This is a genomic window from Nocardia sp. NBC_01388 (genome assembly GCF_045040085.1).
Taxonomy (GTDB): domain Bacteria; phylum Actinomycetota; class Actinomycetes; order Mycobacteriales; family Mycobacteriaceae; genus Nocardia.
Genome location: NZ_CP109553.1, coordinates 1,837,225 through 1,894,895, shown reverse-complemented (window position 1 = coordinate 1,894,895; position 57,671 = coordinate 1,837,225). Strand labels below are relative to the sequence as shown.

The window sequence follows — 57,671 nt, the reverse complement described above, 5'->3', positions numbered from 1 at the left end:
GGACGAGCGGCGGCCTATCGGGATTCACACGGTGAGCTTCGCATGCCTCTCGAGCGATGGAAAGCCTGTGCGCACACGACTTCCCGGCGCTCGATCGGGGGCGGCCCGACGTGATACGGCCTACCGGAACGGCGTGATTTCCGAAAGTCGGCCGTCGTGCACCTTGTTCACCCATTCCGGGTCGGCCAGCAGTGCCCGGCCGAGCGCGACGATATCGAACTCGCCGCGCTCGAATTGCTCCTGCAGCACCTGAAAGCGCTGAGCCTGGGTCTCGTCGATTCGATTACCGTGGAAGACGCTGTCCACTCCGACGGAACCCACGGTGATCACCGGCAGTCCGGTGATCTTCTTGGTCCAGCCCGCCAGGCTCATATCGTCTGCGTGCTCGGTGAACTCGGGCTGCCAGTGCCGCCGCAGCGACGTGTGGAAGATATCCACGCCGGCTTCCACCAGCGGCGTCAGCAACTCTTCGAGCTCTGCGGGAGTCTCGGCGACCCGGGCCGTGTAATCGGCGCCCTTCCACTGCGAATAGCGGTAGATGATCGTGAAATCAGGACCGGCGGCCTCGCGGACGGCCGCTACCACGCGAGCGGGGAAACCGGCGCGCCGCCGCAGCGTTCCACCGTATTCATCCTGCCGGTGATTGGTTGCGGCCCAGAAGAATTCATCGAGCAGATACCCGTGCGCGCCGTGCAGTTCGAGGCCGTCGAATCCGATGTGCTTCGCCAGCGACGCCGACTCCACATACGACTCGACCAGCGTGTCCAGATCGCGGGTGGTCAAGGACTGCCCCACCTGCTGACCGTTGTGGTCCACGCCGGACGGGCTCACAGAGGCAACCTCCGGCTCGAATTTCGGGCTGTCCCCCCGTGTCACACCGGTATGCCAGAGCTGCGGCACAATCGCGGCGCCTTCGGCGTGCACCGCCTCCACCACCGCCCGCCAACCGGCGGCACTGTCATCGTCGTAGAACCGCGGCACCGCCGCCTCCGGCCCGGCCGCCGGGCCCCGCACGTAGGTGCCCTCGGTAATGAGCAGCCCCGCACCACCGGCCGCATGGGCGCGGTAGTACTCGATGTTCTCCGCATTCGGAACACCGCCCGGCGACTGCATTCTTGTCATCGGGGCCATCGCGAACCTGTTCCGCAACCGCAACGATCCCGCCCGGAACTCGGTGAAGAACTCATCAAGCTGGATCGAAGGGTCCTCGACCGCTCCTTGTGACATGAGGCACATTTCCTTCCGGTTCGACCACTGCACTTCGAATTCCGGAAAAACATCGCCGGCGCCTCAGTCATTCCCTCGCCCGAGTCGAACCGGCCCGAGCGGTCAGAAATCGGCATCGGGCGGCCTTCTCACCGTGATGTGAGATTCCCGCCCCGATGCGGCGGAAGGTTAACGGGCTGAGCGCATCTCAGGACCGGAGTGGCGGGTGGAAGGTAGCCTCGGACCCGAACGATCAGTCGAAAGGGCGAACGGTGTCCGGTGAGAATTTGTTCAGCGTCTTCGGTCGAATGACGGCGCTGCCTGGCCAGCGGGACGAGTTGATTGCCCTGCTGCTGAAGGGGTTACGCGCCAGCGAAGATGGCGGCCTGCTCAGCTACAGCATCAACACGGCATTTGACGATCCGGACACTATTTGGCTGACTCAGCTGTGGGCCGACAAGGACGCACATGATGCGACCACGCGGTCCGAGGCGGTCGTTGCGGCCAGTGGTCAGGTTGCTCCGCTTTTGGCACAGCGGCCCGAAGGGTTCTACGGGCAGGCTGTCCATGTTCATGGCGGAATCTCCGACTAACTGGAACACGTTCTAGGTACGGTCATCGGATGAGCAAGACCGAATCGATTGTGCGTGTCGGGATCGCGTATGTCCTCGCCTGGTTGGACATCGTCGCGTGTGTGGTCGGTATCGGTGCGGTGGTGCTGGAGTTCATCGCCGATCTGCAGATGTACCGCTTCGCCGCACGTCGCCGCCCCGGCCAGGCGATGGATCGGGGACTGTGGAGTTGGTCCCGGCATCCGAACTACTTCGGCGAGTTCAGCTTCTGGCTCTCGCTCGGGCTCTTCGGACTGGCTGCGGCACCGCAGGACTGGTGGTGGGTCTTCCTCGGCGCGATCGGTATGTTCGCGATGTTCCAGGGGGCGAGCATCCCGATGATGGAGCAGCGCAGCCTCGAACGCAGGCCGGACTACCAGGATGTGATCGACCGGGTACCGCGCTTCGTTCCGCGTCCCCCGCGCAAGCAGCGGGAGTTCGTGGCGTGAGCAGCCCTCGCATTGTGGTCGCGGGGCTCGGCGACACCGGTCTGCTGACCGCTATACATCTCTCGAAACATGGCCGCGTGGTTGGTATTTCGAGCAAACCGGGACTGGTCAGCGGTCAGGAGCTCGGTATGCGCCTGTCCCGCCCGGGCGAGTGGGCGCGGGATTACTGGGTGCCCTTCGATCGCTATCAGCGGCTCGACCCGGTGCGAATCGTGCACGGCACGTTGACACGGTTGGACCTCGCGGCACAGCAGGTCCATCTCACCGGACCCGACGGCGCCGGGGCTATCGAGCCGTACGACGTGCTCGTGATCGCTACCGGCGTGACGAACGGCTTCTGGCGGCGGCCGGATCTGCAGACCAGCGACCAGGTCGCCGCCGCGATCGCCGCGGATCACGAACGTCTCGCGGCCGCCGACTCGGTCATCGTGCTCGGCGGCGGGGCCGCTGCGGTGAGCGGCGCCCTGAACGTGGCCACCGCCTGGCCGGAGAAGCGGGTGGACCTGTATTTCCCTGGTGAGCGCGCGCTTTCGCACCACCACGGCAGGGTGTGGAGCACGCTGAGCAAGCGGCTCGAACGGTTGGGTGCCGGGTTGCACCCACACCATCGCGCGGTGGTGCCGGACGGATTCGGCTGCGACGAGATCACCAGCGGAACCGTCGAATGGAGCACCGGGCAATCGGCGAGCAGTGCCGCTGCCGTGCTCTGGACGGTCGGCCGGGTCACTCCGAATACGACATGGCTGCCGGACGAGCTGCTCGACGAAATTGGTTTCGTCGTGGTGGACGAGTATCTCCGGGTCCCCGGTGCGCCGGGCCTGTACGCGATCGGGGACGTCGCGGCGACCGACCCGCTGCGCACATCGGCCAGAAGCCGCGCCGACGGCCTACTGGCACACAATATTCGGGCCGACCTGGCGGGCGGAACACCGAAGCCGTTCGAACCGGCAGCCCGGCGCTGGGGTTCGGTGGTGGGCACCCAGCGCAATAGCCTGGAGGTGTTCAGCCCGGGCGGTCAGGGCTTCCGAATCCCGGCGTGGTCGCTGCTGCAACCGCTCATCGTGCGGCGCGGCATCTACGGCGGGGTCAGAAAACCGGTCAGCTGAGCGGGTCCGGCCCGGTGGCCTTCAGGCGGCGCAGACCCCAGCTCAGTAATGGGTTGTCCCACAGGCTCGGTGGGGTGCGTTCGGGATCCATCAGTTCGTTCTCCGCCAGCGGACTGTCCTCGTCCTCGACCGTCTCCGGATCGAACCGCACCAGGGTCCGGCCGCTGCCGCGCAGGGCCTCGACAGTGCTGCGCAGTGAGGACGTCTCGGCGAGGGTGGCATCGAATTTCGCGGGCTCGGCATCGAGATGTTCGCAGATCAGCTGACGCCGGATGCCGAGGATGGTGTCGCGCAGCAGATCACCGTTCGCGGTGTCCGGGGTGACCTCGACGACCAGATCGCATTCGGAGTCGAATCCCATCGAACGGTTGTTGAGGTTCGACGAGCCCACCCGCAGCAGCCGGTCGTCCATCACCAGCACCTTGGCGTGCACATAGATCGGTGCACCGGCCGCGGTGACGGGATAATAGACGCCGAGCCGGTTTTCGGTATCGGCCTGCCACAGCAGGTGCAGTAGGCGCCGGCGAGCCCCGTCCATTGCCTGTTGCTCGAGCCAGCCGTCGGCGTGCCGCGGCAGCACCAGCACGATCTCCGGGCCGTTCGGCTCGCGCAGCCGCGTGGCGATCGCCTCGGCGAGGTGGCGCGAGGCCAGATACTGGCTCTCGATGTACAGCGATCGCTCGGCGCCCGCGATCGCCGCCAGATACAGCGCCTCGATCTCGCGGACTTCGGCGCGATCAGCGAGCGCGGGCAGGGTCCGTGCGATGCCCACATCGACGGACCGCATTGTCGGCTCGAGGCCCTCCGGCCACGGTGTATCCCCGGCGATCTCGTCGACCGGGTGCAGCTGCTGTCCCGTGGCCGCTTTCCATCGGGCCCGGGCCAATTCGCCGATCGCCTTCGCCGCGTCGCCGTCGACGGCGGTGGTCGCATCGTGCCACGGTCCGTACCGATTACCGCTCGGCTCGGTCCGGTAGTGATTGTCGTCCCGGTGATCGCTGGTGTCCCAGCGGTCGACGGTCATATCGATGCCGCCGCAGAACGCCAGCGCGTCGTCGATCACCACGATCTTCTGATGATGTGCCGAGCCGATCGGGTGCGCGGCATCCATTTCGAAGTGCAATCGCCGATCGGTCATCCAATTGGCGACGAAGATCGGCGTCATCCCGCGGCCGATCGCCGCGAACGCGCCGATATTCCATTTCAGTAGGTAGATCTCGAGATCCGGGCGCTGCTTCGGCAGCCAGGACAGGAATTTGCCCAGCCGATCCGGACCCTCGAGGGTCTTGTGCTGCGGTTCGAACTTGATCCGGGTGTCGAAGTCCCAGCCGATCAGCACAATGCGCTTGCGGGCCTGCAGCATCGCGGACTTCGCGTGCCGAAAATAGTCGGCCGCATCCACAATGCACGCCAGGCGATCGGCCTGCGCGATCTGCCAGCAGGTCTCGCCGGGAGTGAGGATTCGGTGCTCGTCGCTCATACGCAGTCAGTCCCCTCGTCCGGCCGGACACCCGTCCCCGCAGATGAACAGTTCACAGTACTGCGGTCGCGGATCTCAGTTCCATTGGGCAGGTGCGGTTTCCAGCGGACTGCGGTGGCCGTCACATTCGGCGCGCGGCCCGCCACCGGGCGATCTCGCGGCCGATTTCGGTGGCCGGGGGCTCGTCGTAGAGCCACTCGCGTGCGATTCCATGCCAGTTGCCCCTCGTCCTCAGTTGACCGAGCGCGGCGAAGGTGAACAGATCCGCCCGCCGTGAGAAGACGTGCTCGGGCGGCAGCATTTGCTTACGCATACCCCGGAATTCGACGGATCTGGGGTTGACGGCCAGTATCACCGCCCCGGTGGCGAGCTCGGGGGTGATGGCGATCTCCTCGTCGAGCAGATGCCAACCTGCTGCGGCCCAGACGTATTCGAGGCATTCCTGCGGGGTGACGCCCGCACGCGGATCGATGATGCCGCGCTCCACCCACAGCTGGTACAGATCGTCGGCGCGGTGTTCGCCCGCGGCCCGCAGCGCGGTGCGTTCGAAATCGACGTGTGCCGGATCCATGTGGTTGTAGAGCCCGAAATCCACGAATCCGAGACGGCCGCTCGCATCCAGCAGGATATTGCCCGGATGCGGATCACCGCAGAATTCGTAGTCGGTGAACAGTGAGCAGATGTAGAAACGGTAGATGAGCTCGCCGATCCGATTCCGGTCGTCATCCGGCAGCGCCTGGATCCGATCGAAGGACTCCGCCTCGAGGAACTCCGTCACCAGAACATTTGGCGCACAGTACTCTTCGATACTGTCGGGGACGACGATGAACGGATGATCGCGGTGGCGCATTGCCACTCGATGCTGGGTCCGCGCCTCGCGCACGTAATCGAGTTCGCCGCTGATATTGCGGGCGATCTCGTCCAATACGCCGGCATCGGCCGCGCTGGGCAGCGCGGACTTCCAGAGCTTGCTGAAGAATTCCAGATTGCGCAGATCGGCTTGTACGGCCTCGTCCACACGGGGGTACTTCGCCTTCACCGCGACCGCGCGCCCGTCGTGCAATCTCGCCCGATACACCTGGCCGATCGAGGCGGCCGCGATCGGCGTCTCGTCGAATTCGGCGAAGACTCGCGCCAATGGCCCGAGATCGTCCTCGATGACCTTCCGCATTGCCGTGAAGGACACCACGGGCGCACGATCGCGGAGTTCGGCGAGCTTGCCGCGGAACAATTCGCGATGTGATTCCGGAACCAGGTCGACGTCGAGCACCGAGAGCATCTGCCCGAGTTTCATCGCGGCGCCCTTCATACCGCCCAGGACCGTGACCAATTGCTGTGCGGCCTGCAGGGAGGATCGTTCGGCGAGAATCCGCCGGGCCTCCTCGGGCTGTCCGATCATCGACAGCCTGGTCCCGACCCCGCGCACGGCCTGCCCCGCGGCCAGACGGCCCAGCTGACTTCCGCGTGTGAGTCGCCCTTTGGACACCCGATCGGCCATCTGCGCACCTCCGCAGGCCTGCGCGCGCAGCGGCCGCACGCCGCGATCGGCGCCCGTGCCGTGCCACGTCGGCCATAAATTCCTGTGGCGCAATAACTTACAGCCTATTAGCGATCTTCGACAGCCTAAGATGAGCAAAGCTCAATTTTCACGATACGGCAGGGAGGCCGGGATGCCGCCGAAAGCACGACAGCGTCGTCGTCCGACCCAGGAGCGTTCGCGGGCCACCAGGGAGCACATCCTGGACACCGCGTCGCGATTGTTCGGTGAGCGCGGAATCGCCGACACCTCGACGAACAGGATCGCGGCGGAAGCGGACGTCAGCATCGGCACGGTCTATCGGTATTTCTCCGATCGCAGCGTGATGGTGGACGAATTGCTCGCGCGACTGCTCGATCAGCTCGAGCGGCGCTTCACACAGTGGCTGTCCAGTCTGTCGCAGCAATCGAATCCACAAGAGCCGCTGTCGACGAGGCGGGTGATCACCGAGGTCTTGGAGGTGTTCGCCGAAGAACTGGTCGTCAATGCGAAATTGGTGCGCGCACTCGTCGCGGGAGTGCAGTTCTACAACAGTGGTCTTCCGGAGTTCGAGACTCGCCTGCACCTGCTGATGAAGGTGCTGTTGATCCAAATTCTCGGGCCGGGTGACGATCACCAATACGACGTGATGACATTCGTTCTGGTCAATACCGGGTTCGCGGGGGTATTGCGCGCATCGGCGCTGGAGGTCGACAGTCACGAACGTCAAGAGGCGGTCGCCATGACCGCGCAGATGATGGCCGCCTGGATCGAGTCCGAAACCGGGCGGCGCTAGGGAAGACAGGCGCATGCCCACCGGGTTCAGGGCAGATCCCGGTGGGCGCGCCCGCAGGCTTCGGACCCCGTACGTGTCACCGAAAGGGGGTCCGGACGCACTAGAGCCGGTGCGAGCCTGCGGAGAGTACCGGGCGACATCGGGAGTCGGACGACATCGGCGCCGGTACGGCTGTGAGGGTCAGAGCGATCCGCCGCCGCCGATGACCCAGGGGTTGAAGGTGCACTGCAGGTCCGGATGTTTCGCCGGGTCCAGTGCCCGCAGCGCGATCGACAGCGCGCGCGGCGAGTACATGATCGTCAGGTGATCGGACACGTCTTGTTCGCAACCGTCCTGCAGCAGGATGTTGTCGACGTGCGCGCCCGGACCGGCCTTGAGGAAGGTCAGATCGTAGGGGTTGGTGACCTCGTCGTAGCGGGTGCCGACCACGGTGTAATCGATGCCGGGCACGGTGTCACCGCCTGCATTGAGCTTGTTGACGAAATCCGAGCCGATGGTCTGCTGGATTCCCGCGTGGCCCACGAAGAGCTCGACGAAACCGAGGACATCGATGCCGAAGTTGTTGACGGCCCGGCCCAATGCGCCGATGCCGTCGAGCGAGGTGCCGTGATTGGTGGCGCCGTAGGTGATCATGTGCTGCACCTTCGGGCCGCCGCCCTCGAACTTGGTGTACCAGCCGGCCATCGGACCGCCCTGGGAGTGCGCGACGATGTCGACCTTCGGGGCGCCGGTCGCGGCCAGTACCCGATCCACGAAGGTGGCCAGCTGTTTTGCCGAATCCTGGATGTAGCCGGTGCCCATGACGCCCGGGAGCACCGAGCCGAGTCCGCCGCCCTGGGCGATATTGGATCGGCCGTAGTTGAAGGTGAAGGTGCAGAATCCGGCGTCGGTGATCGGCTTGCTCATAAACGCGAAACCGTTGTAGGCGTTCATCCACGTGCCGTGCACAAGCACCACCGGGCGCGGGTGTTCGGCGCTGGGTTTGCAATTCCAGTCGTTGGTTTCCGGGGGCGCGGCATCGGGGTTGGCCAGGCCGTACCCGAAGGCCGCCGTCCATGACGTCATGGCCGGGCCGTAACCCTGTGTGTCGGAGGAGTATCCGCCCGACAGCCCGGAGCTGGACCCGGACCCGCCGAAGCAGTCACCGGAACCGTTGCCCGATCCCGCGCCACTGCCGGAGGTGCATGCCGATCCGGTGCCGACGCCGGCGACCGGTCCCGCCTGCTTCAGTCCCGCCGCGATGTAGTCACCCAGCTGCTGTTCGGTCGGCGCCGCGTCGGGTGCGGCCTCGGCGCTGGTTCCACCGAATCCGACCGCCAGCAGCGAGACCCCCGTCATGACCGCTGCTCGTATTGCCCTTGGGCGGGTACTTCGTTTCATTTCGTGCCTTCCTGCAGCCCGACGTACGTTCGTGTTCCGCTGCCGTGTGGGAGTTTCGGCACCGAATCCGGGCTTACGCTAAGCCCGGTGGGAGGGCGTCAGAAGGCACTGCGACGGGGTTCGGAGATCTCACGAAACCGATGGACGCTGTTCATGAAGTGCGACAATATGATTCATCGGGAATGCCGTCACAAATCTGCACGATCGGCGCAGTGACATTTCCGGATATGGGAACTACTTCCGCACAGTCGCATTCGGGTGACGAATCATCGACGACACCGGCTGTCCGTCCGGTCTCAATTCGCGTGAAATTTCTGGAGTTCCCGTGCGCGACTTTCCATTTCCCCGCCTCATCCCCCGTTTGTCGAAAGCGGCGCTGACAGCCGTCCTCGCACTCGGCGTCATCGCGTTCAGCGCACCGACCGCCCACGCCGACCAGCCGGTCCCGCACGGCCCCGACACCGCAATCGTCATCCTCGGTTTCGGCCTGCAGCCCGACGGCACCCTGCGACCGGAACTGATCGACCGATTGCGCGCAGGCTACGTCGAAGCGTTCGTCTCCGCGGCATCACCGGTCATAGTCACCGGCGGCAACCCCCAATCCGGCATCACCGAAGCCCAAGCCATGGCCAATTGGCTTACCTCCCACGGCCTCCCACCGCAGCGCATCCACCTCGAACCCGCCGCCCGCTCCACAGTCGAAAACGCCGAATACTCCGCCCAGCTCATGACCGAACTCGGCACCCCCAACGCCATCCTGATCACCTCGGGCTACCACATGCCCAGAGCCCTGGCCTCTTTCACCGCGGCCGGCATATCAGTCACCAGCACCTACTCCCCCGACGAGCTGTGGAACCTACTGAACTTCGGCCCTAAACCATAGATGAACGGCTCCTCCCGAATCTGAATATCCTTGTATCACAATACAATTAACCTTTCTAGGTCTGTTCTCCCGGAGTAGAATAGAGGCATGGAATCAGGGGGAGAATCCGCAATCGTGACCGGTGCAGCCGCACTGGTCGCTGCGGTCGAATCCCTCACCAACCTGTCGTTGATTCCGTTGCCGGACACCGACATTGTCGCGTTGATGCAGCAGATCGAGACCTGCACTCGCCGGTTGGCGTCGGTGCAACGGGATCTGATCGTGCAAGCCTGCGCCCGGTCATTGCCTGCCCGCAACGGTTCGGGTAGTCCGGCTCTGTATTTGCAATCGGTGCTGCATATTTCGCATGGGGATGCGATCAACCGGTGGCGTGCCGCGGAGGATCTCGCGGTGTGGCATCGCGTCGGTGACAACGCGGACGCGGATATGGTGCCGGTGCTGCCGAGCGTCGCGCAAGCCCTCGATGAGGGTGCGATTTCGCTCGATCATGTGCGGGTCATTCGGCAGGTGATGAATCGGTTGCCCGGCAAGGTCGCTCCCGAAGCCCGCGCGTACGCCGAGAAGCAGCTCGCCTTGCAGGCGCGTGCCTTGGATCCGACGCATTTGCCGAGGATCGGGGAGATGATCCTGGGTTTCCTGGACCCGGACGGCAAGCTGACCGAGGACGCGGACCGGCAGAACCAGCGCAGTGCGGTTCTGAGCCCGCAACGCTACGACCTCATGTCCACCCTCACGGTCGAACTCACCCCCGATGCCCGTGCGGCGTTCGATGCTGTCATGGCGAAGCTGGCGCGTCCGGGGATGTGCAACCCGGCGGACAAGGAAAGCCCGTGGGCTGAGGATGAGGACAACCCGGTACCGCGGGATGTGCTGGAAGCGTGCGCGGCCCGTGATGAGCGCAGCAAGGCCCAACGCCAGCATGACGCCCTGCTGGCGGTGTTGCACCCGGACTTCAACCCCGCCGAACTCGGTTCCCATCGTGGGTTGCCGGTCTCCACGATCATGACCATGAGCATCGAGGATGTCGAACGCGCTGCGGGGGTGGCCACCACCGCCACCGGTGGGCAGGTCCCGGTCGAGAACGCCCTCCGGTTGATGGCCCGCCACTGCAAGACGTTCGTGCTCGTGAAGAACAAGAACGGGATGCCGTTGCATATCGGGGAAATCCGGTTGGCGAACCCGGCACAACGGCTGGCGTTGATCGCCACCGAACGCGGCTGCACCCGCCCGGGGTGCTCGGCTCCGGCGAGTATGGCCGCGGCCCATCATGTGACCGAGTTCAGCAAGGGCGGCCCGACCGATATCGAGAACCTGACCTTGGCGTGCGATCACTGCCACGCTCTGGTCAAGGACGGGCCACGCGGGTGGAAAACCATCAAGCTGGGTGCGGATTCGGATTTTCCGGGTCGGACGGCGTGGATCGCTCCGGCGCATGTGGACCCGTCGCGGACGCCGCGGGTCAATCACCTGCATCACCCGGGGGAGTTGTTGACCGAGGCTCCGCCGTCGATGGGCCCTCGCAACTACTGCAATCCGGTGCGCCCGCAACCGGTTCGGGACCGCTCGGTCCGCCGGACCTCCACACCCCCGGCACGACAATAGGTCCCCCGGCCTCTGGTGTCACCGGCAGGTTGTTCCTGTCGGTGCTAGAGGTCGTTGCCGGACATGGGTTTTCGGGTTCGTGTTCTTCGATCCCTATATTCCAGGCGTTCTTGGTATTTCGCTCTTTGTCTTTCCGCTCTTGTCTTTTCGTGTTGTGTCTGTGAAACCGGACCACAGCCGGTCGACCCCGCTGGTACCGCAGGTATCTCCTCGGCCCGGAAGGTCAACCGGGTACCCCTACCCGACGCCACCAGCACGGTGAATCGCCCCGGGTTTCGTGCCCACTCTCTTTCTTGAGAGGATGGGCAAGTTATGCCAGCGAAGTACGACGAAGCGACCAAGGCCAAGGCTGTCCGGCTGGTCGTCGATCACCGTGACGACTACGACAGTGAGTGGGCCGCGATCACGGCGGTGTCGGCCCGGCTGGGTATGACAGCGGAGACGCTGCGGAAGTGGATCCGGCAAGCCGCGGTCGATCGGGGTGAGGTCGAGGGGACCTCGACAGAGTCGGCCAGGATCATCCGTGAGCAGAAGCGGAAGATCGCCGAGTTGGAGCAGACGATCGAAATCCTTTCTGCGGCAACGTCTTTTTTCGCGCGGGACAAGCACCCGCGACACCGTTAGTGTGTGAGTTCATCGCCGAGCACAAGGCCCGGTTCCCGATTGTGGCGATGTGCCGGGCGTTGACCTCGCGCGGGGTGAAGATTTCGGCGCGCACCTTCCATGCCTGGGCGCGGCGGGCGCCGTCGAAACGGGCATTGTGGGACACCACCCTCACCGAGGTCCTCGCCGGCTACTACGCGCCCGACGAGAACGGTAGACGCAAACCGGAATGCCTGTACGGGGCGGCGAAGATGTGGGCGCACCTGCAACGACAAGGGATCCCGGTCGCCCGGTGCACGGTGGAGCGGTTGATGTGGGCCAACGGCTGGCGAGGTGTGGTGCGGCGCAAGAAGATCCGCACCACCGAGGCAGATCCGGCGGCGGCGCGGGCGGCGGATCGCCAGTTCCGGGTGCCGGCACCGAACCTGCTGATCGTGGCCGACTTCACCTATGTGCGGCTGGCGAGTGGTGCGTTTGTGTACGCGGGGTTCGCCATCGACGCTTACGCGGGCCGGATCCTGGGCTGGGAATGCTCGACCAGCAAACAGACGGCGTTCGTGGAATCGGCGATCCGGCAAGCGGCTGCGCTGCGGGCCCGTGAAGGTCATCCGCTGATCGATACGATTCATCATTCCGATGCGGGAAGCCAGTATACGTCGGTGAAATTCGGTGAGACACTGATGCTTTCCGGACTCAGGCCGTCGATCGGGTCGGTTGGTGACGCATTCGACAATGCCCTCGCCGAGACCACGATCGGCCTCTATAAGACCGAAGCAGTCCGGGACGATTCCCCGTTCCGACGCGGTCCGCTGCACCGCCTGGCTGATGTCGAGCAACTCACCCATGAGTGGGTCAGCTGGTTCAACGAGTCCCGGCTGATGCATCGGCTCGGCCGCAAACCGCCGATCGAGTACGAAGCCGACTACTATGCCGCTCTGACCGAACAACCGGTCGGAGACAGATAACCGGGTGCGCACGAAACCCGGGGCGATTCACGGCCATCTCGGGCCCTGCCCGCACCCAGAAACCCACCACCGCCCCTCGACGCAAGCAACCCAGGTGCACCGGCCTACCTCGGCCTCGAATCCCCCCGAAGCAAGCACTACACAGGCCCTCTCTCCGACCGCACAGCAGGTGCCTACGCGGCATAGACCTGATAACCGTTGCGCCGCTGAGAGACCCGCCGTTCCGCCCATGGTGGCCGACGGCTTCTATACCGAAACCGCCGGTGCACCTGGGTTGCCTGCGTCCCGGACAGGGTTGGTCTGCAAGGGGGTGCGGGCAAAGCCCGAGATGGCCGTGCTGGGCACGTGGGGAGCCGTACCCGGTTGACCTTCCGTGGTTGGGAGAACTATCTGCGGTACCAGCCGGGTCGACCGGCTGTGGTCCCGTTCTCGAGAACAAATACAAAAGACAAAGACAAAGATGCGGTTCGGTTAGACGGTTTGGTTAGGCGGTTCGGTGGGTGTGGGTGTGGTCGCCGAAAGTTCGGGCTATCAGGGCTGCGCGGAGTTGCCAGAGGCCGGAGGTGGCGGTGGGGTCGAAACCCGTTAGTTGGCAGATGCGTTTTATTCGGTAGTCGACTGTGTTTGTGTGGATGTGCATTTGGCGGGCGGTGCGCTGGCGGTTGAGGTTGGTGCTTATGTGGCAGCGGAGGGTGTGTAGGAGTTCGGGGTGGGCGTCCAGGGGGTCCAGGAGGGCGCCTAGGGATTCTCGGCCTGGGCCGGGGCGGGTTAGTTGGTATTCCAGGGCCATATCGGCGAATCGGTACAGGCCGGCTACGCATTCCAGGCGTTGGACCATATCCAGTAGTTCGTGTGCGCGGTCGGCGGCTGAGGGGACCTCGACCGGGGGTGCGACTACTACTGCGGCGGTTACGGGGATTCGCGCTGCGGCCGAGAGGTGGGCGAGGAGTTCGTCCAGTCGGACCGCGATCGGCGATGTTGTGGGAATGAGAATTGTGCCGCCGTCGACGCTCAGGAGCGCGAGTGCGGTCTCGCCGCAGCGGGTGGCCAGTTCGGCTTGCAGGCGGCGCAGTTTGCGGCGGGCGACTACCTTGCCGTCGAGCATGGGGTGGCGCTCATCCGGGTGTTCCGGAATGTCCAGGGCCAGTACGCAATACTCGGCGGCGATGTCGATGCCGCATTCGCGGGCCATCGTCGAGGTGGGGTGCCCGCCGAGCAGCGCGGAGGTGAGGGTGTGCACGGCGCTGTGGTGCTCGCTGACGACCGCCTTGTGTTCGCGCACGTAGGCGCGGGCAACCGTCGCGCTGATGGTGTCGAGCAGCTCCACCACGAGCTTGGCGCCGTCCATCAGGTTGGTGTAATCCTGGGCCGTCGCGCCCGTGGCGATGAGGTCCATGCCGAATTTGAAGCCCTCGTGAATGGAGTGCAGGATCGTCTCGATCGGCACCCCCTCACGCGACCATCCGGCCGCGGCCTCCGACAGCCGTCCGGCCTTGGCCGGAATGTCCTGACCGTCGAGCATGCTCACGGCCAATTCCAGACAGACCCGGGTGACACTGGTGACGTCACCGGAGATGACATCACCGGGCAGGGTGCCGCAGGGGATCACATTGTCGATGAAATGTCCTACCAGCTGCTGAGATACGGTCCCGACGTCTTGCAGCGGGCCGGACATCGGCTTACCGGAAACCGTCAGGCCCGCTCGAAGCGCTTCGTCGGTTGTCATCGTCGACTCCCTTCCGAGGTGATCTACCGCACGTTCACGGTGGAGTTCGAACTCTAAAGTGAAGATCAGCTCACCTTCTACTCCCTTTCGATCCCAGCGCCGACCGACCGCGAATCATGGTGATGGCCTGGGCAAAATGGGGTGAATGCACCACTCCTGCCCTATCCGCCAGCGGCGGATGGCAAGAACCACTCAGCTTTTACTATCGCTTTCGGAACCGCGCCGCAGCCACTTCGGCGCCCACCAGCACCACTCACCGAGCAAGGTCATGGCCGCGGGCACCAGCAGAATGCGCAGCACGGTCGCGTCCAGGAACAGCGCGGCGATCATGCCGTAGGCGATGTACTGCATCATCAGCAGATCGGAGAAGGCGAACGCGCCGACCACAACCAGCAGGATCGCCGCGGCCGCGGTGATGATCCGGCCGGTGCGCACGGTGCCGATGCGCACCGCCTCGGTGGTGGACACGCCCTCCGATCGAGCCTCGGCGATGCGCGAGAGCAGAAAGACCTCGTAATCGGTTGACAGGCCGTAGATTACGGCGACGACCACCACCAGGATGAGCGACATGATCGGCTGCGGTGTGAAACCCAGCGCCTGCGCGCCGTACCCGTCGACGAAGATCCACGTCAGAATCCCCAGTGTCGCACCGAGACCGAGCAGATTGAGCACCGCCGCCTTCAGCGGCAGGACCAGCGAGCCGAACGCCAGGAACATCAGCACGGTGGTCGCCGACAGCACCAGCAGGAGCATCCACGGCATGCGGTCGGTCAGAGTCCGGAGACTGTCGTGCTGAACGGCCGGTGAACCCCCGACCAGCACCGTCGTACCGGGTGGCGCGGCGATCGAGCGCAAGCTGTCGATGGTGGCCGACGCATTGTGCGGATCGAGCAGCGGCGCGTCGGTGGCGAAGACATCCGGCTGGGTGCCGCTGCGCCGGGGCACGCCGAAGTGACCTGCCAGGCCGGGTGCGTGATTCGCTTGCTCCCACACCGTTCCGGCAGCACGAGGATCGCCGGTGCGAATGATCAACTGCACCGGATCGATACGCCGCAGTGGGAACAGTGCGTCGAAATCCTGCTGGGCAACCCGGGTGGGATGCTGCGGCGGCAGGAAGAGTTCGCTGACGCCGCCGAACCTGATATCCGCGACCGGCGCGATGAGCAGCAGCAAGCCCGCGCACACCGGAATCAGCACGGCGAGTGGATGTTTCACGACCAGTCCAATGATGCGGTGCCAGAACACCCCGGAGCGCGGCCCCGCCGCCCGGAACCAGCGCACCCCGAGCAGGTCCACTCGGCGACCGAGGACGCTCAGCAGCGCCGGCAGCACGGTCACCGCGGTGAGCGCGGCCAGGGCGACGGTCACCATCGCGCCGTAGGCGAACGAGCGCAGGAAGTTCTGCGGAAACAACAGGACACCGCTGCTGGCGACAACGACGATGACGGCGGAGAACACCACGGTGCGCCCGGCGGTCGACACCGAACGCCGTACCGCGTCCCGCACCTCGCATCCTGCCGCCAGCTCCTCGCGGAAGCGACTCACGATGAACAATCCGTAGTCCACCGCAAGTCCCAGCCCGATCATCGAAACAACAGGGGAAGCAAAGGAATTCACCGCGACAGTCGAGGTGATCACACGCAGCACGCCCCAGGCCGCGAGTACGGTCAGGCCGCCCGCGAACAACGGTAGTGCCGCAGCCACGACCCCGCCGAACAGGAAGAACAGCAGCACCGCCACCGCCGGGATGGCAAGCAATTCCATCCGCCGCTGGTCCTCGGTCATGGTGTCCGTCAGTGCCGCACCGACGGCCTGCCCGCCGGCCACCTCCATATCGACCCCCGGCAGCCGGAAGGCGTCGGTCACCCTGTGGAAATTGCGAATGAGCGTGGTGTCATCGTCGCCCGCGATCGCGACGGAGGCGAAGGCAGCATCCCGGTCGGCCGTGCCGAAGATAGACCGTTGCGCCACACCGGTTTCGGTGGGCCAGTAGGCACCATTGATCTTGGCGATCTCGTCGGGATGGCCCTGCGGCAGGCTGTTCAGATAGCCCGTGACCGTCCGCGAGAATTCCGGATCATCAACCGTTCTACCGGCGGGGGCGTGGAACAGCAGAATCACATCGCCGGTGTGATCACGCCCGAAGGCCCGCTCCCGCAGACTCATCGCACGCACCGATTCCGACCCCGGATCGTCCCAGCCGCCCGAGCTCAGGTGGTCCGGTAATCCGAGGCCGTACCCACCGAGCGCGAGCAACCCGGCGACCATGACGCCGAGCACCAGAAAACGCCGCCGGACCACGAATTCTCCCCAGCGTGCGAAAGCGATGAACAATGGCCACTCCCAGCGTCGTTCGAATCGCGTGCCGATGCTACGGCCGATCACGGCCGGATGAATTCCACGACAGGCGATTCGTGGCCGCTCACAGTCGCGGTCGCCAAGGTTTGTGCCCTGGATCAACGTTCGAATTCCGGCGGCCGAAATCCCTGGCAGCGCACGTACTATCGGCCCACAACCCTGCACCGGCGCATCGGATGAGCGAAACCGTGCACAGCTGGGCGATTCTTCCGCTGTCCCCTCGGGTGAACGGCGGTGTCACACATTCTGGAGGAAACGTATGTCGGATATCGCCGTCGTCGGTATCGGCTGCCGTTATGCCGGCGGAATCGATTCACCGGAGAGTTTCTGGGAATTCGTCATCGACAAGCGGGACGCGGTCGTCGATATTCCGGCAAGCCGCTGGGATTACCGCCGCTGGTACGACCCGGACCGGCGCACGCCGGCGCGCAGTTACACCAAGCGCGGGGCGTTCCTGACCAATGATCCGTGGGAGTTCGATCCCGATTTCTTCGGCATCTCCCGGCGCGAGGCGATCGGACTCGATCCGCAGCAGCGATTACTGCTGGAGGTCACCTGGGAGGCGCTCGACGATGCGGGTGTGGCCGGGCATGCCTCGGGCGCGGCGGTCGGGGTGTACGTCGGCGGGTTCGTGGTGGACCAGTCGGTGGTCGGTGTGGTCGGGCCCGCGCTGCCGCATGTCGATATGCATACGGCCGCGAGCGCGTCCTACACCATGCTGTCGAATCGAATCGCGTACGCACTCAATCTGACCGGCCCTGCGCTCACGGTGGATACGGCGTGCTCGTCCTCACTGGTCGCCGTGGATCTGGCGTGTCAGTCCCTCGAACGCGGTGATTGCACGGTCGCGCTGGCGGGCGGGGTGAACGTCATGCTCCAGCCGGAGACGTTCGTCATGATGTGCAAGGGCGGATTCCTGGCCGCGGACGGCCGCTGCAAATCCTTCGATGCCGCCGGTGACGGGTACGGGCGCGGTGAGGGCGGCGGCATGGTCGTGCTCAAGCGGCTGAGCGATGCGGTGCGCGACGACGACCGCATCTACGCGGTGATCAAGGCGACCGGCACCAACCAGGACGGGCGCACCACCGCTATTACGGTGCCCAATGCCACCTCGCAGGAGGCGCTGGCCCGAACCGTCTGCGCCCGTGCGGGATTGGCGCCGGAGGACATCACCTACGTGGAAGCGCACGGCACCGGGACACCGGTCGGCGACCCGATCGAGCTGCGGGCGCTGGGCAGCGTCTACGGTGTGGCCCCGGGCCGGACCAGCACGCTCGGCGTCGGTTCGCTCAAGGCCACACTCGGCCATACCGAGGCCGCCTCCGGTGTCGCGAGCATCATCAAATCCGCACTCGCGCTGCGGCATCGGACCATACCGCCACAGGGCTGGTTCGAGACCGCCCATCCGGATATCCCCTTCGCGTATCTGAATCTGCACGTCCAGCTCGACCCCGAGCGGGTCGGCCCGGAGGTCGAGCGAATGACGTTCGCTGTCAACGGATTCGGCTACGGCGGCACCAATGCGCACGTGATCATGCAGGAGTTCCCGGCCGAGGCGTCCACAACTCCGATCGCGCCCCGGCACTTCGGGGTGCTGCCGATCTCCGGCCGCAGTCCGGCGGCGGTACGCGAGCTGGCGGGCCGCTTCGCCGATCTGCTGGCCGGCGGCGCCGATCCCGGTCACCTCGCGGAGGCGGCGTGGACGCGGATGGCGCATCATTCCTTCCGCACCGGGGTGCTCGTCGGGGACGACCTGGTGCGGGATCTGCGCCGCTACGGCGCGGGTGACGGCCGGGACGCGGTGCGCACCGTCGCGCATCGCGTCGCCGAGCCGGTGTTCGTCTTCTCCGGGATGGGTCCGCAGTGGTGGGGCATGGCACGCGAACTCCTGTGTGCCGAAGGCGTATTCGCGGCCACGGCGCGACAGGTCGATACGGCGTTCCGGGCGGTGTCCGGCTGGTCGATCATCGAGGAGCTGATGCGGCCGGAGGCACAGTCGCGAATGAGCGCCACCGAAGTCGCGCAGCCCGCCAACTTCCTCGTCCAGGTGGCGCTGGTGGCCGCACTGGCGGAGTTCGGCATCGCGCCCGCCGCCATTGTGGGGCACAGTGTCGGCGAGGTGTCGGCGGCCTATGTGGCGGGCGTACTTTCGCTCGAGGACGCCGTGACGGTCGCGTACCACCGTGCCAGATTGCAGGCCACCACGGCCGGATCCGGCGGCATGCTCGCGGTCGGGCTCACGGCGGAACAGGCGCACGCACTTGTCGACGACGATCCGCGCGTGGATATCGCGGCAATCAACAGTGCCGGATCGCTCACCCTCTCCGGTGACGTGGACCGGCTCGACGAGATTGCCGAACAACTCACCGACGACGGCATTTTCGCCCGCCGCCTGCGCGTGGAGGTGCCCTATCACAGCCGATTGATGGACCCGATACTCGAGGAACTGCGCACCGGCCTGGCGCGGCTGACAGTCCGCCGTCCGGTATTGCCGCTCTACTCGACCGTGACCGGCGAAATGGTGACCGGCGCGAGCTGGGACGCCGAGTACTGGTGCGCCAATGTGCGCCAGCCGGTGCGGTTTTCGGCCGCGATCAGCGCCCTCGTCGCCGCCGGCAGTCAGGTGTTCCTGGAGGTCGGCCCGCATCCGGTGCTGTCGGGCAATATCCGGGAACTGCTGCTCGGCGCCGGCGATACCGGAGTCACCGCGGCGACTCTCGATCGCAAGCAACCGGATTCGGTGAGTCTGCGGCAGACCCTGATCGGTCTCTACGGCGCCGGTGTCCTCGACACCACGGTCCTGTTCCCCGCGGATCGGCCGCCCACGCCGCATATTCCACTCCCCCGCTATCCGTGGCAGCGCACCCGATTGCATTCCGCGCTTCCGCTTTTCGAGCAGATGCGGATGGGCACCCCCGGCGGTCACGTCATGCTCGGCGATCCGGATCTGGAGGGCAGGTCCGGCTGGCTGCTGCAGATCGGATCGGAGAATCTGCCGTGGGTCGCCGACCATGTGGTCGCGGGTACCCGGATCTTGCCCGGCGCAGCCTATGTGGATGCGGCGCTCAGCGCGGCCGCGAGCAGGCTGGGTGGCACCCGGGTCGCCTTGGACAATGTTCGCTTCGTCGCGCCGCTGATCATGGCTGGACCGGATGTGCCGCTGCTGGAGACCAGCATCGAGGATTCCAGCGGCCGATTCCTGATTCGATCCCGCACTGCGACCGGTTCGGTGTGGACCGTGAACGCGACCGGGCGCGTGCTCACCGGGAGCTACGAATCATCGAAAATCGAACCACCCCATATCGATTCCGAGGTGGAGCTCGATCCAGAGCTGTTCTATGCCGCACTGGCAGCCCGCGGCCTGCAGTACGGCCCGGCGTTCCGGCGGGTGACCTCCGTGCGGGCCAGCGCCGATGCGGTGGTGGCCACCGTCGACGGCGCGATCGCCGCCGGCTCGGGACATCTCGTGCACCCGGCGGTGGTCGATGCGGCCATGCAGACCGTGGCGCTGCTGTTCGCCGATGCGAGTCTCGGCGAGGGGGCCATGGTGCCGGTCGGCGTGGACGAGGTCCGGCTGTACGGCCCACTGCCGGAACAGGTCACCGTGGTCACCCGCCGCGACCGGTCGTCCGCGCTGCGCGCCCACGTGGATCTGCTGGATGCCGACCGGAACCTGTGCCTGCAACTGGTCGGCGTGCGCATCGGTGCGCTCAGCCCCGGGGCCGGCCCGCTGCATCGGATGGTCGACTTCTTCTACGCCGACACCATGGAGCAGCGCGACCGGATCGATCCGAGCGCCCTGCGCACCGCCGAGACGACCTGCACCATCGTGGTGGGCCTGGGGCGGCCGCCGCGCGCCGAGCGGCTGGCCTCGGTCCTGCTCCACTCCCGATATCTGCCCGCCGAACCCGAGGACGAGACCCTCGAGGCCGACCTCACCGCGCAATTGACAGCCGCTGCCGCGGAACCCGGGGTGCGGCAGGTGCACGTCGCCGTGGTGGCAGGCGTGGTGCCCGACGATGTCGCGGCGCTCTGGACGCTCAAGCGAATCGCCGTCACCGTCGAGGAATTCGCCGCCACGCACGACACCGGCGAGGCGCTGTCCGCCGGGGAAGGCCCGTGCTACGCCACCCTGGTCACCGAGAGCGCGTTCGCACTGCCTGCCAGCCCGGTGCCGCCGAATTCGGCACATGCCGCGCTCGCCGGGGCGCGGCGGGTTCTGCTCAACGAGCAGCTGCGGCTGCGCTGGCGGCTGATCGATACCGAGCCCGGCATTCCGCTCATCGATTTGATCACCGAGCTGTCGGTTCCGGGCGCGTTCACACTCGACGACTCCGACGAGGTCATCCTGCGCGCCGGAAAACGCTGGGCTCCCGTCGTGACTCGCCCACTGCAGCAGCGCGTCGACGCCCTGGATACCGCTGCACCACTGAATGATCCGGAGGCCGCGTTCGGGCTGGAGGTGCCGAGGTCGCGGCTGTTGTCGGCACTGGCCTGGCGCGGCTGTCCGCGCCCGGATCCGGGGCCCGGCGAGGTCGAGGTGCGCATGCGGGTGATCGGGCTCAACTACAAGGATCCACTCAAGGTGATGGGCATCCTCGGGGAAAGGGAGCTGGCCGCAACATTTTTCGGCACCAAGCCGGGTATGGAGGGCGTGGGCACCGTCGAGCGAGTCGGCCCGGGTGTCACGGGACTGGTTGCCGGGGATCAAGTGGCTGTCGCCGCCAAAGACATGATGCGCCGGTTCCGGGTCGTGAGCGAGCGCCTCGCGATCCGGCTGCCGCTCGGTGCACAGCCCGAATTATGCACCAGTACCACCTCATTCGGCACCGCCGAGTACGCGCTGCACGATCTGGCGCGGCTGCTGAAGGGCGAGACGGTGCTGATCCACGGCGCGGCGGGCGGGGTGGGCTCGGCCGCCATCCAGGTCGCGAAGGCACTGGGGGCGCGCATTATCGGTACGGCGAGCACCGATGAGCGGCGGGCCCATATCCTCGCCCTCGGTGCGGATCATGCCCTCCCCTCGCGCTCGCTGAACTTCGCCGACGATGTCCTCGCGCTCACCGACGGCGCGGGCGCCGAGGTGGTGCTCAGCACCGCACCCGGTGAGATGCTGCGGCAGAATTTCAAGGCCGTGGCCGAATTCGGCCGCATAGTCGAGATCGGCAAGGCCGACATCTACACCGGCGGACTGCTGGAACTGGCCAATTTCGACAAGAATCTGAGCTACTTCTCCGTCGATCTGGATCGCATGTGCGCTGTGCGCCCGCTGCAGCTGGCGGAGCTGCTGCGCCGGGTCTACGACAAGATGGAGACCGGCGTCTACCAGGCCCTGCCGTACGAGCTGTTCGAAACCCACGAGGTGGCACAGGCTTTCGACGAGGTCATCCGTTCCACGCGGTCGGCGCGCGTGGCCCTGCGGATGGATTCGCCCGCCCCGCCGGTGCGGCCACTGCTGCCGGAGGTCGAGATCGGCGCCGCGGCAACATATCTCATTACCGGCGGCTTCGGTGGTTTCGGCCTGGCCACCGGACGCTGGCTGGTCAGCAAGGGCGCGCAGCGGCTGGTCCTGGTGGGGCGCAGCGGCGCCGCCACCGCGGCCGCCCGCCAGCAGATCGCGGCCTGGCGGGCACTGGGTGTGCGGGTCGCCGAGGAATTGGCGGACGTCACCGATACCGACGCGGTCGCGGCGGTCGTCGCCCGTGCGCACACCGCCGAGTATCCGCTGCGGGGCATCTTCCACACCGCAGGTGCGGTGTCGGACAACAGGATTGCGGCAATGGACCTCGATCAGTTGACTCGAGTATACCGGCCGAAGGTGCACGGGGCACGGGCCCTGCATCAGGCGGTGACCGAGGCGGGCATCGCACTGGACATGTTCGTGCTGTACTCCTCCGGCGGCTCCATGTTCGGCATCTTCGGCCAGTACAACTACTGCGCGGCCAATGTGGCGGTGGAGGCGCTGGCCGAGCGGTGGGCCCGTGCGGGCATACCGGCGATGTGCATCGGCTGGGGTCATATGTCCGGGGCGACCGGCGGTATGGCGGCCGAGGACAAGGTGTCGAAATATCTCGACCTGGTCGGCTTCGCACCGATCGATATGGCGGACGGCACCGCGTATCTGGAGCAGTCGCTGCGACTGGGGGTGACCCGGGCGGCGATCATTCCCACCGATTGGGGCAAGCTCACCGCCGCCTTCCCGCAGATGGCCCGGACCGGACGGCTGGCCGCGCTGGTGGCGTCCTCGGTGCAGGACAATTCGGCACTGGCCCAATTGAAGTCCGAACTCCATGCCCTCGAGGAGGGCAAGCGCGGGCAGGCCGTGGCGCGCATGCTCGCCGATCAGCTGGCGGTGGTGATGGGCGTGGCGCCGGAGTCGATCGATCTGACGGTTCCGGTGCCCGAACTCGGCCTCGATTCGCTCATGGCCGTCGAATTCGGGGCCCGGGTGGGCAAGCAGCTCGGCATCGAGCTGATGGCATTGCAGATGGGGCGGTCGTTCAGCCTGCAGCAGGCCGGGCCGAAGGTGGCCGAACTGATTCTCGCCGCCGGCGAGCCGATCGGGGCGCGGCGGTGACCGAGACCGCCGCGCGCCCGCCGGAGGAACGGGCGGATGATGCGGCGGGCGCGTGGATCGCCTTCGGCGGCTGCCTGATCGCGGTCTTCATGCAGATGATCGACGTGACCATCGTGAACACCGCGCTGCCGAGCCTGACCGCGGACCTGGGCGCGTCCCGGCAGGCGCAATTGCTGGTGGTGTCGGCGTATTCGCTGGCCTTCGCCTGCACACTGCTGACCGCGGCCCGCATCGGTGAACTGGCCGGTCGGCGCGCGGTGTTCCTGGTCTCGGTGGCGGCATTCACCGGCGCCTCGGTGTGGTGCGGAATCTCCGGCAGCGCAGGCGAACTCATCGCCGCACGGGTGGTGCAGGGCATGGCGGGCGCGGGCATGGCGGCACAGACCATCGCCATCCTGACGGCCACCTTCCCGCGCGACCGGCACGGGCAGGTGTTCGCGCTGTACGGCGCGACCGCCGGATTCGCCGGCATGCTCGGGCCGATTCTGGGCGGAGCGCTGCTGACCCTGAATCCCTGGGGGCTGGGCTGGCATTCGGTGTTCCTGCTCAACCTGCCCCTCGGCGTACTCGCATTCGTGCTGGCACTGCGCTATCTGCGACTCGGCCGCCCGCCGACGCGGACCCGACTCGATCCGGGCGGGGCGGTGCTGTCGAGTGTGGCGCTGTTCGGGTTGCTCGCCGCGCTCGCCGACGCCCAGCAGAACGGCTGGCGCGCGGGCACGGTCGTCATGCTCGTGGCGGCGCTGCTGTGGGCGGCGGTGTTCTTCGCCCAGCAGCGCGGGAAGGCCCGGCAGGGCGGCAATCCGCTGCTGCGATTCGATCTGTTCGCCGATCGCGGTTTCGCCATCGGCTCGGTGCTGATCACCGTATTCTTCGGCCTGTTCACGGCTTTCGTCTTCGCCGTATCGATCACGCTGCAGGACGAGCTGCGGTTCTCACCGTGGCGCACCGGTCTGATGATGACGCCGTTCGCACTGGGTGCGGGCGCGGGTGCGCTCGTTTCGCCGATACTGCTGCGGCGGTGGGGAGTTCGAACGCTCGCCGCCGGAATCACCGCGTACGGCGTGTGTGTCGCGATCGGGGCCGGTTATCTGCACGTGTGCGCCGGCGTCATTTCCCTCCCCTTGGCGGTGGGTCCGATCTTCTTGTCCGGGTTGGGCGTCGGATTGTTCGGCGTCCAGCTGCCACCGCTCATGCTGTCGAGGCTGGATCAGCAGCAGATGGACGCCGCCTCGGGACTGCTGCCGACCATCGAGCAGATCGGCAACGGACTGGGACTCGCGGTGCTCAGCGCCGTCTTCTTCCGCGTACACACATTGGCCGGCAGCGTCACCGTGTTCGCGGCAATCGCGGTGGTAGCCCTGTGTCTGGGGGCGCTGGCCCTCGCGCTGCCGGAACGAAAAGCGGTGGCACCGTGGTGAGTTTCGGGTTGATCGACGAGTGGGAGCCTGCTCCGGGGCGGCTGCTGAGCTGGGTGGCGGCACCGGAATCGATCGCGCGGGCGGCGCAGGCCCCTGTTCATCCGGCGCCGCCGTCCCATCAGCAGGAGCAGTATCTGCGCGCCGCGGACCGCAATGCGGCAGCCGACTTCCGGTACTCCGGACTGTGCCTGGTGACCGCCGAGGTCCCCGAACTCCTCGACCGGGAGGCCATGACGCGGGCGATCAATGCTTTCCTGCTGCGGCACGACACCTTTCGGACCTGGTTCGACATCTCGGCCTCCGGCGCGGTGGTGCGGCATCTGGTTCCGGCGGAGGCCGTCGAATTCGTTCCGGTGGACAATGGCGAAATCGACAATGCCGAGGCCATTCGCCAGCACATTCAGAAGACGACTCCCGGCCCGTTCCAATGGGACTGCTTCACCTTCGGGGCGATCGAGCACAGCGGGTCGACAACGCTGTATCTTGCGGTCGATCACCTGCATACCGACGGTGTCGCGCAATACATCTCGTGCTTCGATCTGGCGCAGCTGTACGCCCGCGAGACCGGTGCGGATATCGAACTACCGGTACAGCCGGCCAGTTTCCTCGACTACTGCGCCCGCGAGCGGGAACATTCGGACCGGCTGACGGCCGCGACGCCGGGCGTGCGGAAGTGGCTGGAACTCGTGCGCGGCAATGACGGCGAATTGCCCTCGTTCCCTTTGGCTCTGGGGAAACGGCTGGACGGCTACAACCGCAGCGCACACCGCACCGCCGCCCTGTTCGACGAGGAGGAGGCGCAGCGCTTCGAACAGGCCTGCCAGGCGGGCGGCGCGGAATTCGCCGGAGGCATTTTTGCGGTGGCCGCGCTCACCGAGCGTGAACTCACCGGCGGTGACTACTACTTCGGCATGACCCCCATCAGCACGCGCGGATCCGTGGCGGAAATGGCCTCGGTCGGGTGGTACGTGACGCTGGTCCCCGTCGCGTTCCCCGTCGCCGCGAACGCGGCGTTCGCCCGCACGGTCACCCGTGCACAGCGGGCCTACGAGAGCGGTCTGCGGCTGACCTCGGTGTCGTTCCATCGGGTACTGGAACTCGCGGCGGACCACACCGGGATCGCGGTGCCGCCCGGCTGGGTGACGCCGATGATCTCGTATGTGGACGCCCGCGAATTCGCCGGCAGCGAGCTCTACGACGAACTGCGCGGCGGCGTATACGCCAATCGCGCGGCCAGCGAGGAGGTCCTCATCTGGATCAACCGGCTGCCCGCGGGGACATCGCTGAGCGTGATCTATCCCGATACGCCGGTGGCGCACGAATCAGTGGATCGCTATGTGGCCGTAATGAAGTCGGTGTTCCTCGAGGCCGCCGGTCACTGACCGAGCGCGGCGGCGAACATCGGCCAGGAATTGTGCAGATCCTCCTGCCAGTAACCCCAGGAGTGGGTACCGCTCGGCCGCAGATCGAAGGTCGCGGGAATGTCCAAGCCCCGGAGGCGATCCCGCAGCTGCCCGGTGCACACCGCGGTGACGGCGTCGAGAATGCCGCCGATGACGAGCTGATCGGCCAGCTTCACCGGACTGCCGTCGATACCGGGACCGGCCAGCGAATCGAGCGGACCCGGCGCGCCGGTGCCCGAGGAGACGTAGATCGCCGTACCGCGCAGCCCGGCGGCGTGCAGATACGGATCGTTCGCGGACCAGGCGGGATCGGCGGGCGGCCCCCACAGATTGCGCGGATCTCCGCGCTGGGACGCCACAATGGCATCCACCATGAGCTGGCCCGCCGCATCGCCGGTGCGTACGCAGCCGCTGTAGGAGCCGATCGCGCGGTAGCGGCCCGGTGCGGCCAGCGCCAATCGGAATACCGCCGAGCTCGCCATGGACGGGCCCGCCAGTGCGTTCCGGCCGCTGCCGCCGAAGGCGGTGTCCATGATGGGCGGCAGTTCCTGGGTGAGGAAGGTGCTCCAGCGCTGTCTGCCCAGGACCGGATCGTCGGCCCGCCAGTCGGCGAAGAAACTGCCCGCGCCACCGATCGGGATCACCACGGTGACCTGTTTGTCGGCGAAGAAGTCCTCGATATCGGTCTTGGTCAGCCAATTGCCGCCGTCGCTCCACCGCCCGGTATCGGTGCCGCCGTCCACACCGTTGAGAAGATAGAGCGTGGGTGCGGGACGTGAATCATCCGGAGCGGGCAGCACTTCCACCGGAATGAGGCGATCCATTGCCGCCGAGTACACACTCAGGTCGAGGATCCGGCCCGGTCCCGGTGCCGCGACGACGAGCCGCGCACCGTCGGAGGCGGGACGGCCGGCGGACATGGCTCGCACCGATCTCGGAATGCCGGTCCCGGGCGGCGGTTCGGCCGCGGCGGATCCGCTCATGCCGAACAGCACAGCGGTGAGCAGCAATACGGTCACGCGAACCATGCGGGCGAACCTAGGCCCGGAAATTGCCGCGCCGCAGCCCGATCGGAAGTCTCTGGAGAACCGACCAGCTCAACCGCATCGGCACTGGTATTCACCACAAACTTGCCCAGGATTCGCCCTGGTGACCGAATTGCGCTGTTAGCGTGCAGATTCGGATCCGATGTCGTATCCCGTCGTGCCGAAGCACGCGGCCGCCACGGTCCCGATCTTCATATCGGCAGTTGTCAGAACGGCAAACACATTGGTTACCGAAATCTTCGATACGACAGTGGATTTGCCGGTCGCACCGGAAGTGATCCGCGGTCTGCTGATCGATCCGCAGTTGTATCCGAGAATCTTCGCGGGTGTGGGCGCCTGCGAGCAGGTGGACACCCTCGGTGCGGGGCTGTCCTGGTTGATCCGTATCGGCACCATAACCTCAGGGGTGCACACCCGCAGGGCCACCTTCCACCCCGATCGGCACGGCGGCATGCAACTGCGGTGCACCGAGACCGGCGCCCTGGTGAGCGTGCGGCTGCGCAGGCGGGAGGAACTGACCCGCCTCAATATCTCCTTCTTCGGCGTCGGCCGCATTCATCCCGCGGTGGCGGCACTGTCGAACGCCGAGGTAATCGAGTGGACCGAGGCCGGATTCGCGCGGCTGCTCGAATTGATCTCCGGTGCGCAGACTTCGGTCGTAGTCAATGGCGAGGACCGTCCGCTGCGGCGGCGCGCCCAGGTGGCCGGGCAGATCGTGGCGACCGGCGTGGTGCGCCCGCTGCGGCCGGTGCGCGCGGTGAAACAGATCGGCGGCCTGGCCAGATGGGGATTCAATCTGGCCGGCGGGTATGCGGCGGCGGCCGGATACGCACCCGACCGGATCGCCGTGATCGATGGGCACGGGTCCCGGACCTTCCGGGAGATGCATGAGCGCAGCCGGGCACTGGCGGGCGCGATGGCGACCCTCGGACTCGGACCCGGTGACGCGGTGGGCCTGCTCGCGCGCAATCACGCCGGGATGATCGAAACCATGGTCGCCGCAGGCAAACTCGGCGTCGATGTCATTCTGCTGAATGCCGGGCTGTCGGCACGGCGGATCGAGGACATTGTGCAGCGGCACCGGCTCACGACACTGTTCGTGGACGGCGATCTCGAACCGCTCGTCGACTATCTGCACGCCGATATCCACCGCTACCGGACCGATTCACCGGCGCACGGGCACACCACGACGGACGATCTGATAGCACAGGGCCACAACAGGTTCCGCGCACCCGCCCAGAAGGGGCGGCTGATCGTTCTCACCTCCGGGACCAGCGGCACCCCGAAGGGCGCCCGGCGGCCGCATGCCCGGGGATTCGCCACCATCGCCGCGCTGCTGTCACGAATCCCCCTGCGCATGAACGAGACCATGCTCATTCCCGCACCGCTGTTCCACACCTGGGGGCTGGCGGCGCTGCAATTGAGCACCGCGCTGCGCGCCACCGTCGTCCTGCCCGAACGATTCGACGCCGAGGACTGCCTGCGGCTGATCGCCGAGCACCGGGTGAGTTCCCTCATCGTGGTGCCGACCATGGTGCAGCGCATTCTCGATCTGCCCGTCGCGGTGCGCGCCCGCTACGACACCTCGAGCCTGCGTGTGGTCGCGAGCTGCGGTGCGCCGCTGACCGGTACGACCGTGCTGCGCTTCCTGGACGCCTTCGGTGACATCCTCTACAACACCTACGGGTCCACCGAGGTCTCCTGGGCCACCATCGCCACACCGGAGGATCTGCGGGTATCCCCGACCACGGCCGGGCGGCCGCCGCTCGGCACCCGGGTCGCGGTGCTGGACCGAGAGCGCAAACCCGTCGCGATCGGCGCGATCGGCCGGATCTACGTCGGCAACCATATGCTCTTCGACGGTTATGTGAACTGCCCGCCGCCCGAGGAGGCCGGCGGACTGCTCGACACCGGCGATCTCGGATATCTCGATATCACCGGCCGCCTGTTCATCGCCGGGCGGGACGACGAGATGATCATCTCCGGCGGGGAGAACGTCTTCCCACGCCCGGTCGAGGAGGCCCTGGCCCATCTGCCGCAGATCAGCGAGGTGGCCGTGGTCGGCGTTCCCGATCACGAATTCGGCCAGCGCCTGGCCGCCTACATCGTCAAACGTGAAGGCTCAGGCCTGGATCCGGATATGGTCCGCACCTATATCCGCCATCGCCTCAGCCGCTTCAGCGTCCCCCGCGATATCGTCTTCCTGCCCGCCCTCCCCCGCGGCGAAACGGGCAAGGTCCTCAAACGACTCCTCACCGGGGCCCTGGCCGAGCCTCCGACCGCCTGACAGCTCAGTGCCAGAGGCGACGACACGGCAACTGCCGCAATTCCTTTCGAACCCTGCGATCCACCCGGACCGTCAAACCGACCTGCGCTGCGGCAGTCGCGAATTCCCAAGCCTCCGAAAAGGTTGCGGCGTACTCCAGCACCAGTGGCCGGTCCGGCCGTTCGAAGCAGACCAGGACGCGGTGGGTCAGCGCATCCGCTACATACTCGGATGCCATGACTTCGACGCTGTGCCTCATTACCCGACAGTAGGAGCCCACTCCGAGCCCCCACCCCGATCTCGATTTCCACCGGACATGTCACAGCCATGCGACCCGGCATTCTGGGCGATATCACCGGCGCGCACGGTGGTCAGCCGTGCGGTGCAGCGAAACCCGGATCAGCGGGCAGCGCCGCGAGGATGCGGTGCAGGACCGCCGTGGCGTCTCCGATGCCGTCGATCGTGGTCATGATGCCGCGGTCGGCGTAGTGCCCGGTGATCGCGGGAATGTGGCTGCGGTACAGGGCCAATCGCTCGCGGACCACGGCGGGGTCGTCATCACTGCGGTGCTGGGCGGCGAAACGGATTTCGCAGCGCTCGATGATCACCGCGTCGGGCACGGCGAGTTCGATGACGGAGTCGACGGCGCGGTCGGCGTCGGCCAGCAGTTCGTCCAGCGCCGCCGCCTGCGCGCCGGTACGCGGATAGCCGTCGAGGATATAGCCCCCGGCCGCATCGGATTCGGCCAGACGTTCGCCGAGTATCCGCAGGACCAGGTCATCGGGCACCAGCTCACCGGCCGCCACCATGGCCGCGGCCCGCAGACCGACCGGCGTCCCGTCCCGCATGGCGGCGCGGAACAATTCGCCGGTCGAGATGTGCGGCACCCCGAGTTCCCGCTTCAGCATCTTCGCCTGCGTGCCTTTGCCGGAACCATTGGGCCCCAAGATCACCAACCGCATTCCGATCGACTCCAATCACCTTGTCAGCGAGGCTACTCGGGCCGAGCTCCGGTAGCGAGACGGTCCAGCGGCCGCCGGGCGCTGCGCACGGCGTGGTGCGCGGACCCAAGCGCGAATTCATCTCGCGCTGCGACAACCTGATTCTGAAAGCCGCACTGCGAGCCCGGTTCTCGGACGCGCAGTGCGGGTTCAAGGCGGTGAATCAGTTACCCGCGCCGTTGTTCGGGTTCGTGCAGATCGTGCCTTCGCACGCAACCGTGGAGCCGTCGCCGTTCGGGTTGGGCATGACGCTGCCGCCGTTGTCCCGCAGATCGGTGCCGGCAACCGTGATTCGGGTTGGTGCAGATCGTGCCCTCGCACGGTGCGGTGGTCGGCGCCGGGTGCGGGGCGATCGGGACGGTGGTTGCCAAGTAGCGGAGCCGGCCACCTTCCGAGCCCCTGCCGAGACGCCGAGAGGTTGCCCGACAGAGGGTGTTGCGCTTGCCGGCTTGTGCGTCTACCTTCCACTAATACGAATTAGTACCGGGAATCACCTTTCGCGGGATGCGCCCCGCATCACCTCACGAATCAAGGGACAACCATGCTCGACGCCGAGGTTCCGACCGAACTCGCTCGCCCCGCAGGACTCGGCCGGCTCCTGACCTTCATGTTTCCGGCGGCGACGGCCATGTACGCCGCCTTCAACGGTGTGCAACAGATTCTGCTGCCCGCCCAGGTCGAGGCCCTCGACCCCGCCGCCAAGGTGGGCAATCTGGCCTTGATCACCGCGCTGGCCGCCATTGCCTCGATGGTGGCGCTGCCGATCGGCGGAGCGGTGTCGGACCGCACCCGTTCACCGTTCGGGCGGCGCTCACCCTGGATCGTGGTGACCACCGTGCTGTCGGCCGTGCTGCTGGTGGCCATCGGAAGCGCCACCGACCTGGCCGTGCTGACGATTGCCGTTGTGGCCCTGTGGTTTACGGCGAACTTCTATCAGGGCGCCTTCGCGGCGATCCTGCCCGACCGGGTGCCGCTGGCACGCCGCGGCCTCGCCTCGTCGGTGATCGGGCTGGGCACACCGGTCGGCATTCTGCTCGGGGTGAATGTGGCCAGCCGGGTCAGCCAGCTCTGGGGTTACGCGATGCTAGCCGTCATCTTCGTGATCGCCAGTGCCGCACTGGTATTCGGCGCCCGGGAGGCATCGTCGGAAGGCGCGATCGCACCGGCCCGGCGCCCGCGGCGGCAATCGGAGGTTGTGCGCGCGTTCTTCGCGGCATTCCGCAGTACCGATTTCCGTCTCGCCTTCCTGAGCCGGGCGAGTCTGTCCCTGGCCTACTTCACCGTCAGCGGCTACCTGTTCTACTCGATGCAGGACTACATCGGCGCGGGCAATATTCCGGGCGGCGATGTCGCAGTCGCCGTGGCGACGCTGTCCACGATCTCTGTGGCGACCTGGTCGGTCGTGGCCATGTGCACCGGCTGGCTCGCCGATCGGCTCGACCGGCGCAAACTGTTCGTGGGGATCAGCGCGGCCGGGCTGGCGGTATCGATGCTTGTACCGATCCTGAGTCCGACCTGGACGGGGATGGTGGTCTACGCCTTCCTGTCCGGGGCGTTCATCGGCGCCTACTTCGCCGTCGATCTCGCCGTCATGTCACTTGTGCTGCCGGACAAGCACAACGAGGGCCGGGACTTCGGCCTGCTCGCGGTCGCGACCGGACTCCCCCAGGTGCTGTCCTCGGTCATCGCCGGTGCGCTGCTCACCCTGTTCGGCAGCTATATCGCCCTCTTCTGCTTCGGCGCGGCCTGCGCGCTCGCCGCCGGGCTCGTCATCATGCGGATCCGTTCGGTCCGCTGACCTTCCACCGTCGAAAGGTAGCCACATGCCGTATGCCAGCACTTCCGAAGGAGTTCGCCTCTGTTATGACACCTTCGGACATCCGGAAGCCCCACCGCTACTTCTCATTCAGGGGCTGGGCGCGCATATGCTCGGCTGGCGCGCCGAACTGTGCGAGGCACTCGCGCGCGCGGGGTTCCGCGTCATTCGGTTCGACAATCGCGATGTCGGGCTGTCCCAGAAATTCCCGGCGGGCGGTTATCTGCTGAGCGATATGGCGGCCGATACCGCGGGTCTGCTCAGTGCGCTGGGCATCGATTCGGCGCACATCATGGCGCAGTCGATGGGGGGAATCATCGCTCAGGAGTTGGTGATTCATCATCCCGAGCGGGTCCGGTCGCTCGCGCTGATCTATACCGCGCCGAACAACTACGAGTACTTCTCCGGCGTCGATCTGCTCGAGGAGCGAATGGCGCTGCCCCGTGCCCGCAATCGCGCCGAGGCCGCCGAACTGTACGTCCGCAATGAGGCGCCCTGCGCATCGCCAGGCTATCCCGCCGATCTGGACTGGCTCCGCACGCTCGGCGGACTCATGTACGACCGCGATTTCGATCCGGACGGTGCCGCCCGGCAGACGAATGCCATTACCGCCTCGCCCGACAATACGGCGCAGCTGCGGCAGATCACTGTTGCGACAACGATTATGCACGGCGACGGCGATCGACTGATCAGCCCGGCAGCCGCCACGGCGCTGCACCGGGCCATCGCGGGCTCCACCCTCACGCTCTTCCCGGGCATGGGACACGAACTCCCGCAAGCACTCTGGAGCGACATCGTCGCTCTCGTCCACGACAACGCCGCCACTTCCCCGGAACGAGTGTGATCATGCGCAAGATCTATCGGCCACAGCATCTTTCAGCCCTCCGGGGGCCGTATCGTTCAGCCCTCCAGGGGCTGTGCACCGCGACAGTCGTCGTCGCGGCCCTCTCCCTCGGGGGCGCCGTCCATACGGAACCCGCTGGGGCGGAATCGGTCTCCACACCGGACGTGGACCCGTTCTACGCGGCGCCCGCCGATCTGGGCGGCTATGCGAACGGAGCGATTCTGCGGTCCCGGGAATCGGCGCTCTTCGGCGTCGCCCTGCCCATCAAGGTGTGGCAGGTCCAGTACAAGTCGACCGATGCCGAAGGCCGTCCCACCACGGGTGTCGCCACCGTGCTGGTGCCGGACGCCCCGTGGAACGGCGCCGGGCCCCGGCCGCTGGTGAGCTATCAGATCGCCGAGGACGGCCTCGGAATCCAGTGTGCGTCCTCGTATGTCCTGCGGGCCGGGCTGCAGGCGGGGACCAATAATGCCCAAGATCAGGAAGCGCCCATCGCCGCCGTGCTGCTGCAACGCAATTGGGCGGTGGTGATCTCGGATTACGAGGGCCCGCAGGAACGATTCATCGACCGCGGACAGGAGGCGCACAGCGCGCTGGACGGCATTCGGGCCGCCGTGGCCTTCGCGCCGGCGCAGCTCGGACCGCGCGCGCCCCTCGCCGCCTTCGGCTACTCCGGCGGTGCGTTCGCGACCGTCTCCATGATGGAGCTACAGCCGCGCTACGCGCCCGAACTCAACTTCACGGGCTTCGCCGCGGGCGGCATACCCGCCGACGTGGCCGCCGGGATCGCCATGGGCAACGGCACCAAGAATGTCGGACTGCCCGTGTTCGCCCTCGCGGCGCTGGACCGTCTGAGCCCGGAGTCGAATATCCCCGCACAGGTCGACGAATCGACCCGCGCGGCGATCGCCGCGGCCGGACAGCAATGCGTCCAGCAGGTCGTGACCGACAACGCTTTCCGGCAGATCACCGACGTATCGGAGTCCGCCGATCTCGCGCGCAATCCGGTCATCGCGGCCGCCGCCGCCGAGCAGAATCCCGGGCAGAGCATCCCGGCGGTCCCCATGTACGCCTGGCACAGCACCCTCGACGATGCACTGCCGATCGCACCGGTCGACGCCCTGATCGACAAATACTGCGCGGCCGGTGCGACCGTGACGTATCACCGGACCGATGTGCCGCAGCACGCACCGGCCGCGATCGCCGAATTACCCACCGTCTTCGCATATCTGAGCGATCGGCTGGCCGGCATACCGCAGCGGGGCGGGTGCCACACTGTCTGACCCCGTCACCTGCCGGCGAGCGCGAGTGCGGGCAAATACGGTGCGCGACACCCTGATCAGGGGATGTTCGGCACCGCCGCCCGCACCGGCGCTCCGAACCAGCGGGACAGCGCGTCACGCAGTGCGGGCGCGGCGGTATCGGCAGGTTCGTCACTCGCTGCGGCCCAGGCGATGTGGGCGTCCGGGCGAATCAGCAGCGCATCGGCCGGTCGGTGCTCGGTGGTGACAGAGACCGTGTCGACGCGGTGCTGCCAATCCCGGGCGATCTCACGCAGGTCCGGCCGGTCGGCAAGGTCGAGGAAGATCGGGCGGGCGGGCCGCATGAGTTCCGCGACAGTGGTTTCGCCGTCCCCGGTCTGCAGCACGAGGTCCGGGGCGAAAGCTCCGGCCAGGGCATGACCCTCGGAACCTGCCGGCGGGTAACGGATATCGGTACCGGCGATCAGAGCGCCCACCCGGCGCGCTGCCGGTTCGTCGACGAGCAGTTCCTGGAAGACCTGCCGAAGTGCTTCGGCGGCGGGGTCATCGCCGCGCCGCAGCGCCACCTGCGCCCGGGTCTGCAGCAGGGCACGTCCGCCGGCGAAGTGACGTTCGTCGTGATAGGTGTCCAGCAGCCCGCCCGGAGCCCAGCCCTCGAGGTCGGCGGCCAGCTTCCAGGCCAGGTTCACCGAATCGAGCATGCCGAGGTTGAGCGCGACACCGGTGGCGGGCAGCAGATGCGCCGCGTCACCGGCCAGCAGTATCCGCCCGTCGCGATACCGTTGCGCCTGCCGATCCTTGAAGGTGAAGCGCGACAACCGAATCGGCGCACCCAGCGGCAGCTCCGCGCCGAGCACACGGTGCACGCTGTCGCTGAGCTCGGTCAGGCTCATCGGCTGATCGTCGTCGTATTCGGCGGACTCGTCCTCGGTGGTCGAGAGGAACATTCCGTCCGGGCCGACCGCGTACGCGAACACACCGCGATCCGTCCGGGTGAAACCGGCACGGATCCGGCCCAGGCCGGGCGCCTCGATATCACCGTTGCCGAAGACGGTCACCGCATCGGGCACCGCGACGTGACCGACCCTGTTGACGTCCGGATATGTGGTGCCGGGGAACGGAATTCCCGCCAGATCACGAATCCGGCTGCGGCCGCCGTCACAGCCCACCAGGTATCGAGCGGTCACCCGGTACGGCCTGTCCGGACCGCGCACGTCCACGGTCACCGCGGTCTCGTCCTGGCTCACCCCGACCACCTCGTGCCCGCGGCGGATCTCGGCGCCCAGTTCGCCGGCGCGTTCGGCGAGCACTCGTTCGGTATCCACCTGGGCGATCGCCACCGCCCGCATCGGCGAATCCACCAGACCCCGCAGGTCCACATGCACACCGCCGAAAGGGAATCGGGGCGGCGGGTGCGGATCGCTACCGGCCGCTTCGAACCGGTCCAGGATGCCGCGGTAGCGCAGCAGGTCCAGGATCTGGCCGCCGATGCCACTGGCCTTCGGGGTGTCCCGGGGCTGCGGATGCCGCTCCAGCACCACCGGCCGCACCCCCGCCAGGCACAACTCATCGGCCAGCATCAGGCCCGCGGGGCCCGCCCCCACAATGATCACGTCGGTGTCCGTCACGCGCATATCGCTCCCCGGTATTCGCAGCTTCTGGCTTCGGCCAGCGATTCTGCGGCAGTGCCGGGGTCTTGCCGCAAGCCCCCCTGTGCGCTATATGCTGAAAGGGGGAAGGGGTGAGTACTCCCCCTTCCCCGCAATCGTCTAGCTCAGCGAGCTACGTTGGGCGCTATGCCCTCTCACTGATGCCCTCTCACTGATGCCCTCTCACTGATGCCCTCTCACTGATGCCCTCTCACTGGCTCGGCTGCGGCACATCGACATGGCAGCTGTCGACCTTCGGGTTCACGCCCAGATAGTTCAGCGGGCCGGCGATGATGGTCACCGCGATGGTGCCGGTGCTCGCGCAGTTCGACGGCGCATTGTCGTAGTAGTGCCGCTGTCCCGCGGCGACAGCACCGATGATCAGCCATACGAACAGCAAAAGTGTGACTGCACTTGAAATTGCAGAGCGACTTCGACCTCGGAATCGCAAGTCATCGTTGGCGTAGCTTCTCATTTTCCCGTCTCCGTTCTTCGGATTACGCACCTCTGGGTGCGGCGCTCCCACCAGCCGCTATACCCGGCGAGAACACGCCGAAACGGCGTACCGCAACAGCTTCGGAATCTCCGGAACTGTTTCGAAGTGATAGAAAGGGGAAGTCCCGTCTTGCCCGACTGTCCGGCGCGAACATCATGCGCACAATGCAGGAGATGGCCAGAGTGAGTAGAGAAATGCAGACCACACGTGGGATCCAGGGAAGAGGACAGGTCGCTGACACCGGCACTCGCGCCGACGTCAGCTGGCCCGAGCCGAGCCCCTTGGAACTTTGGTGGGAGCAGGTGATGTATCCCGACGGGGCCGCTACGACCCCGTCGCAGGCCTGACACAGGCACCGTCGCCGGCAACACCGGCGGCCGCAGCAAATTTTCGAAGTTTCCGATATTTTACGAATTTGATGCCAGTGGTCCCGCCCGGATTATCCGGGCGGGACCACTGCAATTCGTAGGTCTTCAGCAGTCGCGAGACCGCGATCTATCGCGGTGATCAGTCGCGGAAGGCGTCCTTTACCTTCTCGCCCGCATCCTTGAGGTTCGACTTGATCTGATCGGCCTTGCCTTCGTGCTGAGTTTCCTTGTCGCCGGTCGCCTGGCCGAACTTCTCCTTGGCCTGGCCCGCAACATCATCGATCTTGTTCTTGGCCTTGTCGGTCGCACTCATATCGATGTCCCTTCCTAGGCTGACCGGCCTGCTCGATCCGGCCGGTCTTACCCGCAATTGCCGGATAGAGTCGAATGAAACGCTCGCGGAGAGATGCGCCACTGTTGTCATGACATCGGGAATAGGAGGGTTCATGGCAATCGGTGACAGGGTGCGGCCGCGGATCGTGGTCGTGATGGGCGTCTCCGGATCGGGCAAGTCCACCCTCGGGCAGACGCTCGCGACCGCTCTGGGCTGGGACTTCCTGGAGGGCGACGACCTGCATCCGGCGGCCGATATCGCGAAAATGGCGGCGGGCCAACCGCTTACCGACGACGATCGGCGGCCCTGGCTGGCGGCCATCTCGCAGTGGATGTCCGGCGAAACAGCCGCCGGACGATCGGGCATCGTCACCTGCTCCGCGCTGAAACACTCGTATCGGGACATGCTGCGCCACAGCATGATCGATCACCCCGAAGCCGACCTCACGTTCCTGTACCTGTCCGGCTCCCGGGACCGGCTCGAACGCCGTCTCACCACCCGCACGGACCACTTCATGCCACCCGGCCTGCTGGACTCCCAGCTCGGCACCCTCGAGGCTCCCACTCCCGGCGAAGGAATCATCACGATCGAAATCGGCCCTCCGCCAAACGAAATCGCTGCCGCGGCACTGGCCGCGATCGACGGAAAGCGCAGGCCGGCCGCAGCGCCCGATCAGCGCTGATAGCGTTGGCCCGGTATCGACCAGACCGGACGAAACGGACCGTCATGAACGAGGAGAGAGGACATCGCGGTGGTTGGTCTTGTGGACGACTCCGCCTCCGGCGAGCGTCCGGCCTTTCCCGCTGAAGTGCTCGCGATCGACGGCGAGAGTCCGCTCAATCGATTGCTCATGGATACCGACTGGTCGGCGACCGCACTGGGACCGGCCGGGGACTGGCGCCAGGAATTGCGCACCATTGCCGGCGCCTGCATGAACTGCCCGTTCCCCATGCTGATCATGTGGGGTCCGGAGCTGTCCATGATCTACAACGACGCCTTCGTCCCGATCCTCGGCGCCAAACATCCCGCGCTCGGACAACCCTGCGCCGAGGTCTGGTCCGATGCGTGGCCGGTGGTCGGCGAGATGATCGGCAAGGTCATGGACCGCGGTGAACCCACGCATCACCAGGACCTGCCGATGACCCTGCATCGCCACGGCTTCGACGAATCGGTCTATTTCACCTTCGCCTACAGCCCGATTCGCCTCGCGGGCGGCAGGGTGGGCGGGGTGCTGACCGTGGTCACCGAGACCACCGCGCAGGTGCTCGGCACGCGGCGACTGCAAACCTTGCGCGAGCTGGGCGAGGCCCGTTCGGCGCGGATCGCCGATGTGAGCGAGGCCTGCCTCGCGGCGGCGACGGTGCTCGACGCGCACCGCGAGGACGTGCCGTTCGGCGCCATCTACCTGCTCGGCGAAGACGGTGAACGCGCCGATATCGTCGCTGCCTTCGGCGCGGACTCCTCGATCACCACACCGCTGCCGGATACGATCTCCGCGCGCACGGACACCGGCTGGATCTGGCAGACCGCCACCACCGGCATCCCGCACACGAGCATTCGGCAGACACCGGATGCCGTTGCGGCACAGGGCACTGTCTCCTACACCATGGTGGCACTGCCGCTCGCGGCCACGGCGCTCGAGCGGCCCCGGGGCGTGGTGGTCTTCGGCGTCAGCCCGGATCTGCTGTTCGACGAGGCCTACCGTGGCTTCCTGAACCTCGCGGCCGGTCATCTGGCGACCGCGATCGCCGATGCCGAGGCGCAGGCCGCGCAGGTGCGCCGCACCGCGGAGCTCGCGGAGCTGGATCGCGCGAAAACCCAGTTCTTCACCGGTGTCAGCCACGAACTTCGGACACCGCTGGCCCTGATCACCGGGCCCGCCCAGGACGCGCTCACCGACGGACGGTTTCCGCTACCGGCCCCGCAGCGCGACCGGGTGGAGATCATCCGGCGCAATGCGGGACGCCTGCGGCGCATGGTCGACACCCTGCTGGATTTCAGCCGGATCGAGGACGGGCGTCTCAGCTGCGAACCGGTCGCGGTGGAGGTGGACGCGCTCACGCGCGGGATCGCGGAATCCTTCGCACCGGCGCTGGAACGGGCGGGATTGGGGCTCGTTCTCGACTGCCCGGTCAACCATCGCGCCGTGCTGATCGATCCGGCGCTGTGGGAGCGGATCGTGCTGAATCTGCTGTCCAATGCGGTGAAATTCACCTTGGCGGGTGAGATCCACGTCGGTCTGCGGATTGTGGACAATGTCGTGGAGCTGGAGGTGCGCGACACCGGCGTGGGCATACCGCCGGCCGACCTCCCGCACATTTTCGAGCGATTCCGGCAGGTGCGCGGCACCCAGGGACGCTCACACGAGGGCTCCGGAATCGGACTGGCCCTGGTTCAGGAATTGGCCCAGCTGCACGACGGCTACGCCGACGTGGTGAGCGAGGTCGGCAAGGGCAGTACCTTCACCGTTCGCATCCCCGCGCGCTTCACCGAAACCCCCGCCCGGTGGACGCCCACCAACAGCATTGTCGACGACTACGTCACCGAGGCCATGCAGTGGCTTGGACCCGCCACCGGAAACGCGGACAATCCCTTGGCGCGCAACCCTTCCGACGGCGATACGGTGCTCATCGCCGAGGACAATGCCGATCTCCGGAGATATCTGGCGGGGCTGCTCGAACCGGCCTACACGGTCACACTGGCGGCCGACGGCAATGAGGCGCTGCGCCAGGCGCGGAGTCTTCGCCCCGATCTTGTGCTCGCGGACGTCATGATGCCCGGCCTCGATGGATTCGCACTGCTGCGCGCCCTGCGCGCCGATCCGGCCACGGCGGGAACCCCGGTGGTGTTCCTGTCCGCGCGCGCCGGTGAGGAAGCCGCCGCCGAGGGATTGGCGGCGGGCGCCGACGACTATCTGACCAAACCGTTCTCCTCGACCGATCTGCTGGCCCGGGTGCGTTCGAATCTGCATTTGGCGCGTTTGCGAAATCACGAATCAGCTTGGCGTACAGCGCTTGTCAATGCGATGCAGGACGGATTCCTGGTCGTCGACACCGATTTCACGGTCCTCGAGATCAATGACGGCTTCACCCAGCTGCTCGGCTACGACGCCACGCGTTTGCCGTGGCGCAGACCACACCCCTGGTGGCCGGACGCCGAGCACGACCCGGAAGGGTTCGCGCTGATCGAAGCCGCGCACGCGGTCATCGAAGCCGAAGGACGCGGGCGCTTCGTGCTGCCGCTGCAGCATCGGGACGGGCATCGGCTCTGGGTCGACGTCTCGCTGGACTCGCTGCAGGACCATCGCAGCGGCACCCGCCTGTTCGTCGGCACGCTGCGCGATGTCACCACACAGCATCTGACCGCCGAACGGGATGCCGCTGTCGCGCGCTTGGCCGGGCGGATCACCGGGCTCGACGACAGTGCCACCGTGGTGAAGGTCGGTCTGGCCGAACTGCGCGGGTTCTGGCTGGCCGAACGCGTCACGCTGGTCCACTTCGATCAGCCCGAGGATCCCGATGCTCCGCGGGTGATCGGCGGGACGGGTGTGACTCCGCCGGCGGGCGAGGAACTGCCACCATGGCAGGCCGCCGAACTGGCCCGCGCCGGAAATCTCTGCACGGTCACTCCCCCGGGCGCCGACGCCACCACCGTGACCGCGGTCGGCGCTCCGCTCTACGACGGCACCGAACAGGCGCTGCTGTGGTTCGAATTCGGGCATCCACGCCCGTTCACCGTCGCCGATCGCACGCTGATGGTGCAGCTCACGGCACATCTGCAGCGGGCGCTCGGGCGGGCTCGGGCCGGTGACGAACAGCGTCAGGTCGCGCTCGCCCTGCAGCGGGCGATTCTGGGACCCGCAGACCTGCCCGCGGGCTTCGCGGTGCGCTACGAACCCGCCAGTTCGACCCTGGAGGTCGGTGGCGACTGGTACGACGTCGTGGAGCTGCCCGGGGAGCGCTACGGCGTCGTCGTGGGTGATGTGGTCGGCCACGGACTGCCCGCGGCCACCGCCATGGGTCAGCTGCGCAGTGCCGCGCGGGCGCTGCTGCTGGAGAACACCGGGCCGGGCGGGGTGCTCGCGGCACTGGACCGCTTCGCCCAGCGCCAATCGGGGGCCTACTGCGCCACCGTTTTCTGTGCGGTCATCGATCCGGCCTCCCAGCAGATTCGATACAGCAGCGCGGGGCATATGCCCGCATTGCTGGCCGCACCGGACGGCACCGTCTGTCAGCTGCGGGATGCGCAATCGCTGCCGCTGGCCGTGCGCATCGGACGCGAACGGCCCGAGGCGACGACCGGTATCGCGGCGGGCTCGCTGTTGCTGCTCTATACGGATGGGCTCGTCGAACGGCGGCAGGAGATCATCGACACCGGTATCGAGCGCGCGGCGGCCGCACTCGCCAGGGCCGTGCGGTTCACTCCTGATGCCGCCGTCGAATATCTGTGCGCTTCCCTGCTCGACGAGGGCAATCCCGATGATGATGTCGCGCTACTGGTCTACCGCCAGCCCTGAGCCGCGAAAGCCCTGTCCCGTAACGGAATTCAGCCGATCGGCGGAGTGCCACCGGCTGCCAGCGCCGCCTCGACGGTATCGAAGAGCGCGAGCAGCTGATCCAGCGCGGCGACCTCGATGGGCCGGCGCACGGCGTAGGAGGGGACGACCCGGAGCGTGTTCGGCTGCGCGTCGGACGCGGCGATCAGCACACTCATACCCGCCGAACCGAAGAATTCCACCTTCGACATATCCACCACCAGCACCGGCGGATGCGCGCGCAGCGCCTGCTCCAGCGCCGAATTCAGCACCGGCGCCGAGGACATATCGACCTCGCCCTCGACCGCGAGCACCACGTTCGCGCCGTGAGACCGTTGCTGCACAGTCAATATGCGTGACACAGGATCGTCATTGACCGGCACTGGTACACCTCCACTGTGTCCGTGAACCCGCGCCGCTGCAGGGAGCGGCGGGCGAACGTTGATCGATCAAACCTACCGTGCCCGCGGGCCGGGGTGCGACCACATCGCACGGGCCGGGCCGGGCTACGACAGATACGGCGTCAGCTGCGGGACGGCCTCGGCGACATGCCGTGCGGGGATGCCGACGCCGATGGCATCGAATTCCCAGGACACGGGCGTGCGGTAGAGCCGGCCCAGCACCAGGGCGGTGTGCGGGCCGCCGGTCAGCACGAAACGATTGATCTCGGCGGTGGATCCGGCATCGACGAAACGACAGTACGCATTGTCGATATTCGCGAAACTCTGGCCGGTGTACGAGGTTACGACGACGATGACCATCGTCACCTCCGGCGCCATCCGCACCAGATCGAAAACGATCACCTCATTGTCCCCCGGGCCCTCGCCCGTCTGATTGTCACCGGTGTGCCGGACCGATCCGTCCTGCGAGATGAGCTGGTCGTGAAAGACGACATCCACCAGTCGGTCACCGCTGAAAAGCAGTGCCGCCAAATTCAAGTCGAACCTGAACACCTCGACGGGCATGCCACCGGGCTGTTCCACCACCCCGAATTCCGCCGGGTCCCAACCCAATGCGACCGCAACGCTTTCCAGCGTCGTACCATCGATATTCTGTAAAGCTATGGACACCGAGTGTCCCCTTCCGATCCGAGATTCGTTCCGACGCAGCCCTATCCGATCGGCTGCCCACAGTGCGGACTTTCCCGGAGATCGATCCTCGAAACAGGGTGCGCGCACCGCTGTTCCACGACATGTCATCGAAGACGCCGAACCGCGCGGAGAATCTCCGGCCGCTGACGGTTTGGCATCCGGATTCCCGGGTACTGGGAGTGAGTGACCTCGATCGAACAACGACTTGTGAGCCCGTTCCGAACCGTGCACAGCGGCCCCGCTGCCGCCGCGTGGAACAGCTCTCAACAGCGCCGTTACCTCCAGGCCCAGTGTCAGACCGCCGCCGTCGCGCTCGCCAGCAGCGCGCTCGCCGGAGCGATTCTCACGCTCGGCGTGCTGCCCGGCCTGTAGCCGATCTTTTCGAGACCGAGCCCGCTCCGGCGACGTACTACCCGGATTTGACCGCCCACCACTGTGTCACGGGGAGTTGCGGTCGCCAGGCGGTGAATCCGCCCAGCGGTTCGGCGCGGTAGACCTGGAATCGGCGCAGGGTGCCGCCGTATTCGGCGGCCAGCACGGTCAATCGCGCCTCGGATTCGGCGGTCACCGCATTCGCGACCAATCGGCCGCCGGGGAGCAGACGAGCCCAGCAGGCTTCGAACATGCAGTCCTGGGTAAGACCGCCGCCGAGGAATACCGCGTTCGGAGCGGGCAGATCCGTGAATGCCTCCGGGGCCGCGCCGCGCACCTCGATTCCCGGGACGCCGAGTGCGGCCGCATTCTCACCGATCTGCTTGCGGCGGCTCTCGATTCGCTCGAAGGTCACGGCCCGGCACGACGGATGGGTGCGGGACCATTCGATGGCAATGGTGCCCGAGCCGCCACCGATATCCCACAGCAATTCGCCGGGGGCGGGAGCCAGTGCGGCCACGCTGAGGGTGCGGATCTCGTATTTGGTGAGCTGACCGTCACCACCGTAGACCGCATCGGGCAGGCCGGGCAGGCGGGTGCGGCGCGGGGCGGCCGGATCCGCGACGCAGTGCACGGCGACGATATTCAGCGGATCACCGGGCGGCCGTTCCCATATCGCGGCGGTCGCGGTGGTGAGCTGTTCATCCGGGCCGCCGAGCTGCTCGAGCACGGTCATGGTGGATTCGCCGAAGCCGTTGCGCGCCAGCATTTCCGCCAGCTGAGCAGGCGTGTGCTCATCGGAGCTGAGTACGAGAATCCGCCGCCCGCCGGCCAATTCGGGAAGCACTGTTTCCAAGCGCCGGCCCACCGCGCTGACCACGGGTGTGTCCGCCAGTCCCCAGCCCAGCCGCGCGCACGCCAGTGCCGCCGAGGACGGCTGCGGCAGTACGCGCAGGGCGGGTGCGCCCACCAGCCGGGCGAGGGTCACGCCGATGCCGTAGAACATCGGATCGCCGCTGGCGAGCACGCACACCCGCACGCCCGCATATCTTTCCAGCAATCCGGGCAGTGCGGGCACCAGCGGCGAGGGCCAGGCGACCCGCTCGGCGGCGCTCTCCGCGGCGGGCACCAGCGCCAGCTGCCGCTCCGATCCGAACAGCACCTGCGCGGCGGCGATGGCCCGCCTGCTCGCGCCGCCGAGCCCGTCCCAGCCGTCGGCGCCGATCCCGGCGACCACGATCGGGTCGCCGGACCAGGTCAGCGCGGGCACCTCGGTCATCGCGGCGCCCGGCGCCAGAGTGATTGCGGCACAAAGCGGATGGCGATGAACAGCAGCTTGATGGTGCGCGGCACATTGACCACCCGCGACCGCCGGTACAGTCCCCGCACCACCGCATCGGCGACCTGATCCGGGGTGCTGGAGAGCGGAGCCGGTTCCATACCCGCCGACATCCGGCCGATGACAAAGCCGGAGCGAATCAGCAGCAGGTGAATTCCGGTGCCGTACAAGGCATCCTGCAGGCCATTGGTGAAACCGTCGAGTCCGGCCTTGGCCGATCCGTAGACATAGTTGGCGCGGCGCACCCGCATACCGGCAATGGAACTGAAGACCACCATCTGACCCGATCCCTGTTCGCGCAACAGCTGCGAGAGACTGGTCAGCACGCTCACCTGTGCCACATAGTCGGTCTGCACCACGGCCACCGCATGCGCCGGATCCCGTTCCGCGCGAGCCTGATCGCCCAGTACGCCGAAGGCCAGCACCGTCACCCCGAGTGGTCCGTGTTCGGCGATCACCTTCTCCAGCAACCCCTGGTGGCTGGCGAAATCGTCCGCGTCGAACTCCACGCGATGCACCGCGTCCGCACCCGCCGCCCGCAATTCCGACTCCTGCGGCCCCAACTCGCCACTGCGCCGCGCCGCCAGCACCACCACTCGGCCCGGCGCGAGCCGGCGCGCCACTTCGAGCCCGATCTCACTACGTCCACCCAGCAAGAGGACGACGCCCGCATCGGCGTCCCGCGATCCCAATCCCATGGCAAACAGTCTGCCATCCGTGGCGGAGCGCCCGGCGCGCCAAGGCGCACGACCCGCACGCGCCGCGCCGACCCGGCACCCCGATTGCTACCGTCGTGCCATGCCGAGCATTTCGACGCGCCCCGAACTCTCGCCCGCCGCCACCGAATTCGTCACCGAGCGGCATCTGGCGACGCTGGCGACCTTGCGCGCCGACGGCACCCCGCACGTGGCAGCGGTCGGATTCACCTGGGATCCGGAAGCCGGGATCGCGCGGATCATCTGCGACGGCGGGTCGATCAAGGTGCGCAATGTGCGGCGCGGCGGGTACGCGGCGGTGAGTTCGGTCGACGGCCGCCGGTGGATCACCCTCGAGGGCCCCGCCACCGTGCTGGACGATCCGGAATCGGTCGCCGACGCCGTCGAACGCTATGCGGGCCGGTACCGGCAGCCCCGCGTGAACCCGACCCGCGTGGTCATCGCCATCACCGTGCAGCGCGTGCTGTCGGCCAGCGTGCTCAAAGCGGCAACCGCCGAGCAGTGAACACCCGGCGCGCACTGCTCTCGGCAGCGCGGGCCGGCGTTCGACACTGCTGTTCTACAGCCGCGTGAGTCCGTGCGGTCGCTTGTTCATCGACTCGCACCCGTCCGCGGTCACCACCACGATGTCCTCGATGCGCGCGCCCCACTGGCCGGAGAAGTAGATGCCCGGCTCGATGCTGAAGGCCATGCCCGCCTCCAGGACCAGATCATTGCCCGCGACGATGTAGGGCTCCTCGTGCACCGACAGGCCGATGCCGTGGCCGGTGCGGTGCACGAAGTACTCGCCCACCTCGGCGGCGGTGAGCACATCGCGTGCGGCGGCGTCGATGGATTGCGCGGTCACCCCGGGACGCACGGCGGCGACGGCGGCGGCCTGTGCGCGCTCGAGCTCCGCGCACTGTGCCGCCACTTCCTCGGAGGGCTCACCGAGCACATAGGTACGAGTGGAGTCGGAGAAATAGCCGGGCTGTACGGGTCCGCCGATATCGATGACCACCACATCCCCGTCCTCGATGATCCGATCGGAGACCTCGTGGTGCGGATCCGCGCCGTGCGGGCCACTGCCGACGATCACGAAGGCGGCGTGGGTGTGGCCCTCCTCGATGATGGCGGCGGCGATATCGGCGGCCACCTCGGCCTCGGTGCGGCCGGCGCGCAGGAATTCACCCATGCGGGCGTGCACCCGGTCGATGGCCGCGCCCGCACGCCGTAGCGCGTCGATTTCGCTGGGGTCCTTGAGCATTCGCAGTTCGCGCAGTACCGGGGTGGCCGAGACCGGCAGCTGGCCCAGCCGGTCGGCGATCGGCAGTAGATGCAGGGCGGGCATGGCATCGTCGACCGCGGTGCGCGCACCGGCATTGAGCACCGACTTCACCAGCGCGTACGGATCAACGCCGTCGACCCAGTCGATGACCTGCAAACCCAGTTCGCCGGCCGCGGAACCGGCCAGTGCCGCCAACTCCATCTTCGGAATCACCACCGACGGCGGCTCCCCTGACGCCGGGACCACCAGGCAGGTCAGCCGCTCGAACGACTGCGCCCGGGACCCGATCAGATACTGCAGATCCGGACCGGGGGTGATGAGCAGCGCGTCGAGGTGGGCGGCCCGGATCAACTCGGCCGCCCGCTCCAGTCGCACCCCGTAGACGTCCGCTGTGAACCGTGACTCGTCATGAGAGCTCATGCCCCCGACGTTACCCGGCGCATCCACGCCATTCGATTCGGTCACCCTGCCGTGTCAGCGCATCTGTGGCGACCCTCCCCGATTGCGCTGGGGCGACGAAACTTCCGTCGCCCCGCAGCCTCACAACACGCGGAATCGGACCGGCCACGCCGGACTGCGACCTGCGTCATCGAGGTGATGCAGCAGGTAGTTTCCGGCAGCACGGGCAGCGACGGCTCCGGCGGCGAACTGGATTCCCGCGGCGTGCACCAGCCCGCCCAGTCGCCGGTGCTGCCGGAGGGCAGGTCCAGGGTGTACAGCGGCGGCGATCACGCACCACCGCCTGACCGTTCCGCAGAAAACTACGCCGATCCATAACTCTCCATCCGGCTTCTCCCTGACGAACCACCGCGACCCGAGACGCGACCCCAGCGGCTGCACGGCGTAGCCGCATCGAGCTCGGCACGGCACCCGCCCCCGTGTCGGGGCTGCGCGGTACCGTCTGGCGTATGAGCGCCCCCGCCACCGGTCCCCTGCTGCTGCTCGACGGTGCCAGCCTCTGGTTCCGCGCCTTCTACGCGATTCCGGAGAAGATCACCGCAGCCGACGGGCAACCGGTGAATGCCGTGCGCGGCTTCACCGATATGGTCGCGGCGCTCGTCAAACAGCACTCCCCCAGCCGCCTCGTGGTCTGCCTGGACCTGGATTGGCGGCCGACGTTCCGCGTCGATCTGATCCCGTCCTACAAGGCGCAGCGGGTCGCCGACACCGAGCCCGCGGGGGCGATCGGCCCTGTGGCCGAAGAGGTTCCGGACACGCTGACCCCACAGGTGGACATGATCATGGAGGTGCTCGCGGCCGCCGGCATCGCCACCGCGGGTGCGGCGGGCCTCGAGGCCGACGACGTGATCGGCACCCTCGCCACGGTGGAACGCGAGACCGACGTGATCGTCGTCAGCGGTGATCGCGATCTGCTGCAGCTGGTGCGTGATACCCCCGCCCCGCGGGTGCAGGTCTTCTACGTCGGCCGCGGCCTGGCCAAGGCCGAGCTGTGGGGCCCGGCCGAGGTCTCCGCGAAATACGGTGTGCCGGAGGCGAACGCGGGCATCGCCTATGCCGATATGGCCACCCTGCGCGGCGATGCGTCCGACGGTCTGCCCGGTGTCGCGGGCATCGGCGATAAATCCGCCGCCCAGCTGATCACCAAATTCGGTTCGATCGAGGCCCTGCGCGCGGCCGCCGCCGATCCCGATTCCGACCTCGCCAAGGGGGTGCGCGCGAAACTCGTTGCGGCGGAAGATTATCTGAAGGCCGCCACCACGGTCGTGCGGGTGGTGCGCGATGCCACGGTGGAATTCTCACGCGGTGACGAGCTGGCGCGGGAGCCCGCCGATCCGGAGGCCCTGCTGGCACTGGGCGTCGCCTACAACGCCGAGAGCCCGGTCAAGCGGCTGATCGCCGCCCTGGCCAAGCGCTGATCAGAGCCGAGCGCTGATCACAGCGGCCAGGTCTCCGGCTTACCGTTCAGATCGGAGATCAGGGCCTGCTTGAAGCGGCCGCCGTCCAGGTTCCGCAGCGTGATGTGGGTTGGGCCGGTCGAGACGCCGCCGGTGGCGCAATCGGGAACGCAGACTCGCCGGTACTCGGTGCCGTCGCCCTCGGCGGTATCGGGGCCCCAGGAACTCCAGGTGATGTTCTTGACCCAGAGTCCGCCATCGCCGCAGGCCAGCAGCAGATTCGCCGGGCGGGTCACGGACTGGACCGGGTAGGTCGCACAGTCGTTGACCACGGGATCGGGCCCCGCGGCATGCACCACCGCGGGAGCGAGGGCCGCGGCCACCGCCGCGATCACGGTCACGCTCCAAGACGCCTTACGCACAGCAGTTTTCATCACGCCCCCACTCCTATCCACTTTCAAGATCACTGGCCACTCTACTCCGGCAACCAACCAGCATTTCCCCCGGAAAAACCGCAGGCCCGTGGTGATCGTGAGATCACCACGGGCCCAGCGATTGTCGTGCTATCGGTCAGCTCGGGCGGCCGACCTCATAGGTGCCATCGGACTTGGTGACCTTGATGGTGACCTTCTTGGCTTCGCCGCCGACCTTGAGCGAGCAGTCGAAGGTCTTGTCGACCTCGACCTTCTGGCCGGACGGGCAGCTCACATCCTGGACATCATCGATGCCGTAGGAATCCTTGAGCACCTTCTGGACACCGGTCGCCACGGCCGAATTGTCCAGCTGATCCTTGGCGGTCAGCACCAGCACACCGCCGATGACGGCGCCGAGCACCACCACCACGGCGACCACGATGCCGATGATCAGGCCGGTCTTCTTCTTTTTGGGCGGCTGCGGCTGCGGCCACTGCTGGCCCGGCTGCTGCTGATCCCAGCCCGGCTGACCGGGCTGACCCGGCTGGCCCTGCTGCGGCCACTGCGGCTGACTGCCCGCCCACGGCTGCTGACCGGTCTGCGGCGGCTGCTGCCCCCACTCCTGGCCGGTCACCGGCGGCTGACCCGGCTGCCCGGGCTGCGCCCACTGCGGCTGGCTCTGTCCCCACTGCTGACCGGGTTGCGGCTGCTGCGGCTGACCCTGTGCCCACGGCTCCTGCCCGGGCTGCGGCTGCTGCGGCTGGCTCTGCGCCCACGGCTGCTGCGGTTGCTGCTGGTCTCCCCAATTCGTGGTCGGCTGCGCGGGCTGCTGACCACCCCAGTTCGGTCCGGCGCCACCGGGCGCGGGCTGGCCGCCGCCCCAGTGCTGCGTCGGATCGTTGCGTCCCTCCCCAGTGCCTGGGGCGTCGTTCGGTCCGTACGGGCCGCTCATTTGCTTGCCTCCACTCGCAATCCGATGTACACACGCTAGCCCCCCGAGCAGGAACACGCTCGTGAGCCCACCGCGGTCGGTACGTCTTACAGAATCAAAGCACAGACCGATTGGCTACGCCGCGTCCACCGCGACGACACCCCGCCGAATTGCCTTGACCGCCTTGGACGCGGTGGCCGCGACCTCCACGTCATCAGCGGTGTTGTGGATCTGATCCAGCATGTCGATGATCTGCCGGCACCAGCGCACGAAATCGCCCGCGGAGAGCGGGTTTCCGCGATCCCCACTGGTGAGCAGGGCGTCGGCGAGGTCGTCACCGCGCGCCCAGGAATGGATGCCGTTGACAAAACCGAGGTCCGGCTCCCGGGTCGGGGGCAGCCGATGCCGGGATTCGTCGGACCGCAATTGCGTCCACACCCCGATCGTCGCGTCGACCGCCCGGCGAATGGGCGCGGTCGGGCCCGAGGCGCCGAGATATCCACCCTCCTGGCGCGATTCGAACACCAGGATCGACACCACCGACGCCAATTCGGCCGGACCCAGACCACGCCACAGACCTTCGCGCAGGCATTCGGCCACCACCAGATCAGCTTCCGCGTAGATGCGCGCCAGCCGCCGCCCGTCGGCGGTCACCTCACCGTCCTCGACATAGCCGCGTTCCCCCAGCAGCCCGAGAATGCGATCGAAGGTGCGGGCCAGCGAATTCGTTGTCGAGGCCACTTCCTTGCGCATGGACTCGGTCTCGCGTTCGGTGCGGTTGTAGCGTTCGCCCAGGCGCGCCAGCTGCTCCCGATCCGGGCGCTCGTGTGCCGGATGGTTGCGCAGGGCGCGCCGAAGTGCCTGCAGCTCATGGTCGTCGGCGGCCTTGGACTTCTTGCCGCCGCGCTTGCCCCCGGGCACCACGATGCCGGTGCTGCGCAGCGCCGAGGCCAGATCCCGGCGGACCCGGGAGGTCCGGTGATCGACGTGCCGCGGCAGGCGCAGATGCCCCAGCGATTGCGCGGGAGTCGGGAAATCGGCGGCCGAGACCCGGCCCGCCCACTTGTCCTCGGTGAGCACCAGCGGGCGCGGATCCCCCGGCGTCTGATCCGGTTCCAGCACCACGGCAAGTCCCTGGCGACGTCCCGCCGGAATCGCCACCACATCACCGCGCCGCAGCCCGGCCAGTGCGGAGACGGCGGCGGAGCGGCGGTCGGTGCGGCCCTGGTTCTCGATGGCGCGTTCCCGGCCCCGAATGCGTTCGCGCAGTTGGAAGTACTCCAGGAAATCGTCGTCGCCCAGCTGTGAGCGCAGCTTGCTCAGCTGTGCCTCATTGCGTTCGATGCCGCGCACCAGGCCCACGACCGACCGGTCGGCCTGGAACTGTGCGAAGGACCGCTCCAGCAGTCGCCGTGCGTCCTCGGCGCCCATCCGGTCGACCAGATTGATCGACATGTTGTACCCGGGCCGGAACGAACTCTTGAGCGGATAGGTTCGCGTGGAAGCCAATCCGGCCACCGCACTGGTGTCGAGTTCGGGATTCCACATGACCACCGCGTGGCCCTCGACATCGATGCCACGCCGCCCCGCACGACCGGTGAGCTGCGTGTACTCCCCCGGTGTCAGTTCCGCATGGGTCTCGCCGTTGAACTTCACCAGCCGTTCCAGCACCACCGTGCGAGCGGGCATATTGATGCCCAGAGCCAGTGTCTCCGTGGCGAATACGGCGCGCACGAGGCCGCGCACGAACAGCTCCTCGACCGTATGCCGGAAGGCCGGCAGCATGCCCGCGTGATGCGCCGCGAACCCGCGGTGCAGCCCCTCGCGCCACTCCCAGTAGCCCAGCACCTCGAGATCACCGCGCGGCAGCTCACCGGTGTGCTTCTCGATGATCGCGTCGACCTCCGCGCGATCATCGTCCCGGGTGAGATCCAGCCGCGAGCGCACGCACTGCTGCAGCGCACCGTCGCAGCCCGCACGGCTGAAGATGAAGGTAATGGCCGGCAGCAGCCGCTCCTCGTCGAGGCGGGCGATCACCTCCGGCCGCGGCACCGGGCGGAAGAACCGCCGCGGCCCGCCGCGACCGCGCCCGGGCACCCCGAAGTGCTCCTGACGGTCGGCGGCCTCGCGCTGCTTGATGAAGCGCACCAGATCCTCGTCGACCAGCACCTTCTTATCGCTGGACTTCGCATCGAACAGATCGAACATGCGCCGCCCGACCAGTACGTGCTGCGAGAGCGGCACCGGCCGGGTCTCGTCCACGATGACCGCGGTATCGCCGCGCACCGTCTCCATCCACGCACCGAATTCCTCGGCATTGCTGACCGTCGCCGACAGGCAGGCCAGCCGCACCTCGGGCGGCAGGTGCAGGATGACCTCCTCCCACACCGCACCGCGGAACCGGTCCGCCAGGTAGTGCACCTCGTCCATCACCACATACGAGAGTCCCTGTAGCGCATCGGAACTGGCGTAGATCATATTCCGCAGCACCTCGGTGGTCATGACCACGACGGAGGCGTGCGGATTGATGGACTGGTCACCGGTGAGCAAGCCCACCGTCTCGCGCCCGTAGCGGGCCGTCAGATCGGCGAACTTCTGGTTCGACAGCGCCTTGATGGGCGTCGTATAGAAGCATTTGCCGCCCGAGGCCAGCGCCAGGTGGACGGCGAATTCCCCCACCACGGTCTTGCCGGCGCCGGTGGGCGCGCAGACGAGCACACTGTGCCCGCCCGCGAGCGCCTCACACGAGGTCAGCTGGAACGGATCCAGCTCGAATTTCAGCTCGGCGGCGAATGCCGCCAGTTCGCCAGTAAGCGACCTTGATGTCACCGTCAGAGGGTATCGGAGTAATCCGACAGGCTGCCCGTTGTTTTCTCCGGCGCGGCCGTGGGAACCGGCTGCGGGGTCTCGACGGGTGTCACGCCGTGGTCGAAGTTGTCCTTGTCATCGAGCGGCGAGGCCTCGTCGTCGGCGAGATTGCTCCAGTTCTCGGCATTGCGCGCCTTGCGCCTGTCATTGATGCGGGCGATCTGCACGGCCATCTCGAACAGCACGGTCAGCGCCAGCGCCAGCGCCAGCATGGAGAACGGGTCCTGCGGGGTGACGATCGCGGCGAAGACGAACAGGCCGAAGATCAGCCCGCGCCGCCACTTGGTCAGCCGCTCGTAGGTGAGCACACCGAGGAAGTTCAGCCCCACGATGAGCAGCGGCGTCTCGAAACTCACGCCGAACACCACGAGCAATTTGATGATGAAACCGAAGTACAGCGAACCGCTCAGCGCGGTGATCTGAGTGCCGTCACCGATGGTCAGCAGGAAGCTCAGGGCATGGGCGACAACGATATACGCGAGCACCGCACCGGTGACGAACAGCGCCGCTCCGGCGGTGACGAAGGTGATCGCATACCTGCGCTCCTTCGAGTACAGGCCGGGCGTGACAAAGGCCCACAGCTGGTACAGCCACACCGGGCAGGCCAGCACGACACCGGCGGTCGCACCGACCTTGAGGCGCAGCATGAACTGCTCGAAGGGTGCGGTCGCCAGCAATCGGCACGCCCCGTCGGGGCTGAGATTGGCTCGGCGGTCCGCCGGAAGGGCACAGTACGGCCCGGTCAGCACATGCCCGAGACTCTCGATCCCGAAGATGGTGTGCGAATACCAGTAGAAACCGAACAGCGTGGTGACCGAGATGGCGGCCAGTGCGATGAGCAACCGATACCGGAGCTCCGCCAGATGATCCACGAGCGACATGGTGCCGTCGGGATTGGTGCGGCGGCGGCTACGCCTGGGGTCGAACGGAATACGCATGTGTGTGTGACTGCCTCGCTGCGAGTGAACGCCCCGGACCCGGACAACGCTTGACCCGGGATGAGCATGAACTCACCCCGGCATCGAATGGTGTCAGACCTGCGGCTTCTCGACGTTCACGGGCTGCGGTGCGACAACCGGCTGCGCCTGTACGGGTGCAGCCGCGGGAAGCTGCTGCTGCGGGGCGGCGGGCGCCTCGGGAGCGGCCTCGCCCGTCTTGGCCTCGTTCTGCATCTGGCTGACTTCGCTCTTGAAGATCCGCATCGACCGGCCGAGGCTACGAGCCGCGTCGGGCATGCGCTTCGAGCCGAAGAACAGCAAGAAAATCAGCGCGACGATCACCAAGTGCCACGGGCTGATGGCGCCTGTCATTTCCTACCTCCAAAGACTGTGGTGTTTCAGATGCTACCGGACATGCATATGCCCGGCGGCGGCGTCAAGACCCGGAGCGGTTCACGGCACTCAGCTGTGCCAGCAACTCCGGCCCCGACCAGGTGCGACGGTCACCGTTCTCCGCAGCTGTCACGAGTTCGATCAGGCGCTGGTTCACCGGGGTGGGCAAACCCACCATGGCTCCCAGGCTCACGATTTCACCACAGAGCCAAGGGATCTCGGTCTTGCGACCCGCCGCCAGGTCGTCGGCCATGGAGGAGCGGGCCACCGGGTCGATGGCCAGCACCCGACCGGCAACCCGGCGGAACAGGCCGTCGGGAACGGTCAGCAACCGCACCATGACCTCGGGCGGCAGCGCGGTGAGCCGGGCGGGTGTGATGCGCGCGGCCGTCATGACCGTCAGCGCCTCGTGCTGGGCCAGCGCCAGACAGCGGCGGTAGTCACGGGTGCCCAGCTCCTCGCGCAGCGGACGGCCGGACAGGGCATTGATGGGATTGTTCAAATTCAGCAGCAGCTTCGCCCACTGCACGGGCAGCAGGTCCGGATGCCGCTTCCAGCCGAGGCCGGATTTGTGCAGGGTGGCCGCGAACCGGTTCAGCACCGCGTCATCGGCGACGGCGATACCGCCCGTGGTGCCGCGATGGAATCGGCCGTTCTCGTGATGCACGACATTGAACATCACCATTCCGGCCAGCACCACGCAGGCGGGCAGGATCTCCCGAATGACGGTGTCGTTGCCGATGCCGTTCTGCAGGCTGATCACGACGGTGCCCGGCTTGACCAGTCCGGCCAGTTCCTGCGCGGCCGCGGCGGTACCGGCAGATTTCACGGTGATCAGGATCAGATCGGCGTCGGCTGCCCCGGACGGGTCGGTCGCCGTCCGGAACGCCGCGGGCTCGACCCGGTCGTCGTTGCCGTCGAGATCGGTGAGCCGCAGACCCGAGGTCTCGAGCTCATCGAGCATGCGCGGCCGGCCCACGAACGTGACATCCGCGCCCGCCGCAGCGAGTTTTCCGCCGACGTAGACGCCGATACTGCCCGCGCCGAGCACCATCACACGCTGTGCTGCACTCAAGCGGGACCGACCTCCTCGAGACCGGTCAGTTGAAACGCCGCCGGATCGTCCTGGGCCAGCGCCGAATACGCGGCCAGCGCGGTACCCGAACGCTCCCGCACCGCGGTCACCAGTTCGGGTGGGCCGAGTACGGTGACCCCGCCGCCGAAGCCGAGCAGCAGGCGCGCCATCCAGTCCAGGGTGGCGAAGCGCATGGTGGCCTCGATGCTGCCGTCGGGATGCAGTGCGACACGGTGCATCTGGTACTGATCCAGCACCCAGCCGTAGTCGGCGCCGATCAGCAGGCGCGCCAGCGGGACCGCCGCATCGCCGACAAAAAGGTCCAGGGCGGCGGTCTCGTCGAGCGCCGCCTCGGCGGGCGGGCGGGCCGGTTCGTCGAGTTCGGCGGCCTCCTCGATGCGGTCGAGGCGGAACAGGCGCACCCCCTCGGCCTGCCGGCACCAGGCCTGCAGATAACTGTTGTTGTCCACCAGGACAATACGAATCGGGTCCACCACTCGTTCGGAGACGACGTCCCGGCTGGCGGAGTAGTAGACCAGGCGCAGCGCGCGATTCTTGGCCAGCGCGGTGCGCACGGTCGCCACGGACGGCGCCTCGGCCGGAACCGGGGCCGCCTCGAATTCCGTTCCGGAGATGGCGGATTCGATTTTGGCGGTGGCCGAATGCGCGGCACTCGGATCGACCATGCCGGGCAGGTCCGCGATGGAGCGCAGCGCCACCAGCAGCGCCGTGGCCTCCAGCGAGGTCAGGCGCAGCGGCCGGTCGATACCGGCGGAGAAGGTGACCTCGATGCTCTCCTCGGAGAAGGACAGATCGATCAGATCACCGGGGCCGTAGCCCGGAAGACCGCACATCCACAGCTGATTCAGGTCGCTCATCAGCTGTTTGGTGGTCACGCCCAGTTCCGCGGCCGCCTCGGCGGCGCCGATCCCGGGGTGCGCCTGGAAGTACGGGACCATATTCAGCAGGCGCGACAACCGCACCGACAGCCGGGTGCTGGCGGCCGCCGCGGCCCGGCGTTCCCGCGAACCGTTCGATACACGTCCCCCGTCCGCGGCACTCTGTGCATCTTTGCGTGCACCGCCGGCGACATCTTTGCGTGCACCGCCGGCGACATCTTTGCGTGCACCGCCCGCGGCATCCTTGCGTGCACCGCCCCCGTCGCTCACGCCGACACCTCGTTCCGTTCCAGCACCGACTCGAGCCTCGCAATCACGTTCTCGCGCAGATCTTCCGGTGCGAGCACCAGGGCGTCCGCGCCCAATCCGGTAATGAGCCGGGCCAGCCAGTCGCGCGAGCGGATGGGCACCTCGACAATGGCGCCGGGGCGGCCGCCGAGCGCCCGCTCCTCCAGGATCGCGCCGAGCCGGCGGATCTCCTGACCGCGGCCGTCTGCCACCCACACGGTCGCCGAACCCGCGATCGGCGCCTGGCTGGTGACCTCGGCGACCACCGCGCGCAGATCGACGCCCTCGGGCTTGTGCACGGCATTGGCCGGACCGTATTCGGTGACCGCCTCGCCGATCCGGGAGACCCGGAAGGTGCGCTGGGCATTGCGCGCATTGTCGTAGCCGACGAGATACCAGCGGCCGCGATGGGTGACCACACCCCACGGCTGCACATCGCGCTCGATCGGGTCACCGTGCGACTGCCGGTGCAGGAAGCGCACCGACCGGCCCGCATCGACCGCGGCGAGCAGCTTGCTCAGCACCGGTTCCGAACCGCGGGTGCGCGCGGGAACCGCGGGCACCGAGGCGAAACCCGCATCGGGTTCCACGTGGATGCCGGCGGCGCGCAGCTTGAGCAGTCCGCCCTCGGCCGCCGCGGCCAGTTCCGGGGATTCCCACAGCTGCACGGCCACCGCGACGGCAGCCGACTCCGCGCTGGTCAGATCGATATCGGGTAGCTCGTAGGCATCGCGATTGATGCGATAGCCCTCCGCACCCGAATACCGGCTGATCGGGCCGATTTCCAGGGGTATGCCCAGATCGCGCAGCTCGTTCTTGTCGCGCTCGAACATGCGGCTGAACGCCTCATCGCTCGCGGACTCCTCGTACCCGGCCACACTGTCCCGAATCCGCTCGGCGGTCAGGAATTGGCGGGTGGACAGCAGCGCGATAACCAGATTCATCAACCGCTCGACCTTGGATATCGCCACCCGTTAGAGAGTAGTGTGTGCCACCCTCGCGCGCGTAGGGCGGCTCTGTGTCTTTTGCCTCCGCTTCGCTCCGGCGAGTTCTCGGCCCTGGATGTCTCGTTCTTCCCTCCCTCCGCTCCTCCGCTTCGCTCCCCCGCTCCACTCGGTCCAGAACGAGACGGGCCGCGAACCTGGAGTCTTCGGTTCGCGGCCCCGGGCTCACAACGAGACGGGCCGCGAACCTCGAGTGCGGTTCACGGCCCGTCTTCGGGGGAAATGTCACATCGAGGCGATCAGGCGATCGACTCGTTCGTCGACCGAGCGGAACGGGTCCTTGCAGAGCACGGTGCGCTGCGCCTGGTCATTGAGCTTGAGGTGCACCCAGTCGACCGTGAAATCGCGGCCGGCTTCCTGTGCGGCGGTGATGAAATCGCCGCGCAGTTTGGCGCGGGTGGTCTGCGGCGGGGTGTTGACCGCGGCGTCGACCGCCTCGTCCTCGGTGATGCGCTTGGCCAGACCCTTGCGCTGCAGCAGGTCGAAGACGCCGCGGCCACGCTTGATGTCGTGGTAGGCCAGA

46 protein-coding genes and 1 pseudogene (2 of these 47 only partly in view) are annotated in these 57,671 nt (G+C 67.0%); 19 read left to right on the top strand and 28 right to left on the bottom strand.

All coding sequences use genetic code 11. From position 1 onward, the window contains the following. Together OG716_RS08760 and OG716_RS08755 are read right to left on the bottom strand one after the other, a co-directional pair. Positions 1 to 28, bottom strand: partial view of an alpha/beta fold hydrolase gene (locus OG716_RS08760; protein ID WP_405137153.1) — the 5' portion only. The gene continues 749 nt to the left of window position 1, outside the view; the window shows 28 of its 777 coding nt (coding positions 1-28); its start codon is at positions 26 to 28; its stop codon lies off the left edge, out of view. 92 nt (positions 29 to 120) lie between these two features. After that, positions 121 to 1,227 (bottom strand): NADH:flavin oxidoreductase, encoded by a 1,107-nt coding sequence (locus OG716_RS08755; protein ID WP_405137152.1) that lies wholly within the window; start codon positions 1,225 to 1,227, stop codon positions 121 to 123. A gap of 251 nt (positions 1,228 to 1,478) precedes the next feature. Between OG716_RS08755 and OG716_RS08750 the strand changes: the two genes are divergently transcribed. The 3 genes and pseudogenes from OG716_RS08750 to OG716_RS08740 all read left to right on the top strand — a co-directional run bounded on the left by OG716_RS08750 (position 1,479) and on the right by OG716_RS08740 (position 3,372). Beyond that, on the top strand, positions 1,479 to 1,799 hold the full coding sequence (locus OG716_RS08750) for an antibiotic biosynthesis monooxygenase (protein ID WP_355121750.1): 321 nt from the start codon (positions 1,479 to 1,481) through the stop codon (positions 1,797 to 1,799). A gap of 74 nt (positions 1,800 to 1,873) precedes the next feature. Then, positions 1,874 to 2,266 (top strand): annotated as a pseudogene (locus OG716_RS08745) (DUF1295 domain-containing protein); the annotation flags it as partial. Beyond that, positions 2,263 to 3,372, top strand: coding sequence for an FAD-dependent oxidoreductase (locus OG716_RS08740; protein ID WP_405137151.1), 1,110 nt, complete (start codon positions 2,263 to 2,265; stop codon positions 3,370 to 3,372). The pseudogene OG716_RS08745 and the gene OG716_RS08740, both read left to right, overlap by 4 nt. On the opposite strand, the gene OG716_RS08735 is transcribed toward OG716_RS08740, so the two are convergent. Both OG716_RS08735 and OG716_RS08730 read right to left on the bottom strand, forming a co-directional pair. Then, a complete protein-coding gene (locus OG716_RS08735) occupies positions 3,365 to 4,852 on the bottom strand; it encodes a phospholipase D-like domain-containing protein (protein ID WP_405137150.1) in 1,488 nt (495 codons plus the stop codon). The genes OG716_RS08740 and OG716_RS08735 overlap by 8 nt on opposite strands. Before the next feature lie 121 nt (positions 4,853 to 4,973). Next, complete coding sequence (locus OG716_RS08730) at positions 4,974 to 6,350, bottom strand: ABC1 kinase family protein (protein ID WP_405137149.1); 1,377 nt, start codon at positions 6,348 to 6,350, stop codon at positions 4,974 to 4,976. Here OG716_RS08730 and OG716_RS08725 point away from each other — a divergent pair. Then, positions 6,331 to 7,164: a TetR/AcrR family transcriptional regulator gene (locus OG716_RS08725; protein ID WP_405137148.1), complete on the top strand. Its 834-nt coding sequence runs from the start codon at positions 6,331 to 6,333 to the stop codon at positions 7,162 to 7,164. The genes OG716_RS08730 and OG716_RS08725 overlap by 20 nt on opposite strands. A gap of 180 nt (positions 7,165 to 7,344) precedes the next feature. Here the strand turns inward: OG716_RS08725 and OG716_RS08720 are convergent, their stop codons facing one another. Next, positions 7,345 to 8,502 carry an esterase/lipase family protein gene (locus OG716_RS08720; RefSeq protein WP_405137147.1) on the bottom strand — a complete coding sequence of 386 codons (1,158 nt, stop codon included), beginning with the start codon at positions 8,500 to 8,502 and terminating at the stop codon, positions 7,345 to 7,347. A gap of 367 nt (positions 8,503 to 8,869) precedes the next feature. On the opposite strand from OG716_RS08720, the gene OG716_RS08715 reads away from it, so the two are divergent. The 3 genes from OG716_RS08715 (at position 8,870) to OG716_RS08705 (ending at position 12,597) form a co-directional block, all read left to right on the top strand. Then, positions 8,870 to 9,427 (top strand): YdcF family protein, encoded by a 558-nt coding sequence (locus tag OG716_RS08715; protein WP_405137146.1) that lies wholly within the window; start codon positions 8,870 to 8,872, stop codon positions 9,425 to 9,427. A gap of 87 nt (positions 9,428 to 9,514) precedes the next feature. Continuing rightward, positions 9,515 to 11,029, top strand: coding sequence for a DUF222 domain-containing protein (locus OG716_RS08710; protein ID WP_405137145.1), 1,515 nt, complete (start codon positions 9,515 to 9,517; stop codon positions 11,027 to 11,029). A 312-nt stretch (positions 11,030 to 11,341) separates the two neighbouring features. Next, positions 11,342 to 12,597 (top strand): IS3 family transposase gene (locus OG716_RS08705; protein WP_405137144.1). Its coding sequence is split into 2 segments (ribosomal slippage): positions 11,342 to 11,621 and positions 11,621 to 12,597, totalling 1,257 coding nucleotides; the frame shifts between segments, so codons are not numbered across the junction. Between the two features lie 484 nt (positions 12,598 to 13,081). Here OG716_RS08705 and OG716_RS08700 read toward each other — a convergent pair. Together OG716_RS08700 and OG716_RS08695 are read right to left on the bottom strand one after the other, a co-directional pair. Further along, positions 13,082 to 14,323 carry a PucR family transcriptional regulator gene (locus OG716_RS08700; RefSeq protein WP_405137143.1) on the bottom strand — a complete coding sequence of 414 codons (1,242 nt, stop codon included), beginning with the start codon at positions 14,321 to 14,323 and terminating at the stop codon, positions 13,082 to 13,084. A gap of 192 nt (positions 14,324 to 14,515) precedes the next feature. Next, entirely contained in the window at positions 14,516 to 16,591 is a 2,076-nt protein-coding gene (locus tag OG716_RS08695) for an MMPL family transporter (RefSeq protein WP_405139593.1), read from the bottom strand. Positions 16,592 to 16,940: 349 nt separating this feature from the next. Between OG716_RS08695 and OG716_RS08690 the strand changes: the two genes are divergently transcribed. The 3 genes from OG716_RS08690 to OG716_RS08680 are packed head-to-tail and all read left to right on the top strand — an operon-like array spanning position 16,941 to position 26,061. Continuing rightward, on the top strand, positions 16,941 to 23,258 hold the full coding sequence (locus OG716_RS08690) for an SDR family NAD(P)-dependent oxidoreductase (RefSeq protein WP_405137142.1): 6,318 nt from the start codon (positions 16,941 to 16,943) through the stop codon (positions 23,256 to 23,258). Further along, positions 23,255 to 24,679, top strand: a complete 1,425-nt coding sequence (locus OG716_RS08685; protein ID WP_405137141.1) for an MFS transporter — start codon at positions 23,255 to 23,257, stop codon at positions 24,677 to 24,679. The genes OG716_RS08690 and OG716_RS08685 overlap by 4 nt, the downstream gene beginning before the upstream one ends. Further along, positions 24,676 to 26,061 (top strand): condensation domain-containing protein, encoded by a 1,386-nt coding sequence (locus tag OG716_RS08680; RefSeq protein WP_405137140.1) that lies wholly within the window; start codon positions 24,676 to 24,678, stop codon positions 26,059 to 26,061. The genes OG716_RS08685 and OG716_RS08680 overlap by 4 nt, the downstream gene beginning before the upstream one ends. On the opposite strand, the gene OG716_RS08675 is transcribed toward OG716_RS08680, so the two are convergent. After that, complete coding sequence (locus OG716_RS08675; RefSeq protein ID WP_405137139.1) at positions 26,055 to 27,110, bottom strand: alpha/beta hydrolase; 1,056 nt, start codon at positions 27,108 to 27,110, stop codon at positions 26,055 to 26,057. The two genes, OG716_RS08680 and OG716_RS08675, sit on opposite strands and share 7 nt — an antisense overlap. Positions 27,111 to 27,378: 268 nt before the next feature. Here OG716_RS08675 and OG716_RS08670 point away from each other — a divergent pair, with 268 nt between their 5' ends. Next, positions 27,379 to 29,415 (top strand): AMP-binding protein, encoded by a 2,037-nt coding sequence (locus OG716_RS08670; protein ID WP_405137138.1) that lies wholly within the window; start codon positions 27,379 to 27,381, stop codon positions 29,413 to 29,415. Positions 29,416 to 29,419: 4 nt separating this feature from the next. Here the strand turns inward: OG716_RS08670 and OG716_RS08665 are convergent, their stop codons facing one another. Next, positions 29,420 to 29,632, bottom strand: coding sequence for a hypothetical protein (locus tag OG716_RS08665; protein ID WP_405137137.1), 213 nt, complete (start codon positions 29,630 to 29,632; stop codon positions 29,420 to 29,422). 133 nt (positions 29,633 to 29,765) lie between these two features. Further along, a complete protein-coding gene (locus tag OG716_RS08660) occupies positions 29,766 to 30,356 on the bottom strand; it encodes an adenylate kinase (protein ID WP_405137136.1) in 591 nt (196 codons plus the stop codon). A gap of 580 nt (positions 30,357 to 30,936) precedes the next feature. Here OG716_RS08660 and OG716_RS08655 point away from each other — a divergent pair. Genes OG716_RS08655 through OG716_RS08645 form a run of 3 tightly spaced genes read left to right on the top strand, consistent with a single transcriptional unit; the run spans position 30,937 to position 34,338 of the window. Continuing rightward, the gene (locus OG716_RS08655; protein ID WP_405137135.1) at positions 30,937 to 32,193 is read left to right on the top strand and encodes an MFS transporter; all 1,257 of its coding nucleotides are present in this window, start codon (positions 30,937 to 30,939) and stop codon (positions 32,191 to 32,193) included. Positions 32,194 to 32,218: 25 nt separating this feature from the next. Further along, positions 32,219 to 33,055, top strand: coding sequence for an alpha/beta fold hydrolase (locus OG716_RS08650; RefSeq protein ID WP_405137134.1), 837 nt, complete (start codon positions 32,219 to 32,221; stop codon positions 33,053 to 33,055). 2 nt (positions 33,056 to 33,057) lie between these two features. After that, positions 33,058 to 34,338 (top strand): lipase family protein, encoded by a 1,281-nt coding sequence (locus OG716_RS08645; RefSeq protein WP_405137133.1) that lies wholly within the window; start codon positions 33,058 to 33,060, stop codon positions 34,336 to 34,338. Between the two features lie 56 nt (positions 34,339 to 34,394). Here the strand turns inward: OG716_RS08645 and OG716_RS08640 are convergent, their stop codons facing one another. The 3 genes from OG716_RS08640 to OG716_RS08630 form a co-directional block, all read right to left on the bottom strand. Next, positions 34,395 to 35,945 (bottom strand): FAD-dependent monooxygenase, encoded by a 1,551-nt coding sequence (locus OG716_RS08640; RefSeq protein ID WP_405137132.1) that lies wholly within the window; start codon positions 35,943 to 35,945, stop codon positions 34,395 to 34,397. A 232-nt stretch (positions 35,946 to 36,177) separates the two neighbouring features. After that, positions 36,178 to 36,363, bottom strand: coding sequence for a hypothetical protein (locus tag OG716_RS08635; RefSeq protein WP_355122592.1), 186 nt, complete (start codon positions 36,361 to 36,363; stop codon positions 36,178 to 36,180). Positions 36,364 to 36,969: 606 nt separating this feature from the next. Further along, positions 36,970 to 37,143: a CsbD family protein gene (locus OG716_RS08630; protein WP_355121792.1), complete on the bottom strand. Its 174-nt coding sequence runs from the start codon at positions 37,141 to 37,143 to the stop codon at positions 36,970 to 36,972. 133 nt (positions 37,144 to 37,276) lie between these two features. Between OG716_RS08630 and OG716_RS08625 the strand changes: the two genes are divergently transcribed. Continuing rightward, positions 37,277 to 37,846 (top strand): gluconokinase, encoded by a 570-nt coding sequence (locus OG716_RS08625; protein WP_405137131.1) that lies wholly within the window; start codon positions 37,277 to 37,279, stop codon positions 37,844 to 37,846. A 69-nt stretch (positions 37,847 to 37,915) separates the two neighbouring features. Next, entirely contained in the window at positions 37,916 to 41,680 is a 3,765-nt protein-coding gene (locus OG716_RS08620; protein WP_405137130.1) for a SpoIIE family protein phosphatase, read from the top strand. 29 nt (positions 41,681 to 41,709) lie between these two features. Here OG716_RS08620 and OG716_RS08615 read toward each other — a convergent pair whose 3' ends face one another. Together OG716_RS08615 and OG716_RS08610 are read right to left on the bottom strand one after the other, a co-directional pair. Continuing rightward, on the bottom strand, positions 41,710 to 42,042 hold the full coding sequence (locus OG716_RS08615; RefSeq protein WP_405137129.1) for an STAS domain-containing protein: 333 nt from the start codon (positions 42,040 to 42,042) through the stop codon (positions 41,710 to 41,712). Between the two features lie 162 nt (positions 42,043 to 42,204). Further along, positions 42,205 to 42,768, bottom strand: a complete 564-nt coding sequence (locus OG716_RS08610) for a TerD family protein (RefSeq protein WP_405137128.1) — start codon at positions 42,766 to 42,768, stop codon at positions 42,205 to 42,207. A 204-nt stretch (positions 42,769 to 42,972) separates the two neighbouring features. On the opposite strand from OG716_RS08610, the gene OG716_RS08605 reads away from it, so the two are divergent. Then, positions 42,973 to 43,161, top strand: a complete 189-nt coding sequence (locus tag OG716_RS08605; RefSeq protein ID WP_405137127.1) for a hypothetical protein — start codon at positions 42,973 to 42,975, stop codon at positions 43,159 to 43,161. 37 nt (positions 43,162 to 43,198) lie between these two features. On the opposite strand, the gene cbiE is transcribed toward OG716_RS08605, so the two are convergent. Both cbiE and OG716_RS08595 read right to left on the bottom strand, forming a co-directional pair. Continuing rightward, the gene (gene cbiE, locus OG716_RS08600; RefSeq protein WP_405137126.1) at positions 43,199 to 44,440 is read right to left on the bottom strand and encodes a precorrin-6y C5,15-methyltransferase (decarboxylating) subunit CbiE; all 1,242 of its coding nucleotides are present in this window, start codon (positions 44,438 to 44,440) and stop codon (positions 43,199 to 43,201) included. Continuing rightward, the gene (locus tag OG716_RS08595; protein WP_405137125.1) at positions 44,437 to 45,198 is read right to left on the bottom strand and encodes an SDR family NAD(P)-dependent oxidoreductase; all 762 of its coding nucleotides are present in this window, start codon (positions 45,196 to 45,198) and stop codon (positions 44,437 to 44,439) included. Before OG716_RS08595 ends, cbiE begins: the two co-directional genes overlap by 4 nt. Before the next feature lie 100 nt (positions 45,199 to 45,298). Between OG716_RS08595 and OG716_RS08590 the strand changes: the two genes are divergently transcribed. Beyond that, positions 45,299 to 45,721 carry a PPOX class F420-dependent oxidoreductase gene (locus OG716_RS08590; protein WP_355121808.1) on the top strand — a complete coding sequence of 141 codons (423 nt, stop codon included), beginning with the start codon at positions 45,299 to 45,301 and terminating at the stop codon, positions 45,719 to 45,721. A gap of 54 nt (positions 45,722 to 45,775) precedes the next feature. On the opposite strand, the gene OG716_RS08585 is transcribed toward OG716_RS08590, so the two are convergent. Together OG716_RS08585 and OG716_RS08580 are read right to left on the bottom strand one after the other, a co-directional pair. Continuing rightward, positions 45,776 to 46,903 (bottom strand): M24 family metallopeptidase, encoded by a 1,128-nt coding sequence (locus OG716_RS08585; protein ID WP_405137124.1) that lies wholly within the window; start codon positions 46,901 to 46,903, stop codon positions 45,776 to 45,778. A gap of 120 nt (positions 46,904 to 47,023) precedes the next feature. After that, the gene (locus OG716_RS08580; RefSeq protein WP_405137123.1) at positions 47,024 to 47,215 is read right to left on the bottom strand and encodes a hypothetical protein; all 192 of its coding nucleotides are present in this window, start codon (positions 47,213 to 47,215) and stop codon (positions 47,024 to 47,026) included. A gap of 176 nt (positions 47,216 to 47,391) precedes the next feature. On the opposite strand from OG716_RS08580, the gene OG716_RS08575 reads away from it, so the two are divergent. Next, positions 47,392 to 48,360 (top strand): 5'-3' exonuclease H3TH domain-containing protein, encoded by a 969-nt coding sequence (locus OG716_RS08575; protein WP_405137122.1) that lies wholly within the window; start codon positions 47,392 to 47,394, stop codon positions 48,358 to 48,360. Positions 48,361 to 48,377: 17 nt separating this feature from the next. Here OG716_RS08575 and OG716_RS08570 read toward each other — a convergent pair whose 3' ends face one another. From OG716_RS08570 to pafA, 9 genes are all read right to left on the bottom strand, one after another. Then, the gene (locus OG716_RS08570) at positions 48,378 to 48,773 is read right to left on the bottom strand and encodes a hypothetical protein (protein WP_405137121.1); all 396 of its coding nucleotides are present in this window, start codon (positions 48,771 to 48,773) and stop codon (positions 48,378 to 48,380) included. A 136-nt stretch (positions 48,774 to 48,909) separates the two neighbouring features. Next, positions 48,910 to 49,704: a DUF4333 domain-containing protein gene (locus OG716_RS08565; protein WP_405137120.1), complete on the bottom strand. Its 795-nt coding sequence runs from the start codon at positions 49,702 to 49,704 to the stop codon at positions 48,910 to 48,912. Positions 49,705 to 49,818: 114 nt separating this feature from the next. Beyond that, the gene (locus OG716_RS08560; RefSeq protein ID WP_327139826.1) at positions 49,819 to 52,512 is read right to left on the bottom strand and encodes an RNA helicase; all 2,694 of its coding nucleotides are present in this window, start codon (positions 52,510 to 52,512) and stop codon (positions 49,819 to 49,821) included. A 2-nt stretch (positions 52,513 to 52,514) separates the two neighbouring features. Further along, positions 52,515 to 53,489 carry a twin-arginine translocase subunit TatC gene (gene tatC / locus OG716_RS08555; protein WP_405137119.1) on the bottom strand — a complete coding sequence of 325 codons (975 nt, stop codon included), beginning with the start codon at positions 53,487 to 53,489 and terminating at the stop codon, positions 52,515 to 52,517. Positions 53,490 to 53,582: 93 nt separating this feature from the next. Then, positions 53,583 to 53,861 carry a Sec-independent protein translocase subunit TatA gene (tatA, locus tag OG716_RS08550; protein WP_327139828.1) on the bottom strand — a complete coding sequence of 93 codons (279 nt, stop codon included), beginning with the start codon at positions 53,859 to 53,861 and terminating at the stop codon, positions 53,583 to 53,585. Positions 53,862 to 53,925: 64 nt separating this feature from the next. Next, complete coding sequence (locus OG716_RS08545; RefSeq protein WP_405139591.1) at positions 53,926 to 54,936, bottom strand: 2-dehydropantoate 2-reductase; 1,011 nt, start codon at positions 54,934 to 54,936, stop codon at positions 53,926 to 53,928. Positions 54,937 to 54,953: 17 nt separating this feature from the next. Then, complete coding sequence (locus OG716_RS08540; RefSeq protein WP_405139589.1) at positions 54,954 to 55,916, bottom strand: helix-turn-helix transcriptional regulator; 963 nt, start codon at positions 55,914 to 55,916, stop codon at positions 54,954 to 54,956. A 206-nt stretch (positions 55,917 to 56,122) separates the two neighbouring features. Then, on the bottom strand, positions 56,123 to 57,115 hold the full coding sequence (locus OG716_RS08535; protein WP_405137118.1) for a helix-turn-helix transcriptional regulator: 993 nt from the start codon (positions 57,113 to 57,115) through the stop codon (positions 56,123 to 56,125). A gap of 258 nt (positions 57,116 to 57,373) precedes the next feature. Then, positions 57,374 to 57,671, bottom strand: partial view of a Pup--protein ligase gene (gene pafA, locus OG716_RS08530; RefSeq protein ID WP_297615502.1) — the final stretch only. 1,061 nt of this gene lie beyond the right edge of the window; 298 of the gene's 1,359 nt are visible here — the last part of the coding sequence; its start codon lies off the right edge, out of view — the gene reads right to left on this strand; its stop codon occupies positions 57,374 to 57,376.

Excerpts from the sequence above, each read along its gene's own strand:
- OG716_RS08755 (WP_405137152.1), bottom strand. The coding sequence starts at position 1,227 with ATGTCACAAGGAGCGGTCGAGGACCCTTCGATCCAGCTTGATGAGTTC.
- OG716_RS08735 (WP_405137150.1), bottom strand. The coding sequence starts at position 4,852 with ATGAGCGACGAGCACCGAATCCTCACTCCCGGCGAGACCTGCTGGCAG.
- OG716_RS08730 (WP_405137149.1), bottom strand. The coding sequence starts at position 6,350 with ATGGCCGATCGGGTGTCCAAAGGGCGACTCACACGCGGAAGTCAGCTG.
- OG716_RS08720 (WP_405137147.1), bottom strand. The coding sequence starts at position 8,502 with ATGACGGGGGTCTCGCTGCTGGCGGTCGGATTCGGTGGAACCAGCGCC.
- OG716_RS08710 (WP_405137145.1), top strand. The coding sequence starts at position 9,515 with ATGGAATCAGGGGGAGAATCCGCAATCGTGACCGGTGCAGCCGCACTG.
- OG716_RS08700 (WP_405137143.1), bottom strand. The coding sequence starts at position 14,323 with ATGACAACCGACGAAGCGCTTCGAGCGGGCCTGACGGTTTCCGGTAAG.
- OG716_RS08695 (WP_405139593.1), bottom strand. The coding sequence starts at position 16,591 with ATGGTCGCCGGGTTGCTCGCGCTCGGTGGGTACGGCCTCGGATTACCG.
- OG716_RS08690 (WP_405137142.1), top strand. The coding sequence starts at position 16,941 with ATGTCGGATATCGCCGTCGTCGGTATCGGCTGCCGTTATGCCGGCGGA.
- OG716_RS08675 (WP_405137139.1), bottom strand. The coding sequence starts at position 27,110 with ATGGTTCGCGTGACCGTATTGCTGCTCACCGCTGTGCTGTTCGGCATG.
- OG716_RS08665 (WP_405137137.1), bottom strand. The coding sequence starts at position 29,632 with ATGGCATCCGAGTATGTAGCGGATGCGCTGACCCACCGCGTCCTGGTC.
- OG716_RS08660 (WP_405137136.1), bottom strand. The coding sequence starts at position 30,356 with ATGCGGTTGGTGATCTTGGGGCCCAATGGTTCCGGCAAAGGCACGCAG.
- OG716_RS08655 (WP_405137135.1), top strand. The coding sequence starts at position 30,937 with ATGCTCGACGCCGAGGTTCCGACCGAACTCGCTCGCCCCGCAGGACTC.
- OG716_RS08650 (WP_405137134.1), top strand. The coding sequence starts at position 32,219 with ATGCCGTATGCCAGCACTTCCGAAGGAGTTCGCCTCTGTTATGACACC.
- OG716_RS08645 (WP_405137133.1), top strand. The coding sequence starts at position 33,058 with ATGCGCAAGATCTATCGGCCACAGCATCTTTCAGCCCTCCGGGGGCCG.
- OG716_RS08630 (WP_355121792.1), bottom strand. The coding sequence starts at position 37,143 with ATGAGTGCGACCGACAAGGCCAAGAACAAGATCGATGATGTTGCGGGC.
- OG716_RS08625 (WP_405137131.1), top strand. The coding sequence starts at position 37,277 with ATGGCAATCGGTGACAGGGTGCGGCCGCGGATCGTGGTCGTGATGGGC.
- cbiE (WP_405137126.1), bottom strand. The coding sequence starts at position 44,440 with ATGACCGAGGTGCCCGCGCTGACCTGGTCCGGCGACCCGATCGTGGTC.
- OG716_RS08595 (WP_405137125.1), bottom strand. The coding sequence starts at position 45,198 with ATGGGATTGGGATCGCGGGACGCCGATGCGGGCGTCGTCCTCTTGCTG.
- OG716_RS08590 (WP_355121808.1), top strand. The coding sequence starts at position 45,299 with ATGCCGAGCATTTCGACGCGCCCCGAACTCTCGCCCGCCGCCACCGAA.
- OG716_RS08585 (WP_405137124.1), bottom strand. The coding sequence starts at position 46,903 with ATGAGCTCTCATGACGAGTCACGGTTCACAGCGGACGTCTACGGGGTG.
- OG716_RS08575 (WP_405137122.1), top strand. The coding sequence starts at position 47,392 with ATGAGCGCCCCCGCCACCGGTCCCCTGCTGCTGCTCGACGGTGCCAGC.
- OG716_RS08570 (WP_405137121.1), bottom strand. The coding sequence starts at position 48,773 with ATGAAAACTGCTGTGCGTAAGGCGTCTTGGAGCGTGACCGTGATCGCG.
- OG716_RS08565 (WP_405137120.1), bottom strand. The coding sequence starts at position 49,704 with ATGAGCGGCCCGTACGGACCGAACGACGCCCCAGGCACTGGGGAGGGA.
- tatC (WP_405137119.1), bottom strand. The coding sequence starts at position 53,489 with ATGCGTATTCCGTTCGACCCCAGGCGTAGCCGCCGCCGCACCAATCCC.
- tatA (WP_327139828.1), bottom strand. The coding sequence starts at position 53,861 with ATGACAGGCGCCATCAGCCCGTGGCACTTGGTGATCGTCGCGCTGATT.
- OG716_RS08545 (WP_405139591.1), bottom strand. The coding sequence starts at position 54,936 with ATGGTGCTCGGCGCGGGCAGTATCGGCGTCTACGTCGGCGGAAAACTC.
- OG716_RS08540 (WP_405139589.1), bottom strand. The coding sequence starts at position 55,916 with ATGGTCCCGTACTTCCAGGCGCACCCCGGGATCGGCGCCGCCGAGGCG.